This is a genomic window from Enterobacter sp. PL_is379 (assembly GCF_055817355.1).
Genome location: NZ_JBVPGT010000024.1, coordinates 1 through 57671, shown reverse-complemented (window position 1 = coordinate 57671; position 57671 = coordinate 1). Strand labels below are relative to the sequence as shown.

51 protein-coding genes, 1 tRNA gene and 3 rRNA genes (1 of these 55 running past the window's edge) are annotated in these 57671 nt (G+C 55.0%); 31 read left to right on the top strand and 24 right to left on the bottom strand.

Going from position 1 to position 57671, the window contains the following annotated elements; all coding sequences use genetic code 11:
- Together gltB and gltD are read left to right on the top strand one after the other, a co-directional pair.
- Nucleotides 1-2834 carry the 3' portion of a glutamate synthase large subunit gene (gene gltB, locus AC0TOY_RS05945; protein ID WP_032645059.1) on the top strand. Its footprint begins 1627 nt before the window's first position, so 2834 of the gene's 4461 nt are visible here — the last part of the coding sequence; its start codon lies beyond the left edge, outside the window; the stop codon is at nucleotides 2832-2834.
- A 9-nt stretch (nucleotides 2835-2843) separates the two neighbouring features.
- Nucleotides 2844-4262, top strand: coding sequence for a glutamate synthase subunit GltD (gene gltD, locus AC0TOY_RS05940; protein WP_023309377.1), 1419 nt, complete (start codon nucleotides 2844-2846; stop codon nucleotides 4260-4262).
- A 28-nt stretch (nucleotides 4263-4290) separates the two neighbouring features.
- On the opposite strand, the gene sspB is transcribed toward gltD, so the two are convergent.
- From sspB to zapE, 5 genes are all read right to left on the bottom strand, one after another.
- Entirely contained in the window at nucleotides 4291-4788 is a 498-nt protein-coding gene (gene sspB / locus AC0TOY_RS05935) for a ClpXP protease specificity-enhancing factor (protein ID WP_024906337.1), read from the bottom strand.
- A gap of 5 nt (nucleotides 4789-4793) precedes the next feature.
- Nucleotides 4794-5432, bottom strand: a complete 639-nt coding sequence (gene sspA / locus AC0TOY_RS05930) for a stringent starvation protein SspA (protein WP_023333624.1) — start codon at nucleotides 5430-5432, stop codon at nucleotides 4794-4796.
- A 308-nt stretch (nucleotides 5433-5740) separates the two neighbouring features.
- Nucleotides 5741-6133 (bottom strand): 30S ribosomal protein S9, encoded by a 393-nt coding sequence (rpsI, locus tag AC0TOY_RS05925; protein ID WP_003860436.1) that lies wholly within the window; start codon nucleotides 6131-6133, stop codon nucleotides 5741-5743.
- A gap of 15 nt (nucleotides 6134-6148) precedes the next feature.
- The gene (gene rplM, locus AC0TOY_RS05920) at nucleotides 6149-6577 is read right to left on the bottom strand and encodes a 50S ribosomal protein L13 (protein WP_006178824.1); all 429 of its coding nucleotides are present in this window, start codon (nucleotides 6575-6577) and stop codon (nucleotides 6149-6151) included.
- Nucleotides 6578-6869: 292 nt separating this feature from the next.
- The gene (gene zapE / locus AC0TOY_RS05915) at nucleotides 6870-7994 is read right to left on the bottom strand and encodes a cell division protein ZapE (protein WP_407859131.1); all 1125 of its coding nucleotides are present in this window, start codon (nucleotides 7992-7994) and stop codon (nucleotides 6870-6872) included.
- Between the two features lie 189 nt (nucleotides 7995-8183).
- Here zapE and zapG point away from each other — a divergent pair, with 189 nt between their 5' ends.
- From zapG to degS, 3 genes are all read left to right on the top strand, one after another.
- Nucleotides 8184-8582: a Z-ring associated protein ZapG gene (gene zapG, locus AC0TOY_RS05910; protein WP_008502832.1), complete on the top strand. Its 399-nt coding sequence runs from the start codon at nucleotides 8184-8186 to the stop codon at nucleotides 8580-8582.
- Between the two features lie 171 nt (nucleotides 8583-8753).
- A complete protein-coding gene (gene degQ, locus AC0TOY_RS05905; protein WP_024906335.1) occupies nucleotides 8754-10121 on the top strand; it encodes a serine endoprotease DegQ in 1368 nt (455 codons plus the stop codon).
- Between the two features lie 91 nt (nucleotides 10122-10212).
- Complete coding sequence (degS, locus tag AC0TOY_RS05900) at nucleotides 10213-11280, top strand: outer membrane-stress sensor serine endopeptidase DegS (protein WP_024906334.1); 1068 nt, start codon at nucleotides 10213-10215, stop codon at nucleotides 11278-11280.
- Between the two features lie 57 nt (nucleotides 11281-11337).
- Here degS and mdh read toward each other — a convergent pair whose 3' ends face one another.
- Nucleotides 11338-12276, bottom strand: coding sequence for a malate dehydrogenase (mdh, locus tag AC0TOY_RS05895; protein WP_023309387.1), 939 nt, complete (start codon nucleotides 12274-12276; stop codon nucleotides 11338-11340).
- Between the two features lie 397 nt (nucleotides 12277-12673).
- On the opposite strand from mdh, the gene argR reads away from it, so the two are divergent.
- The 3 genes from argR (at nucleotide 12674) to yhcN (AC0TOY_RS05880) (ending at nucleotide 14161) form a co-directional block, all read left to right on the top strand.
- On the top strand, nucleotides 12674-13144 hold the full coding sequence (argR, locus tag AC0TOY_RS05890) for a transcriptional regulator ArgR (protein WP_023309388.1): 471 nt from the start codon (nucleotides 12674-12676) through the stop codon (nucleotides 13142-13144).
- 375 nt (nucleotides 13145-13519) lie between these two features.
- Nucleotides 13520-13783: a peroxide/acid stress response protein YhcN gene (yhcN, locus tag AC0TOY_RS05885; protein WP_024906333.1), complete on the top strand. Its 264-nt coding sequence runs from the start codon at nucleotides 13520-13522 to the stop codon at nucleotides 13781-13783.
- A 111-nt stretch (nucleotides 13784-13894) separates the two neighbouring features.
- Nucleotides 13895-14161: a peroxide/acid stress response protein YhcN gene (gene yhcN / locus AC0TOY_RS05880; RefSeq protein WP_024906332.1), complete on the top strand. Its 267-nt coding sequence runs from the start codon at nucleotides 13895-13897 to the stop codon at nucleotides 14159-14161.
- Nucleotides 14162-14223: 62 nt separating this feature from the next.
- Here yhcN (AC0TOY_RS05880) and AC0TOY_RS05875 read toward each other — a convergent pair whose 3' ends face one another.
- The 5 genes from AC0TOY_RS05875 to aaeX form a co-directional block, all read right to left on the bottom strand.
- A complete protein-coding gene (locus AC0TOY_RS05875) occupies nucleotides 14224-14496 on the bottom strand; it encodes a barstar family protein (RefSeq protein WP_008502839.1) in 273 nt (90 codons plus the stop codon).
- A 45-nt stretch (nucleotides 14497-14541) separates the two neighbouring features.
- Nucleotides 14542-15996: an NAD-dependent succinate-semialdehyde dehydrogenase gene (locus AC0TOY_RS05870; RefSeq protein ID WP_473712480.1), complete on the bottom strand. Its 1455-nt coding sequence runs from the start codon at nucleotides 15994-15996 to the stop codon at nucleotides 14542-14544.
- 89 nt (nucleotides 15997-16085) lie between these two features.
- Nucleotides 16086-18053: a p-hydroxybenzoic acid efflux pump subunit AaeB gene (gene aaeB / locus AC0TOY_RS05865; protein ID WP_157189789.1), complete on the bottom strand. Its 1968-nt coding sequence runs from the start codon at nucleotides 18051-18053 to the stop codon at nucleotides 16086-16088.
- A gap of 5 nt (nucleotides 18054-18058) precedes the next feature.
- The gene (gene aaeA, locus AC0TOY_RS05860) at nucleotides 18059-18991 is read right to left on the bottom strand and encodes a p-hydroxybenzoic acid efflux pump subunit AaeA (protein ID WP_023309394.1); all 933 of its coding nucleotides are present in this window, start codon (nucleotides 18989-18991) and stop codon (nucleotides 18059-18061) included.
- 7 nt (nucleotides 18992-18998) lie between these two features.
- Nucleotides 18999-19202, bottom strand: coding sequence for a p-hydroxybenzoic acid efflux pump operon protein AaeX (gene aaeX, locus AC0TOY_RS05855; RefSeq protein ID WP_003860416.1), 204 nt, complete (start codon nucleotides 19200-19202; stop codon nucleotides 18999-19001).
- 179 nt (nucleotides 19203-19381) lie between these two features.
- Here aaeX and aaeR point away from each other — a divergent pair, with 179 nt between their 5' ends.
- On the top strand, nucleotides 19382-20308 hold the full coding sequence (gene aaeR / locus AC0TOY_RS05850; protein ID WP_023309395.1) for an HTH-type transcriptional activator AaeR: 927 nt from the start codon (nucleotides 19382-19384) through the stop codon (nucleotides 20306-20308).
- 219 nt (nucleotides 20309-20527) lie between these two features.
- Nucleotides 20528-21142 (top strand): YagU family protein, encoded by a 615-nt coding sequence (locus AC0TOY_RS05845; protein WP_473721604.1) that lies wholly within the window; start codon nucleotides 20528-20530, stop codon nucleotides 21140-21142.
- 46 nt (nucleotides 21143-21188) lie between these two features.
- Here the strand turns inward: AC0TOY_RS05845 and tldD are convergent, their stop codons facing one another.
- The 8 genes from tldD to csrD form a co-directional block, all read right to left on the bottom strand.
- A complete protein-coding gene (tldD, locus tag AC0TOY_RS05840; protein ID WP_024906327.1) occupies nucleotides 21189-22634 on the bottom strand; it encodes a metalloprotease TldD in 1446 nt (481 codons plus the stop codon).
- An 84-nt stretch (nucleotides 22635-22718) separates the two neighbouring features.
- Nucleotides 22719-26522, bottom strand: a complete 3804-nt coding sequence (yhdP, locus tag AC0TOY_RS05835; protein WP_473721603.1) for an AsmA2 domain-containing protein YhdP — start codon at nucleotides 26520-26522, stop codon at nucleotides 22719-22721.
- Nucleotides 26523-26563: 41 nt separating this feature from the next.
- On the bottom strand, nucleotides 26564-28033 hold the full coding sequence (gene rng, locus AC0TOY_RS05830) for a ribonuclease G (protein WP_010436156.1): 1470 nt from the start codon (nucleotides 28031-28033) through the stop codon (nucleotides 26564-26566).
- On the bottom strand, nucleotides 28023-28616 hold the full coding sequence (locus AC0TOY_RS05825) for a Maf family protein (protein ID WP_032650440.1): 594 nt from the start codon (nucleotides 28614-28616) through the stop codon (nucleotides 28023-28025). Before AC0TOY_RS05825 ends, rng begins: the two co-directional genes overlap by 11 nt.
- 9 nt (nucleotides 28617-28625) lie before the next feature.
- Complete coding sequence (gene mreD / locus AC0TOY_RS05820; protein WP_023309399.1) at nucleotides 28626-29114, bottom strand: rod shape-determining protein MreD; 489 nt, start codon at nucleotides 29112-29114, stop codon at nucleotides 28626-28628.
- A complete protein-coding gene (gene mreC, locus AC0TOY_RS05815) occupies nucleotides 29114-30130 on the bottom strand; it encodes a rod shape-determining protein MreC (RefSeq protein WP_023309400.1) in 1017 nt (338 codons plus the stop codon). Before mreC ends, mreD begins: the two co-directional genes overlap by 1 nt.
- Nucleotides 30131-30192: 62 nt before the next feature.
- On the bottom strand, nucleotides 30193-31236 hold the full coding sequence (gene mreB, locus AC0TOY_RS05810; RefSeq protein WP_000913396.1) for a rod shape-determining protein MreB: 1044 nt from the start codon (nucleotides 31234-31236) through the stop codon (nucleotides 30193-30195).
- Nucleotides 31237-31518: 282 nt separating this feature from the next.
- Complete coding sequence (gene csrD, locus AC0TOY_RS05805) at nucleotides 31519-33459, bottom strand: RNase E specificity factor CsrD (RefSeq protein WP_473721602.1); 1941 nt, start codon at nucleotides 33457-33459, stop codon at nucleotides 31519-31521.
- Between the two features lie 182 nt (nucleotides 33460-33641).
- Here csrD and acuI point away from each other — a divergent pair, with 182 nt between their 5' ends.
- The 14 genes from acuI to AC0TOY_RS05735 all read left to right on the top strand — a co-directional run bounded on the left by acuI (nucleotide 33642) and on the right by AC0TOY_RS05735 (nucleotide 46562).
- Nucleotides 33642-34616 (top strand): acrylyl-CoA reductase (NADPH), encoded by a 975-nt coding sequence (gene acuI / locus AC0TOY_RS05800; protein WP_473721601.1) that lies wholly within the window; start codon nucleotides 33642-33644, stop codon nucleotides 34614-34616.
- Nucleotides 34617-34693: 77 nt separating this feature from the next.
- Complete coding sequence (msrP, locus tag AC0TOY_RS05795; protein ID WP_023333641.1) at nucleotides 34694-35695, top strand: protein-methionine-sulfoxide reductase catalytic subunit MsrP; 1002 nt, start codon at nucleotides 34694-34696, stop codon at nucleotides 35693-35695.
- Nucleotides 35696-36295, top strand: a complete 600-nt coding sequence (msrQ, locus tag AC0TOY_RS05790; RefSeq protein WP_473721600.1) for a protein-methionine-sulfoxide reductase heme-binding subunit MsrQ — start codon at nucleotides 35696-35698, stop codon at nucleotides 36293-36295.
- Between the two features lie 234 nt (nucleotides 36296-36529).
- Nucleotides 36530-36982 carry a type II 3-dehydroquinate dehydratase gene (gene aroQ, locus AC0TOY_RS05785; protein WP_024906320.1) on the top strand — a complete coding sequence of 151 codons (453 nt, stop codon included), beginning with the start codon at nucleotides 36530-36532 and terminating at the stop codon, nucleotides 36980-36982.
- Nucleotides 36983-37003: 21 nt separating this feature from the next.
- Nucleotides 37004-37468, top strand: a complete 465-nt coding sequence (gene accB / locus AC0TOY_RS05780) for an acetyl-CoA carboxylase biotin carboxyl carrier protein (RefSeq protein ID WP_013098992.1) — start codon at nucleotides 37004-37006, stop codon at nucleotides 37466-37468.
- 10 nt (nucleotides 37469-37478) lie between these two features.
- Nucleotides 37479-38828: an acetyl-CoA carboxylase biotin carboxylase subunit gene (gene accC / locus AC0TOY_RS05775; RefSeq protein ID WP_024906319.1), complete on the top strand. Its 1350-nt coding sequence runs from the start codon at nucleotides 37479-37481 to the stop codon at nucleotides 38826-38828.
- A 108-nt stretch (nucleotides 38829-38936) separates the two neighbouring features.
- Entirely contained in the window at nucleotides 38937-39179 is a 243-nt protein-coding gene (locus tag AC0TOY_RS05770; protein WP_032650447.1) for a YhdT family protein, read from the top strand.
- Entirely contained in the window at nucleotides 39169-40620 is a 1452-nt protein-coding gene (gene panF / locus AC0TOY_RS05765) for a sodium/pantothenate symporter (RefSeq protein ID WP_032650448.1), read from the top strand. Before AC0TOY_RS05770 ends, panF begins: the two co-directional genes overlap by 11 nt.
- 11 nt (nucleotides 40621-40631) lie before the next feature.
- Entirely contained in the window at nucleotides 40632-41513 is an 882-nt protein-coding gene (gene prmA / locus AC0TOY_RS05760; RefSeq protein ID WP_024906316.1) for a 50S ribosomal protein L11 methyltransferase, read from the top strand.
- A 128-nt stretch (nucleotides 41514-41641) separates the two neighbouring features.
- Nucleotides 41642-42382 carry a carbonic anhydrase gene (locus AC0TOY_RS05755; protein WP_061716402.1) on the top strand — a complete coding sequence of 247 codons (741 nt, stop codon included), beginning with the start codon at nucleotides 41642-41644 and terminating at the stop codon, nucleotides 42380-42382.
- A gap of 330 nt (nucleotides 42383-42712) precedes the next feature.
- Nucleotides 42713-43678: a tRNA dihydrouridine synthase DusB gene (gene dusB, locus AC0TOY_RS05750; RefSeq protein WP_023309409.1), complete on the top strand. Its 966-nt coding sequence runs from the start codon at nucleotides 42713-42715 to the stop codon at nucleotides 43676-43678.
- 23 nt (nucleotides 43679-43701) lie between these two features.
- On the top strand, nucleotides 43702-43998 hold the full coding sequence (gene fis / locus AC0TOY_RS05745; RefSeq protein WP_000462905.1) for a DNA-binding transcriptional regulator Fis: 297 nt from the start codon (nucleotides 43702-43704) through the stop codon (nucleotides 43996-43998).
- Between the two features lie 178 nt (nucleotides 43999-44176).
- Nucleotides 44177-44341 (top strand): DUF2556 family protein, encoded by a 165-nt coding sequence (locus AC0TOY_RS05740; protein ID WP_024906314.1) that lies wholly within the window; start codon nucleotides 44177-44179, stop codon nucleotides 44339-44341.
- A gap of 139 nt (nucleotides 44342-44480) precedes the next feature.
- Nucleotides 44481-46562, top strand: coding sequence for a putative bifunctional diguanylate cyclase/phosphodiesterase (locus tag AC0TOY_RS05735; RefSeq protein WP_024906313.1), 2082 nt, complete (start codon nucleotides 44481-44483; stop codon nucleotides 46560-46562).
- On the opposite strand, the gene envR is transcribed toward AC0TOY_RS05735, so the two are convergent.
- Nucleotides 46478-47197 (bottom strand): acrEF/envCD operon transcriptional regulator, encoded by a 720-nt coding sequence (gene envR / locus AC0TOY_RS05730; RefSeq protein ID WP_024906312.1) that lies wholly within the window; start codon nucleotides 47195-47197, stop codon nucleotides 46478-46480. The two genes, AC0TOY_RS05735 and envR, sit on opposite strands and share 85 nt — an antisense overlap.
- A gap of 387 nt (nucleotides 47198-47584) precedes the next feature.
- On the opposite strand from envR, the gene AC0TOY_RS05725 reads away from it, so the two are divergent.
- From AC0TOY_RS05725 to AC0TOY_RS05695, 7 genes are all read left to right on the top strand, one after another.
- The gene (locus AC0TOY_RS05725) at nucleotides 47585-48724 is read left to right on the top strand and encodes an efflux RND transporter periplasmic adaptor subunit (RefSeq protein ID WP_248272492.1); all 1140 of its coding nucleotides are present in this window, start codon (nucleotides 47585-47587) and stop codon (nucleotides 48722-48724) included.
- 11 nt (nucleotides 48725-48735) lie between these two features.
- Nucleotides 48736-51849 (top strand): efflux RND transporter permease subunit, encoded by a 3114-nt coding sequence (locus AC0TOY_RS05720; RefSeq protein WP_061716400.1) that lies wholly within the window; start codon nucleotides 48736-48738, stop codon nucleotides 51847-51849.
- A gap of 304 nt (nucleotides 51850-52153) precedes the next feature.
- Nucleotides 52154-52375 carry a lipoprotein gene (locus tag AC0TOY_RS05715; protein WP_008502867.1) on the top strand — a complete coding sequence of 74 codons (222 nt, stop codon included), beginning with the start codon at nucleotides 52154-52156 and terminating at the stop codon, nucleotides 52373-52375.
- 473 nt (nucleotides 52376-52848) lie between these two features.
- Nucleotides 52849-53874, top strand: coding sequence for an amino acid ABC transporter substrate-binding protein (locus tag AC0TOY_RS05710; RefSeq protein WP_024906309.1), 1026 nt, complete (start codon nucleotides 52849-52851; stop codon nucleotides 53872-53874).
- 67 nt (nucleotides 53875-53941) lie between these two features.
- Nucleotides 53942-55123 carry an amino acid ABC transporter permease gene (locus AC0TOY_RS05705; RefSeq protein ID WP_473721599.1) on the top strand — a complete coding sequence of 394 codons (1182 nt, stop codon included), beginning with the start codon at nucleotides 53942-53944 and terminating at the stop codon, nucleotides 55121-55123.
- Between the two features lie 9 nt (nucleotides 55124-55132).
- A complete protein-coding gene (locus AC0TOY_RS05700) occupies nucleotides 55133-56236 on the top strand; it encodes an amino acid ABC transporter permease (protein WP_032650459.1) in 1104 nt (367 codons plus the stop codon).
- A gap of 7 nt (nucleotides 56237-56243) precedes the next feature.
- Nucleotides 56244-57002 carry an amino acid ABC transporter ATP-binding protein gene (locus AC0TOY_RS05695; protein WP_014171880.1) on the top strand — a complete coding sequence of 253 codons (759 nt, stop codon included), beginning with the start codon at nucleotides 56244-56246 and terminating at the stop codon, nucleotides 57000-57002.
- Between the two features lie 106 nt (nucleotides 57003-57108).
- Here the strand turns inward: AC0TOY_RS05695 and rrf (AC0TOY_RS05690) are convergent.
- The 4 genes from rrf (AC0TOY_RS05690) to AC0TOY_RS05675 all read right to left on the bottom strand — a co-directional run.
- Nucleotides 57109-57224: ribosomal RNA gene (gene rrf / locus AC0TOY_RS05690) — 5S ribosomal RNA — on the bottom strand.
- Nucleotides 57225-57267: 43 nt separating this feature from the next.
- Nucleotides 57268-57343: transfer RNA gene (locus AC0TOY_RS05685), tRNA-Thr, on the bottom strand.
- A gap of 14 nt (nucleotides 57344-57357) precedes the next feature.
- Nucleotides 57358-57473: ribosomal RNA gene (rrf, locus tag AC0TOY_RS05680) — 5S ribosomal RNA — on the bottom strand.
- Nucleotides 57474-57542: 69 nt separating this feature from the next.
- Nucleotides 57543-57671: ribosomal RNA gene (locus AC0TOY_RS05675) — 23S ribosomal RNA — on the bottom strand; the annotation flags it as partial.

Genomic DNA, 57671 nt, shown 5'->3' with positions numbered 1-57671 from the left:
CCGAAGGCCAGGCGCACCGTCTGACCTTTAAATCGCCGATCCTGCTGTACTCCGATTTCAAACAGCTCACCACCATGAAAGAGGAGCACTACCGCGCCGACACGCTCGACATTACCTTCGACGTGAACGAGGCGAGCCTCGAAGAGACGGTGAATGCGCTGTGTGACAAAGCCGAACAGATGGTGCGTAACGGTACCGTTCTGCTGGTGCTGTCCGACCGCAACATCGCGAAAAACCGTCTGCCGGTACCTGCCCCGATGGCGGTTGGCGCTATCCAGACGCGTCTGGTCGATAAGAGCCTGCGATGCGACGCCAACATCATTGTGGAAACCGCAAGCGCGCGCGATCCGCACCACTTTGCCGTGCTGCTGGGCTTCGGTGCGACGGCGATCTACCCGTACCTGGCCTACGAAACGCTGGCCCGTCTGGTGGATACCCGCGCGATCGACAAAGATTACCGCGCGGTGATGCTGAACTACCGTAACGGCATCAACAAAGGTCTGTACAAGATCATGTCCAAAATGGGCATCTCGACCATTGCCTCCTACCGCTGCTCGAAGCTGTTTGAAGCGGTCGGCCTGCATGACGAGGTCGCCAACCTCTGCTTCCAGGGCGTGGTCAGCCGCATCGGCGGCGCCGGTTTTGCTGACTTCCAGCAGGATCTGGTGAACCTGTCCAAACGCGCCTGGCTGGCACGTAAGCCGCTGGATCAGGGCGGTCTGCTGAAATACGTTCACGGCGGCGAATACCACGCCTACAACCCGGACGTGGTGCGCACGCTGCAGCAGGCGGTTCAGAGCGGCGAATACCGTGATTATCAGCAGTATGCTGAGCTGGTGAACAACCGTCCGGCGGCAACGCTGCGCGACCTCATTGCCCTGAACCCGGGTGATGAAGCGGTCAGCATTGACGAGGTTGAGCCGGCATCCGAGCTGTTCAAACGCTTCGACACCGCGGCGATGTCCATCGGCGCGCTGAGCCCGGAAGCCCACGAAGCGCTGGCGGAAGCCATGAACAGCATCGGCGGCAACTCTAACTCCGGCGAAGGCGGTGAAGATCCGGCCCGTTACGGTACCAACAAGGTGTCCCGCATCAAGCAGGTGGCATCCGGTCGCTTTGGCGTAACGCCAGCGTACCTGGTCAACGCCGACGTGATTCAGATTAAAGTCGCTCAGGGTGCGAAACCGGGCGAAGGCGGCCAGCTGCCGGGTGATAAAGTTACCCCGTACATCGCCAAACTGCGCTATTCCGTGCCGGGCGTGACGCTGATCTCCCCGCCGCCGCACCACGATATCTACTCTATCGAGGACTTAGCGCAGCTGATTTTCGACCTGAAGCAGGTCAACCCGAAGGCGATGATCTCCGTGAAGCTGGTTTCCGAACCGGGCGTCGGCACCATCGCCACCGGCGTGGCGAAAGCCTATGCGGACCTCATCACCATCGCCGGCTACGACGGCGGTACCGGTGCAAGCCCGCTCTCCTCCGTGAAATATGCGGGCTGTCCGTGGGAGCTTGGCCTGGTGGAAACCCAGCAGGCGCTGGTGGCTAACGGCCTGCGTCACAAGATCCGCCTGCAGGTGGACGGCGGTCTGAAAACCGGCCTCGACATCATCAAGGCGGCAATCCTCGGCGCGGAAAGCTTCGGCTTCGGTACCGGCCCAATGGTTGCGCTTGGCTGTAAATACCTGCGTATTTGCCACCTGAACAACTGCGCAACCGGCGTGGCAACCCAGGACGAGAAGCTGCGTAAGAATCACTATCACGGTCTGCCGTTTAAAGTAACCAACTACTTTGACTTCATCGCCCGCGAAACCCGCGAGCTGATGGCGCAGCTGGGCGTTAAACGCCTGGTGGACCTGATTGGTCGTACCGACCTGCTGAAAGAGCTGGAAGGCTTCACGGCGAAGCAGCAGAAGCTGGAGCTGTCTAAGCTGCTGGAAACCGCGCAGCCGCACCCGGGCAAAGCGGTCTACTGCACCGAGAACAACCCGCCGTTCGATAACGGCGTACTGAACGCGCAGCTGCTGCAGCAGGCGAAGCCGTACGTGGACGACAAGCAGAGCAAAACGTTCTGGTTTGATATCCGCAACACCGACCGCTCCGTGGGCGCCTCCCTTTCCGGTTATATCGCGCAAACGCACGGTGACCAGGGGCTGGCGGCGGATCCGATTACCGCGCACTTCAGCGGTACCGCGGGTCAGAGCTTCGGCGTGTGGAACGCAGGCGGCGTTGAGCTTTACCTGACCGGCGATGCCAACGACTACGTCGGCAAAGGCATGGCGGGCGGTCTGCTGGCGGTGCGTCCTCCGGTTGGCTCAGCCTTCCGCAGCCATGAAGCCAGCATCATCGGTAACACCTGCCTGTACGGCGCGACCGGCGGTCGCCTGTTCGCAGCAGGCCGTGCGGGCGAGCGTTTTGCGGTGCGTAACTCCGGTGCCATCACCGTGGTGGAAGGCATTGGCGATAACGGTTGTGAATACATGACGGGCGGGATTGTTTGCGTTCTGGGTAAAACCGGCGTGAACTTTGGCGCGGGCATGACGGGTGGTTTTGCCTACGTCCTGGATGAAGACGGTGAGTTCCGCAAACGCGTGAACCCGGAGCTGGTGGAAGTGCTGGACGTTGATACGCTGGCTATCCACGAAGAACACCTGCGCGGTTTGATCACCGAACACGTGCAGCATACCGGTTCTTCGCGCGGCGAAGAGATCCTGGCGAACTGGCCAGCGTTCTCTGCGAAATTCGCGCTGGTTAAGCCGAAGTCCAGCGATGTTAAAGCCCTGTTGGGTCACCGTAGTCGTAGCGCAGCAGAGCTGCGCGTGCAGGCGCAGTAAGGAATTCAGATGAGCCAGAACGTATACCAGTTTATCGACCTGCAGCGTGTTGATCCGCCAAAGAAACCGCTGAAGATCCGCAAAATTGAATTTGTTGAAATCTATGAGCCGTTTTCAGAAGGCCAGGCCAAAGCGCAGGCAGACCGCTGCCTGTCCTGCGGTAACCCTTACTGCGAATGGAAATGTCCGGTACATAACTACATCCCGAACTGGCTGAAGCTGGCCAACGAAGGACGTATTTTTGAAGCCGCCGAGCTGTCTCACCAGACCAACACCCTGCCGGAAGTGTGCGGCCGCGTGTGTCCTCAGGACCGTCTGTGCGAAGGTTCCTGTACGCTGAACGACGAGTTCGGCGCGGTGACCATCGGCAACATCGAGCGCTATATCAACGATAAAGCGTTCGAGATGGGCTGGCGTCCGGATATGACCGGCGTGAAGCAAACCGACAAGCGCGTGGCGATCATCGGCGCGGGCCCGGCGGGCCTGGCCTGTGCGGACGTGCTGACCCGCAACGGCGTGAAGGCGGTGGTCTTTGACCGTCATCCGGAGATCGGCGGCCTGCTGACCTTCGGTATCCCGGCCTTCAAGCTGGAAAAAGAGGTCATGACCCGTCGCCGTGAAATCTTCACCGGCATGGGCATTGAGTTCAAACTTAACGTGGAAGTGGGCCGCGACGTGCAGCTCGACGACCTGCTGAAGGATTACGACGCCGTGTTCCTGGGCGTGGGCACCTATCAGTCCATGCGCGGCGGTCTGGAGAACGAAGATGCGCCGGGCGTGTACGACGCGCTGCCGTTCCTGATTGCCAACACCAAGCAGATTATGGGCTATGGTGAAACGGCGGATGAGCCATTCGTCAGCATGGAAGGCAAACGCGTGGTGGTGCTGGGCGGCGGTGATACCGCGATGGACTGTGTGCGTACCTCCATTCGTCAGAATGCGGCACACGTGATCTGCGCCTACCGTCGTGACGAAGAGAACATGCCGGGCTCTAAACGCGAAGTGAAAAACGCGCGTGAAGAGGGCGTGGAGTTCCAGTTCAACATCCAGCCTCTGGGTATTGAAGTGAATGCCAACGGTAAAGTGAGCGGCGTGAAGATGGCGCGCACGGAGATGGGGGCACCGGATGCGAAAGGCCGTCGTCGTGCGGAAATCGTCGCCGGTTCTGAACACGTGATCCCGGCCGATGCCGTGGTGATGGCGTTCGGTTTCCGTCCTCACAGCATGGAGTGGCTGGCGAAGCACAGCGTCGAGCTGGATTCACAGGGCCGCGTGATTGCGCCAGAAGGCAGCGATAACGCGTTCCAGACCAGCAACCCGAAAATCTTCGCCGGTGGCGATATCGTTCGCGGTTCTGACCTGGTGGTGACGGCGATTGCCGAAGGCCGCAAGGCGGCTGACGGTATACTGAACTACCTGGAAGTGTAAAAAAACAGGCCCGATTGGGCCTGTTTTTTTATTTCACGACGCGAAGAGCCGGACGGCCACCGCGCGGAGGCGGATCGTCATCAGGGTCATTGTCGTCGTGATGATCGGGTTTATCGCCATCAATAAGTGACATCACCGTGTCGCTTTCGCGCTCATCGGATGCGTTGTCATCATTCAGGCTGGCAACATCTTCATCATACGCCGCTTCCGGCTCGAACATGGTACCCGCACCGTTTTCACGCGCGTAGATAGCCAGCACGGCTGCCAGAGGTACGGAAACCTGACGCGGCACGCCGCCGAAACGCGCGTTGAAGCGCACTTCATCGTTTGCCAGCTCCAGGTTACCCACCGCACGCGGCGCAATGTTCAGTACGATCTGTCCGTCACGCGCGTATTCCATTGGAACCAGCACGCCCGGCAACGTCACATCCACAACCAGGTGCGGCGTGAGCTGGTTATCCAGCAGCCATTCATAGAAGGCGCGCAGCAGATACGGACGGCGTGGGGTAAGTTGTGACATTTCCACAGTCATTAGCCTCGGCCGAGACGCATTTCACGTTCCGGTTCAGTTAAAGATGCCAGGAAAGAGTCGCGTTCAAATACGCGAGTCATATAGCCTTTCAGCTCTTTCGCGCCAGGACCGCTGAACTCTACGCCCAGGGTTGGCAGACGCCACAGCAGCGGTGCCAGGTAGCAATCCACCAGGCTGAACTCATCGCTCAGGAAGAACGGTTTCTGACCAAACACAGGCGCGATTGCCAGCAGCTCTTCACGCAGCTGCTTACGTGCAGCGTCAGCTTCAGAAGCGGAACCGCTGACGATAACGTTCATCAGCGAGTACCAGTCTTTTTCAATACGCTGCATGTACAGGCGGCTTTCACCACGCGCGACAGGGTAAACAGGCATCAGTGGCGGATGCGGGAAACGCTCATCCAGATATTCCATAATGATACGGGATTCCCACAGGGTCAGCTCGCGATCCACCAGCGTCGGTACGCTTTGGCTCGGGTTGAGATCGATCAGATCCTGAGGCGGGTTATCCTTTTCCACATGCTCGATCTCAAAACTGACACCCTTCTCGGCCAGCACGATACGAACCTGATGGCTATAAATGTCAGTAGGACCAGAAAACAGCGTCATTACCGAACGTTTGTTGGCAGCGACAGCCATGAAAACCTCCAGGTATATTCAGAATTTTTACTGCTACCAGCCCAACAGGGGCCAGCCAGATGTTGTATCGCCCATCCCAGAGAAAACACATTGTTCAAGAAACGAACAAAAATCGAGTATTCACCGATATTTGGGCAGAAAATTGGATGATAGTTTACCAGATTTTGATGGCTTTGTGGTGAGGGGATTCTGGAAATGTGGAAAAAGAGAAGATATATGCATGGAGATTGTGGATAACCTGCGCATTATCCATAAAAAAACCCGCCGAAGCGGGTTTTTCGCCAATCGTTCTGCGTAAGCAGAATGGATTAACGTTTGGAGAACTGTGGACGACGACGTGCTTTACGCAGACCCACTTTCTTACGTTCAACCTGACGCGCGTCACGAGTAACGAAGCCAGCTTTACGCAGTTCAGAACGCAGGGATTCGTCGTACTCCATCAGAGCGCGGGTGATACCGTGACGGATCGCACCTGCCTGACCGGAGATACCACCACCTTTAACGGTGATGTACAGATCCAGTTTTTCTACCATGTCAACCAGTTCCAGCGGCTGGCGAACTACCATGCGGGCAGTTTCGCGACCGAAGTATTGTTCCAGAGAACGCTGGTTGATTACGATTTTACCACTGCCCGGTTTGATGAAAACGCGAGCTGCGGAACTTTTGCGGCGACCAGTGCCGTAGTATTGATTTTCAGCCATTGCCTATAATCCCGATTAGATGTCAAGAACTTGCGGTTGCTGTGCCGCGTGGTTGTGCTCGTTGCCTGCGTAAACTTTCAGTTTACGGAACATAGCACGACCCAGCGGGCCTTTTGGCAGCATGCCTTTAACCGCGATTTCAATCACACGCTCAGGACGGCGGGCAATCATCTCTTCAAAGGTCGCTTCTTTGATACCACCGATGTGGCCGGTGTGGTGATAGTACACTTTGTCAGTACGCTTGTTGCCGGTTACAGCAACTTTATCAGCGTTCAGAACGATGATGTAATCACCGGTATCAACGTGCGGAGTGTATTCCGCTTTATGCTTACCGCGCAGGCGACGAGCCAGTTCAGTAGCCAGACGGCCCAGAGTTTTACCGGTCGCGTCAACAACATACCAGTCGCGCTGTACGGTTTCTGGTTTAGCTGTAAAAGTTTTCATTAAAAGCTTACCCAAATAATAAGTTACACGTTGGTGAACACCCAAACGTTTAGTCAGTTGAGGTTCACACGACAAAGTCCGGCAAACCTACCCCTTCGAATAGCTAATGCCGACACATAGAAAGTTTCGGGAAAAAAACCTTCTCGTAACGTGGGGTCGCAAGATTATAGAGAAGTTGAGGTCAAAGATCGACCCTTAAATGTGATTTGGAATGGGTTTTTCGGGGGTAAGTATTGTGCGGTCTGGTGCCCTCACCCCCGGCCCCTCTCCCACAGGGAGAGGGTGACGTTTGTTACGGCATATGCTCCAGCTTCAGGTATTCCTCGCTCTGCATCTCCTGCAGGCGCGACAGGCAGCGCTGGAATTCAAACTTCAGCCGTTCGCCCTGGTAAATCTCATATAAAGGTACCTCGGCGCTGACCACCAGCTTGACGTGGCGCTCATAAAACTCGTCCACCAGCGCAATGAAGCGCCGTGCTTCGCTCTCCATCAGCCGCGTCATCACCGGTACATCCAGCACCATCACGGTGTGGAACAGACGCGAAAGCGCAATGTAGTCGTGCTGGCTGCGGGCATCCACGCAGAGCGTCGTAAAGGAGACCGCCAGCGTTTGGTTTTCGACGCCAAGGGTGGGCAGCGGGCGATGGTTAATCTCGAGTTCCGGGGCGTGATCGCGTTTTGCCCCCGCCAGCGCCAGCCAAAGCTTATCCATCTCGCGGGTGGTCTCTGCATTTAACGGCGAAAGCCAGAGGTGCGCCTGTGTCAGGGTTCGCAGACGATAATCGACACCGGCATCGACGTTCATGATGTCGCAGTGCTGCTTGAGGGCGTCGATGGCGGGCAGGAAGCGTGCCCGCTGCAGGCCGTTACGATAGAGCTCATCCGGCGGGATATTCGACGTGGCCACCAGCGTGATTCCGCGGGCAAATAGCGCTTTCATCAGGCCACCTAACAGCATGGCATCGGTGATGTCAGACACAAAAAACTCATCGAAGCAGAGCACGTCCGTTTCCGCCTTGAACCGGTCGGCCACAATCTCCAGCGGATCGCTTTTACCCTGCAGCGCAGTCAGCTCTTCATGCACCCGCAGCATAAAGCGGTGGAAGTGCAGGCGCTGTTTGCGTGCGCCCGGCAGGCTCAGATAGAACAGGTCCATCAGCCAGGTTTTTCCGCGACCGACCCCGCCCCACATATATAAACCGCGCACCGGCGCGTGAGCCTGCGGCGTTTTTTTACCGAGCAACCGCCCAAACGCCGCCTTTAGGCCACCGTTCTGTTCGACTTCAGCGGGTTTTGCCGTGAGCTCCTGATAAATCGTCTCCAGACGGTTTACCGCCTCACGTTGAACGTCATCCGGTTGATGAGTGCCCTCGTTTAGGGCCAGTTGATATCGCGATGCAGGGGACAGGTTTTGCATAATCTTATTGTTATTCCTTCAATTAACGCTCACCAGCAGACGCGACTGATGAAAAAAAGGCCGTTCTACACTACGCGATGATACGTCAGGATTCCACTTCTACGGAAATAGCGGTTATAGTGGCATTATCAGGCACAGGCAGGAGCCGAGCCAACACCCTACGGAACAACAAGACAACGGGAGAAGTTCATGACCTGGGAATATGCGCTAATCGGTTTAGTCGTCGGCATCGTCATCGGTGCTGTGGCCATGCGTTTCGGTAATCGCAAATTGCGTCAGCAGCAGTCACTGCAGTACGAACTGGAAAAGAACAAAGCCGAGCTGGAAGAGTATCGTGAAGAGCTGGTCAGCCATTTTGCCCGTAGCGCCGAGCTGCTGGACAACATGGCGACCGACTATCGTCAGCTGTATCAACATATGGCCAAAAGCTCCAGCAGCCTGCTGCCGGAAATGACCGCGGAAACCAACCCGTTCCGCAACCGTCTGGCTGACTCTGAAGCCGGTAACGATCAGGCGCCCGTTCAGATGCCTCGCGACTATTCCGATGGCGCGTCCGGCCTGCTGCGCGGCGGTGTAAAACGCGATTAATCGCACAACCTGAATTTATTTTACGGGCGCAGCGATTGCGCCCGTCCTTTCTTCATGACCCCAGCTATCATTTAGTTAAACACCTCATTGTTCAGCGGTTTAAAATTCAATAACATCAACGTGTTTTTGGGGCCGTTTTTCCTTTATTCCAGGTTACGAGAGTCAACATCGATGAAGAAAAAAAACCAGCTGTTGAGCGCTATCGCGTTAAGTGTCGGGTTATCTCTCTCGGCGTCCGTCCCTGTATTCGCCGCCATCCCCACCCAGGTGCCTGGCCAGGCGGCCATTCCAAGCCTCGCACCCATGCTGGAAAAAGTGTTGCCTGCGGTCGTCAGCGTTCAGGTTGAGGGTACCGCAGTACAAAGCCAACGCGTCCCTGAAGAACTGAAAAAATATTTTGGCGATGAGTCTCCCGACCAGCAGGCGCAGCCTTTTGAAGGCCTGGGCTCTGGCGTCATTATTGATGCGGCAAAAGGCTATATTCTGACCAACAATCATGTCATCAGCCAGGCCGATAAAATCAGCGTCCAACTGAACGATGGCCGCGAATTCGATGCCAAACTGATCGGCGGAGATGACCAGAGCGACATCGCGCTGTTGCAGGTGCAAAACCCGAGCAACCTGACCCAGATTGCCATCGCGGACTCCGACAAACTGCGCGTCGGCGATTTTGCCGTCGCCGTGGGCAACCCCTTTGGTTTAGGGCAGACCGCGACTTCCGGGATCGTCTCCGCGCTGGGACGCAGCGGCCTCAATCTGGAAGGGCTGGAAAACTTTATCCAGACCGATGCCTCCATCAACCGTGGGAACTCCGGCGGGGCATTGCTCAACCTTAACGGCGAGCTGATAGGGATTAACACGGCGATTCTGGCCCCGGGCGGCGGCAGCATCGGGATCGGTTTTGCTATCCCAAGCAATATGGCCAAAACCCTCTCTCAACAGCTCATTCAGTTTGGCGAAGTCAAACGCGGGCTGCTGGGTATTAAAGGTATGGAGATGAGCGCGGATATTGCAAAAGCGTTCAACATCAACGTACAGCGCGGGGCGTTTGTCAGTGAAGTGCTGCCAAACTCCGGCTCGGCAAAAGCGGGCGTGAAATCGGGTGATGTGATCGTCAGCCTGAACGACAAGCCGCTGAGCAGCTTTGCCGAACTGCGCTCGCGGATTGCCACCACCGAACCCGGTGCCAAAGTGAAGCTGGGCCTGATACGTGACGGTAAGCCGCTGGACGTTGAAGTCACGCTGGATAAGAGCACCTCTTCCTCTGCCAGTGCGGAGCTTATCGCCCCGGCCCTGCAAGGGGCTACATTGAGCGATGGGCAGCTGAAAGACGGTACGAAAGGCATTCGCATCGACACCGTCGAGAAGAGCAGCCCTGCTGCACAGGCCGGATTGCATCAGGATGACGTGATCATTAGCGTAAACCGCAATCGCGTGCAGTCCATTGCCGAACTGCGCAAGTTGCTGGAAAGTAAACCGGCGGTTATTGCCCTGCAGGTCATGCGTGGCAATGAGTCCATCTATATACTGTTGCGCTAAGCATTTGTGACCCGGACATCACCGCTGCGTGTGATGTCCGGATAACTCATGTTATGCTGCAAATCGTTCCTTTTTTAACGACACGCGCATCATGCTTTTAAAGCTCTTACGTTCTATTGTCATCGGTTTGATTGTTGCTGGCCTGCTGCTGCTGGCGCTGCCGTCTATACGTCAGTTCAATAAACTGTCGGCTCCCCAGTTCGATAGCACGGATGAAACGCCAGCCACCTATAACCAGGCCGTCCGCCGTGCCGCACCTGCCGTGGTTAACGTCTATAACCGTGGTCTGAACACCTCAGCCCACAACCAGCTGGAGATCCGTACTCTCGGCTCCGGCGTAATCATGGACGAGCGCGGCTACATTATTACCAACAAGCACGTGATTAACGATGCCGACCAGATCATCGTCGCCCTGCAGGATGGCCGCGTATTTGAGGCGTTACTCGTTGGATCTGATAGCCTGACCGACCTGGCCGTGCTGAAAATTAACGCCACGGGCGGTTTGCCGGTCATCCCGATCAACCGTAAACGTACCCCGCATATTGGTGACGTCGTCCTGGCGATTGGTAACCCTTACAACCTGGGTCAGACCATCACCCAGGGGATTATTAGCGCGACCGGTCGTATTGGCCTCAACCCCTCCGGGCGGCAGAACTTCCTGCAAACCGATGCCTCCATCAACCACGGTAACTCCGGCGGGGCGCTGGTCAACTCGCTGGGTGAACTGATGGGAATCAACACCCTCTCGTTCGATAAGAGTAACGACGGCGAGACGCCGGAAGGGATCGGCTTTGCCATTCCGTTCCAGCTGGCGACCAAGATCATGGATAAGCTGATCCGCGACGGACGCGTGATCCGCGGCTATATCGGTATCGGCGGGCGCGAAATTGCACCGATGCATACCCAGGGCGGCGGTATCGATCAGATTCAGGGGATTGTGGTGAATGAAGTGTCGCCTGGTGGCCCGGCCGCTAATGCGGGTATTCAGGTAAATGACGTCATTGTGTCGGTCAACGGCACGCCAGCGGTCTCTGCGCTGGAGACGATGGACCAGGTGGCAGAGATTCGTCCGGGCTCTATCATCCCTGTTGAAGTCATGCGCAACGATAAGAAACTGACGCTGCATGTGACGATTCAGGAATATCCGGCCACTAACTGACAAGCATAAAAAAACGGAGCGATAAGCTCCGTTTTTTTTGCCAGAAGACGGTTCGTTTTACTTGTTAACGAACTCTTCACCCAGGGTGATATCTTTCTTCAGCGTATCCAGCATACCTTCCATCGCGTGTTGTTCAAACGCGCTCAGCGTACCAATGGATTTACGCTCTTCGATACCGTTTTTACCCAGCAGCAGCGGTTGAGAGAAGAAGCGAGCGTGTTCGCCATCGCCTTCAACGTAAGCGCATTCAACAACGCCTTTCTCGCCCTGCAGAGCGCGAACCAGTGACAGGCCAAAACGCGCAGCTGCCTGGCCCATAGACAGGGTTGCAGAACCGCCACCCGCCTTCGCTTCCACCACTTCGGTGCCCGCGTTCTGAATGCGTTTAGTCAGGTCAGCCACTTCCTGCTCGGTGAAGCTCACGCCTGGGATCTGCGACAGCAGAGGCAGGATGGTGACGCCAGAGTGACCGCCAATGACCGGCACTTCCACTTCTGTTGGCTGTTTGCCTTTCAGCTCAGCAACAAAGGTGTTGGAACGGATGATATCCAGCGTGGTCACGCCGAACAGTTTGTTTTTGTCGTAAACACCCGCTTTCTTCAGCACTTCTGCCGCGATAGCCACGGTGGTGTTCACCGGGTTAGTGATGATACCGATGCATGCTTTCGGGCAGATTTCTGCAATCTGCTGCACCAGGTTTTTCACGATGCCCGCGTTGACGTTGAACAGGTCTGAACGATCCATGCCTGGCTTACGCGCCACGCCTGCAGAAATCAGCACCACGTCAGCACCCTGCAGTGCAGGACGTGCATCTTCACCGGAGAAGCCTTTGATTTTTACAGCGGTCGGGATGTGGCTCAGGTCAACCGCCACACCTGGGGTTACCGGAGCAATATCGTACAGGGAGAGTTCTGAGCCTGAAGGCAGTTGGGTTTTCAGTAGTAGGGCAAGCGCCTGGCCGATACCACCAGCAGCGCCGAGGACTGCGACTTTCATCCTAAACTCCTTATTATGGTTAACTTAAGTATCTGTAAATCCGTTGCGGCGACCATAATTCAGCAAGTAAATAATTACAATTTTCGTAGCTAAAGAATTTGAGGTCACGCGACTTTATCTCTCATCAGAAGACTATCTGACGACAAATGGCAACGCATTAAGAGGTGGTTACAATACACCCTGCCCCGCCACCAAAACAACATCATTTTGATAACATTTAATTTACTTTTAAGCTTATTTGCGCGGCGTGACCCAGGCATGTTTTCTGATAACGAAATCTGATAAAATCACTCCCTTTCATAACATTATTTCAGCCTGGCGCTGGGTAGATAATTTGCATAAAAATTCATCCACATGCATAATAATGTTGTTTCTATCGTCATATTCCGGGTGACTTATGCGAAGCTCGTCTAAGCAAGAAGAATTAGTAAAGGCGTTTAAGGCGCTACTCAAAGAAGAGAAATTCAGTTCTCAGGGAGAAATTGTTCAGGCGCTGCAGGAACAAGGCTTCGATAACATCAATCAGTCGAAAGTCTCCCGCATGTTAACGAAATTTGGCGCGGTACGTACCCGTAACGCCAAGATGGAGATGGTCTATTGCCTGCCGGCAGAACTTGGCGTGCCGACCACCTCCAGCCCGCTCAAAAATCTGGTTCTGGATATCGATCATAACGACGCCGTAGTGGTGATCCACACAAGCCCTGGTGCCGCACAGCTGATTGCCCGCATGCTGGACTCGCTGGGTAAAACGGAGGGGATCCTCGGGACTATCGCCGGCGATGACACCATCTTTACCACACCAGCCAGCGGTTTCTCCGTGAAAGATCTCCACGAAGCGATTCTGGTTCTGTTCGAACAGGAACTCTAATCCCCTCTCCCCGTAGCGTCGCTACGGGGATCGTTCTGCTTACGCTGCGTTTCCCCCTCTTTTCTACTGCCCTTCACTTTGACAAATAGTGCTTTTTACCACCCATTAACATTCATCTGGTGAATGCTAAATCAAAAAATCGCACAAAAAATCAAAAGCTACTATCCATATGATTTAATTAGATATAACCACCACAATCGAACAAAAAACACCCAATATTATGCAATTTGGTTATAAAAAATAGTCTGGTTAACACGTAATAACAACAGAAACCATTAGCCTGGTATTAATTTTTATCGTTATTAGTGTATACTTGATTTTGTGATGAGGGTCACGAAACAAGACCCCACTAAAAAATTCGACGAGGTAAGAATCATGAAAATCAAATCAACTGTAGCGGCGCTGAGCGTCCTGTCTGTCCTGTCATTCGGTGCTTTCGCTGCCGACTCTATCAATGCTGACCAGGCGCAATCCCGCCAGGCCATCGGTACGGTTTCTGTCGGCGCGGTCGGCACATCGCCAATGGACATGCGTGAGATGCTGAACAAAAAAGCGGAAGAACAGGGTGCGTCATCCTATCGCATCATCGAAGCGCGTTCTGGTGACCACTGGCACGCCACCGCTGAGCTGTACAAATAAGTTTTAGTAATAACTGAAAACGTAAATCTCCCCTCAACGGCACCAGGCATAAAAATAGCGGTTCAACCCTTCTCGCCGTTGAGTAAAAAACCCTATTCAGGAGTAAAGACTATGAAAACCAAATTGATCATCGCAACCCTCGGTCTGGCATCCGTTCTCTCTTTCGGCGCAAGTGCAGCCGTACAGCAGGTGAATGCCGACCAGGCACAAAATCTGCAGCCAATGGGCAGCGTATCCGTGACGTCAGTCACCGGTTCCCCGATGGATATTCGTCACGAACTTGCCGCCAAAGCTGAAAAAGCAGGCGCCAGCAGCTATCGCGTCACCGAACTGAATCAGGGTGACCACTGGCATGCAACGGCAGAGCTGTATAAATAAACCCTCGTCGTATCTCATCATACGACTTGCCCCTGGCCTCATGGTCAGGGGCTTTTTTTGATTCAATGCCGCGCGTTAAAGCGCAGCTGCCCTTCAAGCTCTTCTTCCGCTTCATCGAAAAGCAATATCAGCGCGCCAAAACGTCTGCGAAGCTTATCGGGCAAATGGATGAACTCAATTTCCAGCGGTAGCGGCAGCAGGCTGCCGGTCACCACGTCCCACAGCGTATCCAGATTCGTCACGCTTTCCCGTTCAAGATCAAACACCCGGATAAATTCACGGTAGAAGTCTTCCTGACTGTCGATCTCGTCAAAATCAAACGTATAGGTTTTCATTGCCAGCCACCCAGTCCAGGCGAGCGGCAGATGCCGCCCTGTCTATTATAATCCCCCAATATGCAGGGTTTTAACTTCCAGATACTCTTCCAGCCCAAGCACGGAGCCCTCTCGTCCAAGACCTGACTCTTTTACGCCGCCAAAGGGGCCGAGCTCCGTGGAGACGGCACACTCGTTAATGCCAATCATCCCGCTCTCGATTGCCTGTGAAACGCGGAAGACCCGTGAGAGATTCTGGGTATAGAAGTAAGCCGCCAGCCCATAGGGCGTGTTGTTGGCGCGCTGGATAACTTCATCTTCCGAGGTGAAACGGAAGCACGCCGCCACCGGGCCAAACGTCTCTTCTTCTGCCAGCTTCATGCCTTCATGGCAGTCGCCCAGTACGGTTGGCATCCAGAAATTCCCACCAAGCGGATGGGGTTTACCCCCAGCCAGTACGGTTGCGCCCCGGGCAACGGCATCGTCGACATGCTCACGCACCTTGTTGACCGCAGAAGGTTCAATCAGCGGCCCGACGATCACCCCTTCGTCAAGACCATTCCCCACCTTCAGCCCATTCACCGCATCGGCAAGTTTATTCACAAATTTGTCGTAGACGGTTTCCTGAATATAAAAACGGTTCACGCTGACGCAGACCTGCCCGGCATTGCGGAACTTGTTGGCGATCGCCCCCTTAACCGCTGCGTCGATATCCGCATCCTCAAAAACGATATACGGGGCATTCCCCCCCAGCTCCATAGAGACTTTCTTCATGGTTTCTGCGGCGTTACGCACCAGCGTTTTGCCGACGGAGGTTGAACCCGTAAAGGAGATTTTACGCACGTCCCGGCTTGCCATAATCGCATCGCTGATTTCATGCGTATTCCCGGCCACGGCGTTGAGCACGCCGTCGGGTACGCCGGCCTGTTTTGCCAGGGTAAGCAGCGCAAAGGCACTAAGCGGTGTGTTATTGGCCGGTTTGATCACCCCGGTACATCCTGCTGCCAGCGCCGGGCCTAACTTGCGGGTGAGCATGGCCATCGGGAAGTTCCACGGCGTAATCGCCGCGACCACACCAATGGGTTCACGGGTCGCCAGAATGCGTGAGCCGGGTTTGATCGGCGGAATAATTTCACCGTTCGCGCGTTTGGCTTCTTCGGCAAACCACTGGATAAAGCTGGCGGCGTACTCGACTTCTCCCTCCGCCTCTTTCAGGGGTTTGCCCTGTTCGGTGGTCATTAACCGCCCGAGCCAGCTTTTATTCTCAATAATCAGTTCGTACCAGCGGTAGAGAATCGCCGAACGCTCTTTTGCAGTTTTGGCACGCCAGGCCGGGAAGGCTTTGGTGGCCGCTGCGATAGCGTCTTCGGTTTGTGCTTTACCCGCCTTCGCGACTTTAGCGATGACTTCCCCGGTCGCGGGGTTAAGTACATCGAACGTCGTGTCCAGCGTTTTCCAGATCCCGTTGACAAGATAACCGGTCTGAAAAAGGATGTGATCCTGAAGCGCCTGGGTCGTCATGTGTCCTCCCTTCCTGAAATGTAAGAACGTGCTGGAATAAGTATAGCCACAAAAAAACCGACGCTTTTGGCGTCGGTTTTTTACTTCAGTCAGTTATCCGTGAGGGCATTCTGGTAGCGATGCAGCATAAACACCAGCCGTCCTACCGGCTCGGTCACCTGAGGCGGTGCTTCCCAGTGCTTTAGCTTCTCCTGGTAGATATCGAGCTCTTCAAGCAGCTGCGTAAAGTAACGACGTCGTTTGTCATCGCTGCTGGCGGAAAGCACGTGATCGGCGGTACGACGCAGCTGGCGGTGCCAGGCCGACAGATCGTCGTTGATCGGCACGGGCGCGTTACGCAGACGCTGGTGCGCGATGATCATGGTTAACGCCAGGCGGAACTTCGCGATATCGCCCGGGAACTTGTTCAGCAGTAAAAACAGCTGCTGGTAGAGCGCGGGCAGGTGGTTCTCTTTACGGCGCGCGGTATTGGTTGTCATCGACGATACGGCAGCCGACACGAACTGGTTCAGCAGCACGCGGCCCGTTCTTGCCTGCGAGTTATCCCGTACCAGCAGTATCACCATCATGGCCAGGAAACAGCCCACCAGCTGACCTAACGCGCTGTCGAGGAACTGGCTGAAATGGAAGGTCATCGGGTTATCGAGCACGATGATGTTAATCGTACTTGCCAGCGCCCCCAGCGATCCCAGGCGCCGCTTTTGTACTTCAATGCCGATAAAGAACGCCATTACCGCCAGACTAATACAGAGCAGCAGCATGCTCTGCTGGGTAGACGGGATGATGACCAGAAAATAGAGCGCGCCTATCGGCAGGGCGGCAATGGTGCCGTAGAGGAAATCAATGGCGACCATTCGCGGGTTAGGCAGACGCATCGCCAGTGCGGTCACGACGGCAATCATCACCATCGCGCCGCTGCCGGACGTCCAGCCCGTCCACAGCCAGAACAGCGTGCCGAGCATACAGGCCAGCGTGGTACGCCAGAAGTTGACCATGGCGTGATGGCGCTCGGCGGATTCCGCCTTGATCACCACTTCGCCCTGCAGCACCTCTTCTTCCGCCGCGCTGATTTTGGTATTCCCGATCACGCCGCGCTTCAGCAGCAGATAGCGCGTCGCGGCGCCGACCCAGGTGTAGATCGTCACCGGCGTGTCGCGCTCCCCTGTCCAGGCAATCACCCGACGCATGCGCTTAAGCTGCTTGTGCACGTCCTGCACGGTTTCCACCGGCTCGGCAAACAGTTCGCGGAACGTATCGGTGACCGCTTCCGGCCGGGTGTTCTGAATCAAATAGGTTTCACATGCCTGGGTAATCAGCGTCAGAGAGACGGTGTTGAGGGCTTTCAGGCGACGATTCGCGCGAGCCCAGCGCGAGGACTCCATATTAAGGTTGCTGCGCATCCCTTCAAGCGCCTGCGTACGACGTACCAGCCCGCTCCAGGCTTTATCCACCTCTTCGCTGTCGCCGTGCTTAATGCAGAGCTGCATCAGCTGGTACTGGGCAACCATCAGCGCGTCAAGCTCAAGGTCGACTTCCTGCTTGATGGAGCGCGGGGAGAACAGCAGGTCAGCGACGATTGCACTGACAATACCAATCACAATCTCGCTGCAGCGCTCCACCGCAAACTGTGGGGCGAGCAGCGGTTCAGACTGAATGGTAATGACAATAATCAGCGCGGTATAGCCCGCCAGCCCCCAGGCGTAGGAGTTCTCCACTTTCACCAGAGACGAGATCCAGGTGCAGAAACCTGCCCAGATACAGCAGACCATCAGCATCAGCAGCGGGGTGCGGATCATCAGAATAATAATAGTCAGCGCCGCGAAGCAGCCGATAAACGTCCCGATGATACGCAGCATCCCGCGATAGCGGATCGCGCCAGAATAGGGCTCCCCGCCCGCGGCGAAGGCCGGACCCGCCGCGACAATCGCAGCCGTCAGCACCGCCCAGCGAGGGGTTTCAAGCTGGAAGTGGAAGCCGACAAACAGCGCCAGCACGATGGCGCACGCCAGCTTCACGGCGAAGCGAATGTGCTGGCTGGCGATGGAAAAGATGCCCATAGCGATTAACCAAACTCGCGCAGACGGTGGGCGATTTTACGGAAGAACGAGTCCTGGCTGGCATCCCGATCTTTTTCACCGGTAATCACCACCGTCGCCGTGGTACCCGCAGGCCACAGATTTCCCTGCTGCTCGTCCAGGTGGATGCGCACCGGCACGCGCTGGGCCAGACGCACCCACTCGAGGTTGGAATCTACCGTCGCCATCCCTTTAGCATCGTTAGAGCTGCTGGAGTTAGTCACCCCTGCGGCGACGCTGTCGACGGTGCCTTTAAAGACGCGATTGCTGCCCAGCGGCGTGATCTCCGCGCGATACCCTGGACGTACACCCTCCAGCTTGGTCTCTTCCATATAGGCGAGCACGTAGAAGGAGTTCTGTTTAACCAGCGCCACGGCGGTTGAGCCGCGGGTAATGAATTCCCCGGCGTAGACGTTCAGGTTGGTCACCCAGCCATCCGACGGCGCACGGATCACGGTGCGCTCCAGATCAAGCTTCGCCAGATCGCGCGTTGCCTGCGCTTTCGCCAGCTGGTGGAGCACGGTCTGCAGCACGTTGTTGGACTGGTCAATCTCTTCACGGGACATTGCCTGAACGCCCAGCTGATTGCGGCGGCCAGCCTCGCGGCGTTTCTCCGCAGCCAGCGCCTGGTAATAGGCCACGTCCGCTTCCGCCTCTTCCAGCGCTTTCTGGTAACGAGGCTGGTCGATGGTGAACAGAACCTGATCTTTTTTCACCAGCTGGTTGTCGTGGACGTTGACCGCCGTGATAAGACCGGCCACGTCAGGGGCGATCGCCACCACATCGGCGCTGAAGCGTGCATCACGCGTCCACGGTGATTCGGTGTAATAGACCCAGGCGCGGAAAATAGCGATGAAGGCGAGGATAACCAGCGCCATGGTGATGGCAGTGCGGGAGATTTTTCTTGTTAGCGTTTTCACATCAACCTCAGACAAACATGCGCGATATCAGGTAGAACAGGCAGCAATACAGCGCGGTATTGAACAATGCAGGGTGCCAGACGAAATCGTAGATCCCGGTAGGGACCAGCACCTTGCGCACCAGCCAGAAGATCGCCAGTGATAAAAGAAGCTCGAAAAATATCGGTGGGAACGACAGACCGAACACCACGATAACGGGAAACAGACTCATGTTGACCTTGATTAGAGAGAGTGCAGGCTTCAGAATTTTTTAGCGCACGCCATCGCAGGAGAGCAAGAAACGCCGGGCGAGAATGGCGCAGCCGTTATGTAATAAATAATATATTAACGTAACTGTTATGCTGTTATCTATAATATGTGATCTAAATCACTTTTAAGCCAGAGTGAACAATGGAACGTTTAAAACGCATGTCGGTCTTCGCCAAAGTGGTTGAACTGGGCTCGTTTACCGCCGCTGCCCGCCAGCTTCAGATGAGCGTCTCATCCATCAGCCAGACGGTGTCCAAACTGGAAGATGAGCTTCAGGTCAAGCTGCTCAACCGCAGCACCCGCAGCATTGGGCTGACGGAAGCGGGTAAAATTTACTATCAGGGCTGTCGCCGCATGCTGCTTGAAGTGCAGGATGTTCACGAACAGCTTTATGCCTTCAATAACACCCCCATCGGCACGCTGCGCATCGGGTGTTCTTCAACTATGGCACAAAATGTTCTCGCTGCCATGACGGCGGATATGCTGAAAGAGTACCCCGGGCTTACCGTCAATCTGGTGACGGGTATCCCGGCGCCGGATCTGATTGCCGACGGGCTGGACGTGGTGATCCGCGTCGGCGCGCTGCAGGATTCCAGCCTGTTCTCGCGTCGGCTGGGCAGCATGCCGATGGTGGTCTGTGCATCGAAAAGCTATCTGGCGCAGTACGGTGTGCCGGAGAAACCCGCCGACCTCACCAACCACTCGTGGCTGGAGTACAGCGTACGGCCCGACAATGAATTTGAGCTGATTGCCCCGGAGGGGATCTCCACCCGACTGCTGCCGGAGGGACGGTTTGTCACCAACGATCCGATGACCATTTCGCGCTGGCTGGTGGCCGGCGCCGGGATCGCCTACGTGCCGCTGATGTGGGTGATCAACGAGATCAACAGCGGCGTGCTGGAGATCCTCTTCCCACGCTACCAGTCCGATCCGCGCCCGGTGTACGCCCTGTATACCGAAAAAGACAAACTCCCGCTCAAGGTACAGGTGTGTATTAACTATCTGACCGAGTATTTTGTGGACGTGGCGGAGCTGTTTCAGGGGATGCGGGGAAGAAGGAAGGAATAATCGATTTATCCCTGAAAGTATATGAGCGATGAATATTTCCAGGATAAAACCCCTTTGCATTCTGGAATATTCCTTCGCCACTATCAGGAATAGCTAATTGACACTGCCGCCGCCCGCCCTTTACTTTATAAACAGTCTGCTGTTCAGACTGTTATTAATTTGTTGCTGATATGAATAATAAAATGTATTCCGCAGGATGACATTAAACAAGGAAAAGAAATGAATCTATTTCAACAAACACCGCCTTCACGCAGGCGCTATGGGCTCGCCGCATTCGTCGGTTTAATTGCAGGGATTGTCTCCGCGTTTGTCAAATGGGGAGCCGAAGTACCGCTTCCGCCACGCAGCCCCACCGATCTATTTACCGGCGCATGCGGGCCTGAGCAATTAATAAGAGCCGCAAGCCAGATTGACTGTTCACGTAATTTTTTAAACCCTCCCTATGTATTTTTACGCGACTGGCTGGGCGTTGTTGATCCTAACGCAGCGGTTTATACATTTGCCGGACATATATTTAACTGGGTCGGCGTGACGCATATTATTTTCTCAATCGTCTTCGCTGTCGGGTATTGTGTCGTTGCTGAAGTCTTCCCGAAAATTAAACTCTGGCAGGGTTTGCTGGCGGGTGCGTTAGCTCAGCTCTTTGTGCATATGATCTCCTTCCCGCTGATGGGGCTGACGCCACCGCTATTTGAGCTGCCGTGGTATGAACACGTGTCAGAGATCGTGGGCCATCTGGTCTGGTTCTGGTCGATAGAAATCATTCGTCGTGATTTACGTAACCGCATCACGCACGAGCCGGATCCGGAGATACCGCTGGGTCACTTACGCTAAAAGAAAGGCGCTACTGATGTAGCGCCTTTTTTATGAAGGAGTCAGGTCAGGCTGTGCCGCCCACCGTCAGGTTGTCCACTTTCAGCGTTGGCTGGCCCACGCCAACCGGCAGGCTCTGGCCCTCTTTACCGCAGACGCCCACGCCGTTATCCAGCTTCAGATCGTTACCAACCATCGAGATCTGCTGCATGGCTTCAATACCGGAGCCAATCAGCGTTGCACCTTTCACCGCTTTGGTCACTTTGCCCTTCTCGATCAGGTACGCTTCTGAAGTAGAGAAGACAAACTTACCGGAGGTAATGTCCACCTGGCCGCCGCCAAAGTTTGGCGCAAAGATACCGTAATCAACGGATTCGATAATCTCCTGCGGCGTGGATTTGCCCGGCAGCATGTAAGTGTTGGTCATGCGCGGCATCGGCAGATGCGCGTAAGATTCACGGCGTCCGTTGCCCGTCGGCGCAACACCCATCAGGCGCGCGTTGAGTTTGTCCTGCATGTAGCCTTTCAGCACGCCGTTTTCGATCAGCACATTGTACTGGCCTGGCGTACCTTCATCGTCGATAGCCACCGAGCCACGGCGATCGCGCATGGTGCCGTCATCCACCACGGTGCACAGCTCAGAGGAGACAAGCTGCCCGATCTGACCGCTGAACACGGACGTCCCGCGACGGTTAAAGTCGCCTTCCAGGCCATGGCCTACCGCCTCATGCAACAATACGCCCGGCCAGCCGGCACCCAGCACCACCGGGAATGAGCCCGCCGGCGCCGCGACGGCATTCAGATTCACCAGCGCCATACGGACGGCTTCTTTTGCCCACGCGTCAGCGCGCGCTTCACCGTCAACGTCGCCCAGGAACCAGTCATAGCCGAAACGACCGCCGCCGCCGCTTGAGCCGCGCTCGCGTTTGCCGTCCTCATCAACCTGCACGCTGATGGAGAGACGCACCAGCGGGCGAACATCTGCCGCCAGGGTGCCGTCCGTTGCCGCCACCAGAATCAGTTCATACACACCGCTCAGGCTGGCTGAAACTTCCTGCACGCGTTTGTCCGCCGCGCGGGCGACTTTGTCCACGCGACGCAGGATATCCAGCTTCTCTTCACGGCTCATGCTCTGCAGCGGATCGATGCTGGTATAGAGCGCAGAGTGCTGCACTTCTCCGAGGGTTTTCACGCGACCATCGCCGGTATCACGCACAATGGTACGCGCGGCCTGCGCGCTCTGCTCAAGTGCGGTGAGGCTAATCTGATCGGCATAGGCAAAACCGGTTTTCTCGCCGCTGACGGCGCGGACGCCAACGCCCTGGTCGATGTTGTAGGAGCCATCTTTGATGATGCTGTCTTCTAAAACCCAGGATTCGTGATAGCTCGACTGGAAATAAAGGTCGCCGTAGTCGAGACGGCGTTCGGTCAGTTGACCAAGAATGGAGAACAGGTCCTGATGGCTCAGGCCGTTCGCTGCGAGCAAATGTTCACTTACCAGGTTCAGACTCATCGTATTGCTACTCGTTCGTTGCCGCCCGTGGCGGTATTAAGATCGTATTTATTGAGAGTGAGGCAATTACCTGCCCACGTCAAATCATTGCTGTGCATCTTTGCGCGGCTGGCGCAGCACCTCGTTAATCTGCGGTTTATCTACCGGACCGGTAATGCGGTAGCGCAGAATGGAGACCTTGCTCCAGAGTGGCCCCAGCACTTTACTGGCGGCAAACACCGCCGCACCAACAATCGGGTTCACCACGAAAGCTGCCGCCACACCCACGCTCGCGGAAATTTCCGGTGCCACGACGGCTTCCATATCCAGTTCGCGACGCACGAGGTTAACGGAGCCTTTCATGGCGATATCCGCTTCAAGGCCATCCACCAGCGTGTCGTCCGTGTGCAGAACGCCGTCCTTGATCCACGCCGTACTGCGGATGGAATCGTAGTAGAAACCTTCGTTGAAGGTATCACTGAAATCGAAGCGCAGCTTGCGCAGCAGCGCGTCAAAACTCAGCAGGCGCAGGATCTGTCCGGCACGCCCCGTGCTTACGTCGGCGATCTCACCTTTGCCGAAGTGGGTTTTCAGAATGCCGTTAAGCGAGGCCTCATCCGGCTTCCACGGGGCGTCGCGCCAGTGAAGATCGTAATCAACGTCAAATGACGAGCCGCGCAGCGGCGTGCTGATACCAAAGAAACTGGCTGCCGCATCCAGTTTGTTGCCTTTAATGTCGCCCTTCAGGGACGTCCGCTGCTCGCCCGGGTTATTCACCCATTCCCCTGCGGCCGTCATGCGGCCAAATCCGGTATCAACCAGGCCGCCGGAGAGCGTAAGCGTGTTTCCCTGGATGGCAAAATCACCGTCGATGCGGCCATATTTCTGCCCCCACAGCCAGCACTCCGCACAGCGCAGCTGGAGATCGGGCCAGCCGCTAAAATCGACGCGGGAGGTATGACTCAGCGGCGACGTCTCTGCCGGTTTGTCTTTCCCGCTCGCGGCGCTTGCCGGGTTGTAGTAGAGGTAGCGGATCGCCGCCTGCCACGGCGCGTGATTGCGCATGGTCAGCGTACCGTTGATCTCTCTGCCCTGGGCCTCCACCTTCGTGCCGTTAGCGCCAGGCTGCGAGACAATGCTCAGGTTGTTCCACTGCTGCCCGCCCAGCATCAGCGACGGCGTACGTACGGTAATGGTTTGCGGGAACTGGGCGGTTTCATCAACGTTTTGCCCAACGCCTTTCTGGAACAGCGCCAGCCACTCAGCACCGTCCATCGGCGGGAGGTTCAGCTCAATGCCCGTCTGCTCCGGCAGCGGCGGCGTGGAGCGGCTATCCGTTGTCCAAATGGCTTTATCGAGGGTGAGCTTGCGGTTAAGCAGCCAGCGGCTGTTGAAATGGTTTGTCCCACCCGCGCTGCCGGTCAGCGCGAAGCTGTTCAGGTTGCCATCGACGTTCAGCTTTACCGGCAACGGCTGTCCGGCCTGTTTATCCAGCGGCGCAGGCAGCTGGCTCTGAAGGTTTTTCAGATCGCCCGTGATGTCGACCTTATACTTGGCACCCGCGTGATAAGGCAGGTCGATTGCCACTTTACCCTGCCAGGCAACCGCCCCCTCTACTGACGCCTCAATGGGCTTCGGCAGGACGTCCATACGTGATGGTTGCCAGTTACCGTCCAGATTGACGGCTACCTGATAGGCCTTTTCACCCTCGGTCGTCGTGAAGTCAATATTAACGGGCTGATTAAACCAGCTGGCCGTAAGCGGCTCGCTCTTCAGGTTACCGTTCTCAAAGCTGAACTGCCCGCTGAGATTTTTCAGCGTGCTCTCAAGGGGTTTGATGAACAGGCTGTTGTTCTTCAGACGGACGTCGCCTTTGGCGGTGGTCATCTTGCCGTCCAGCGGGATATCAAGATGTAAGCGAGCATTCACATCGCCATCAAGCTGCAGCTGTTGGAGCGTCGCGGCCAGCGACTCTTTCAGCGGCGTCTCCTCAAAGTACGGTCCGACCGCCTTGCCGGGACCGTTGATGTCGGCATCAATCAGCAGCTTCTCTTTTGAGTAGTCCGGAATGTTGGCCGTCAGGTTACTGGCCGTCACGCCGCCCAGCGCCACGCTGTCGGACTTCATCCACAGGCCGTCATTGAGGAAATTAAGTTCGATATCCAGGTTTTTCAGCGCGGGCCAGCCCGGCTGGAACGCGAAGGTGGCGTTATGCAGTGGCACCAGCACCTGGAACTGGCCTTCATTATGTTTATACGGGAAAAGATGCGGATTTCCGCCGTAGACCAGCGTGGCATTGTCCGCCTGACCGCCCTGAATCGCCCCGCTGAGATAGTCTACCAGCGCTTTTCCCATCAGGTTTTCCGGGAAGTAGCGCCAGGCCTGAGAGCCGTCATCGGTGCTGATCCCGGCGAGAATACCCAGCCACGGCTCATCCCCTTCAGGCTGCAGATAGCGGAAATCGCCGCGCGCGTGCACCGCTTTGGCTTTCACATCGATATTGCGGCCATCAAGCTGGAAACCCTTGTCGTTACGGAGCCAGTTAAGCACCGCGCTGCCCTGTTTGATTTCCAGCGGCGCGCGGAAGACCGTCTCGTAAGGCATTTTGGCGTCGTGCATATCAACCGTCAGCCTGCCGTTTTCCACGCTGCCTTCCAGCTTGCCGCTAAAGTGCTCTGCCCCCGGCAGCAGCTTCCACTGCTTCCAGGCAAGATCTTTCCACGTTGCCTGGAAGCGGGTTTTTTCCGTCGCCTGGAGCGGGATATCCAGCGCCAGAGCGTCTATCTTCCCGCTCGGCTGCGTTGCCAGCCAGATCTCGCCCAGGTCCGGAGAGAGCTTTGCCGCCATCGAGCGCAGCCCTTCAATGGCAGCCAAATCCAGGTTGCTGGCACGGATGCGCAGCTCGTCGCTGCGTTTACTGGCCGCGCCACCAACGTCCTGCTCCGGCATCCAGGCCAGCGTCAGCGCACCGCGCGGCCACGGCTTTCCGTCCATCGTGATGCGCGTATCGGGAATGGCAAACTGCCAGCCCTCTTTCTCCTGCGTTACGTGTGCGGTGAGGTTATCGACGGAAAGCTGATGCTGTTGTTTTTCGCCTTTCCAGCTCGCGCCCCCCTGCTTGAGCCAGATATCGCCGCTGGCAAATTCGCCTTTCGTCAGGGTCAGCCAGCCTTCAAGACTGAAGCGGGCCGTTTCCAGCTGCATATTTTGCTGGAGCCAGTCGCCCAGCCACGGCTTGACGTCCACATCGTCGGCCTGCAGCCAGACTTTGCCGTTATTTAACAGGCCGTCATCGTCGCGCAGATCCATGCGCACCTGCATCACGCCGTGCTGGCCGTTCAGGCTTGAGAGATTGACCTGTCCCTCGGCGCGATGCCGATCCTTACCGTTGAGCCAGGTCAGCTGCGGGATCGCCAGCTCGGCGCGCTGGCCGGAAAGAGTAATAAAGCTCACTTCGCTGTCGCGCAGATCGAAATGATCGAACTGGCGGAGGAAAAGATCGCTGAAGCGGTTGGCTTCAAGCCCCTGACCGCTATCGCTACCGGACAGCGGCGTATTGGTCAGGAACTGGAGTTGATAAAAGGTGAGATCGCGAAACTGCCAGCGCAGATGCAGCAGGCTTTGCCAGACGTCCAGCGCCAGGGTCACGCGTTTGATTTTCAGATAACCGCCATCTTTCAGGCGGGCGTTGATATCCCGGACATCGAGCGTCGGGCCAAAATTTTGCCAGTTAGCGCTGACCTGACTGACGTTCACCGGCACGCCGGTGGTGGATTCGATTTTCGCCAGCAGCTGCGGACGCCAGCTGTCCAGATGCGGCAATACGAGGCGTAGCCCGCTCACGAGCAACGCGACAATCACGACCAGCGTTGCCCCTGTAAGCAATAAAATCCCCGGCAATCGCCTCACGCATCTCTCCTTGTCAGCATTCGTCACGCAGCGTACTGCGCTTACATCATCACGACGTCAAACTGCTCCTGGTTATAGAGCGGTTCAATTTGTACTTTTACCTGTTTGCCGACAAAGATTTCCACTTCCGCCAGCGCGTGTGACTCTTCGCCTTTCAGCGCTTCAGCCACCGCAGGGGAAGCATAGACCAGAAAACGGTCGGAGTCGTAGGCATGATGCACACGCACAATTTCACGCATAATTTCGTAGCAGACGGTCTCAACCGTCTTTACCGTTCCGCGTCCATGGCAGGTCGGGCATTCATTACACAGCACATGCTCCACGCTCTCGCGGGTACGCTTACGCGTCATTTCCACCAGCCCCAGCTGTGAGAAGCCGTTGATGCTGGTTTTCACGCGATCTTTACTCAACGCCTGCTCAAGCGAGTGCAGCACGCGGCGACGATGGTCTTCATTACTCATATCGATGAAGTCGATGATGATAATGCCGCCCAGATTGCGTAGACGAAGCTGGCGCGCAATCGCCTGCGTGGCTTCGATGTTGGTGTTGAAGATGGTGTCATCGAGATTGCGATGGCCGACAAACGCGCCGGTGTTAATATCGACGGTGGTCATCGCTTCGGTCTGATCGATGATCAGATAGCCGCCTGACTTCAGTTCAACCTTACGCTCCAGCGCACGCTGGATCTCGTTTTCAACATCATAGAGATCGAAGATCGGCTGACGCCCTGAATAATGCTCCAGCAGGCCAGGCATCTCGGGGATATATTCGGCGGTAAATTCCAGCAGTGCTTCATAGGTCAGGCGCGAGTCCACGCGAATGCGGTCGAGCTGCGCATCAGCAAAGTCACGCAGAACGCGTTGTGCAAGCGCCAGTTCACCGTAGAGCTGGTAGCGGGTCTGGTTGCGTTTTTTACGCTCCATCACTTTGGTCCAGACGCGCTTCAGGTAAGCCGCATCCGACGCCAGGTCTTCCTCGCTGATCCCCTCTGCGGCGGTACGGATGATAAACCCGCCCTGCTCATCGCAGTAGGCACTCACCACTTTCTTCAGACGCTCGCGCTCGGTTTCGCTCTCAATACGCTGCGAAACGCCCACGTGCGACGCGCCGGGCATAAAGACCAGATAGCGGGAAGGTAAGGTGATGTCGGTGGTCAGACGGGCGCCTTTGGTACCGAGGGGATCTTTCACCACCTGCACCATCAGATCCTGTCCCTGACGCACCAGTTCGGAAATGTCGCGCACGGCAAACTGCTTTTGCTCTTCGCCCGCGACGCACTCGGTGTGCGGCATGATATCGGAGGCATGTAAAAATGCCGCCTTATCCAGTCCAATATCTACAAAAGCCGCCTGCATACCCGGTAGTACACGACTGACACGACCTTTGTAGATATTGCCTACTATTCCGCGCCGCGCTTCACGCTCAATATGAATTTCCTGAAGAATGCCACCATCAATATAGGCCACACGGGTTTCCGATGGCGTTACGTTTACCAACAATTCAGCCGTCATAATTATCCCTTCCCTCACGCAGTGAGTTAAAATTGCTCAGCAACTCATACGTTTCCACCAGCGGTAAGCCGACTACGGCGTGATAGCTGCCATGAATCTTCCTGACAAAACAGCCACCCAGCCCCTGAATACCGTATGCACCTGCCTTATCCATTGGTTCACCGCTGGCAATATAAGCGGCGATGTCGTCGTCGGTAAGCACTCTGAACGTCACTTCTGTCACCACCAGGCAATCCAGCACGTGCTGGCTGTCAGCCAGCGCGACGGCCGTCATCACCTGATGCGTATGTCCGGACAGTTTGCGCAGCATGCGCGCCGCATGATCGGCGTCGCGCGGTTTCTCAAGCACTTCACCATTCAGAATAACGATGGTATCTGCTCCCAGCACGGGGAGATCGCATGGCACACTGGCCACGCCCGCCTGCGCTTTCTCACGCGCCAGGCGAGACACGTACTGTTGCGCGCTTTCGCCCTCAGCACGTTTTTCTTCAATGCCGGTCACGATGCGTTCAAAAGAGACCCCTAGCTGCGTCAGGAGTTCCTGACGGCGCGGGGAGCCGGAAGCGAGATACAAAGACGTCATAGAAACCTTTTATTGCACAGCAAACTGCTGGCGAACCTTACGCATCAGCAGGAATAACCATGGCCAGAGCACACCGTTTACTACACTACTCCAGAACACTTCCGGTCGGAAAGAGACGTTGATCACTAAAAACTCTGCCCAGAAAACAACGATATCCGCAGCGAGCGACAATAGCATCACCACCAGGGCCTGTTGCCAGAGCGCAAGGTTACGGAAGAGCTGGAATTTGAGTGCGACGAGGTACGCAATAATGCTCATGGACAAGGCGCGCACGCCAAGCGTTGAGCCGCTAATGAGATCCAGTATGGCACCCATCACGAAACCTGTGCCGACATTTACGCGATGCGGCAGGGCAAGGATCCAGTAGAGCAAAATGAGCAATACCCAGTTTGGCCGGAAAACGAGAATGTCATCCGGCCAGGGCATCACTTGCAGCAACAGTGCAATGAGAAACGAGAGCCAGATGACCCAGCGTCCCTGGCTACGATAGCTTGCCACTACTGCCCTCCCGAAGAGAGTTTAGGCGGTGGCGGCGCATCCGGCAGCGGCTGCGTTAACCCGGTTGCCGGCGCCGGGACTGGCGCAGGTGGCCCCATGGAATCCGCAGGCGGGAGAACCTGCGGCATCATCTGCATCAGGCGCTCATTTGCCACGCGATGCACCTCTTCAGGCGTCATCGGGTTAGCACCGTTACGATCGGCGCCCCACAGCAGCAGCAGATAGCGCAGACGCTGCAAACCGGCGGTTGGACGCGCCTGAATCACGGTATAGGCACGCTGCGTATCCAGCTTCACCGAAGAGACCACCGCAACCGGATAGCCCTCAGGGAAGCGTCCGCCCAGACCGGAGGTCACCAGAACGTCACCCACGCGGATATCCGTGTTAGCCGGCAGGTGTTCCAGCTGCAGGTCATCCGTACAGCCATTACCGGCCGCAATCACGCGGATGTCGTTGCGCAGGACCTGGATCGGCAGCGCATGCGTGGCATCGCAAATCAGCAGCACGCGGCTGGTCAGCTTGGCCACGGCAACCACCTGGCCCACGACGCCTTTATCACTGATAACAGGCTGACCTTCATACACCCCGTTCACGCTCCCTTTGTCGATCACAACCTGATCGCTGTAAGGGTCGTTCACGGTGGAGATCACCTGAGTGACCATTTTCTGCTCATCCTGACGCAGCGGCGAGCCGAGCAGCTCACGCAGACGCGCGTTTTCCTGCTTGTATTGCCCCAGCATCAGCAGTTCGCTGTTTTTCAGCAACAGTTCCTGACGTAATGCCCGGTTTTCGAGTTCGAGTTGATCACGTGAAGACAGCGTTTGAGAAACGGAGTCGAGCAGTTCACGGGGACCATTTGAAACAAAGTAGAAAGGACTGACGGCGGTATCCATGTACGTTCTGATCTGGCTGAACGTACCGAGGCGGCTATCGGCAATAATGACCCCAAGCGCAACCAGAACCGCCAGAATAAGGCGAAACTGTAGCGATGGGCCACGGCTAAAAATTGGCTTCATAGGCTATGCGTATTCTCGCGTCAGAGAGAAAGGGTAGCAAATTGCTACCCTCTCAAACTCGACTACTCTTCGCTGAACAAATCGCCGCCGTGCATGTCGATCATTTCCAGCGCCTTGCCACCACCACGGGCGACGCAAGTCAGTGGATCTTCTGCAACTACGACAGGAATACCTGTCTCTTCCATTAACAGGCGGTCGAGGTTACGCAGCAGCGCACCACCACCGGTCAGAACCATACCGCGCTCGGAGATATCGGACGCCAGCTCTGGTGGGCACTGTTCCAGCGCAACCATTACCGCGCTCACGATACCCGTCAGTGGTTCCTGCAGTGCTTCCAGAATTTCGTTGGAGTTCAGGGTGAAACCGCGTGGCACACCTTCAGCCAGGTTACGGCCACGTACTTCGATCTCACGCACTTCATCGCCCGGATACGCAGAGCCGATTTCGTGTTTGATACGCTCTGCGGTGGCCTCACCGATCAGAGAGCCGTAGTTACGGCGTACATAATTAATGATGGCTTCGTCGAAGCGGTCACCACCGATACGTACGGAAGAGGAGTACACCACGCCGTTCAGAGAGATAACGGCCACTTCAGTGGTACCACCACCGATATCCACCACCATGGAACCGGTCGCTTCAGACACAGGCAGGCCAGCACCGATGGCCGCCGCCATTGGCTCTTCAATCAGGAACACTTCACGCGCACCTGCGCCCTGGGCAGATTCACGAATTGCGCGACGCTCTACCTGGGTTGCACCAACCGGCACACACACCAGAACACGCGGGCTTGGGCGCATGAAGCTGTTGCTGTGAACCTGCTTGATGAAGTGCTGAAGCATTTTTTCAGTCACGAAGAAGTCGGCGATAACGCCGTCTTTCATTGGGCGAATGGCGGCGATGTTGCCAGGGGTACGACCCAGCATCTGCTTCGCGTCATGACCCACTGCGGCCACGCTTTTCGGCGAGCCTGCACGATCCTGACGAATGGCCACAACAGAAGGCTCATTCAATACGATGCCTTGTCCTTTTACATAAATAAGGGTATTCGCGGTACCCAGGTCAATGGACAGGTCATTGGAAAACATGCCACGAAATTTTTTCAACATACTAAGGGATAATCCTGAAAGCTGGGGCGGAAAACAAAATCCGCTTACTTTACCAACCACACGCAGCAGCGACAAGGCGCAAAAATCATCTGCAACGGTGAAAATTTGTGCAGTACGTTTCCTGATGTTACAAAATCATCCCCTGACTCCCTCAGGGCTGAATAAACAGTAGCGTTCCCCACTGACGTTTGTAACCCGTTAAAGGTCGTTCACTGGCTTTTTGCTCGACATACTCAAAGCTACAGGCGCGATATTCTACGTGAAAACAGCGTAAACGGCAGGTCAAACAGAGTATCTTTGCAAATATTTTTTCACGTTGGTGTCAAGCGGTTGAGAGGCAGCAAAAAAATCCCCCTGACCACCCATCACACCGCGCTCTGTTAACATCTGCCATTCACTTCTGGAGCGCACGCCCGTGGCAAATACTTGTGTTCGCGTTCCCTTGCATGCTTCTACCAGACTCTGTACCAGCAGCTGGTTTTCCGTACGCTTCTCAATATTCCTTACCAGCCCCGGATGTAGCTTTAATAACTCCACATCCAGCTCCTTGATCCAGTTGGTACTGACCAGCGTTAAACCTGCCTGAGTCACCGCCACACGCGCACCGAGCGCATTGATCAAACGTACTACCGGACGTAACCGGCTGATGTGTTGACCTACATCGGCCTCAGCAAGTTCAAAAATAATGTGTTTGCGTTGCGATTTTTCGCATTGCATTAATGTATCACGTAGCCAGCGCTGAAAACGTGGGCGTATTAACGACTCCACAGTGACCTGCAGCGCCAGGCTCTCTTCCGGCCAGAAAGATAAAAACGGAATTAACCGGGTAATTTGCTGGCGGTCATACTCTTCGGACAGACCAAATTGCAGGACCATCGGCAGATATTCCGCCGAGATAACCTCTTCCGTACCGTCAAAAATACGGCACATCAGTTCACGGTGGTGAACGTTGCCGTTTTTCATGACCGCGGGTTTTTGATAAATACGTGGTCCACCGCGGCTAAGCATTTGCTCAATCAAAGTACGCCAGCGCACGTTGCCACGCCCTTTTTCCGGCAGCGAGTCATCGTAAACAGCCCATCCGTTCGCCCCCTGCAACACGGCGTTGCGGGTGGCCGCTTCCGCATGTTCCATCACCTGTTCTGTGGATTGTCCGCCACGCCAGGCGCAGATCCCCATGTGGACCATATCGTCCCTGTCGAGCATTTTGCTCTGCGGCAGCGCATCCACCGCCTTCAACAGCTGGCTGGCGATGCTTTCCGACTCTTTCAGCGTACGATGAGGCAACAATACGGCAAAGTCGCTGCGGTGATAGCGGGCCAGCAGCGCGCCCGGGTAGCGCATAATAAAGGTGGAGAGCAGGTTGATCAGCGTAAAGAGATTTTCTTCCGCAGCCCGCTGTCCCCAGGTATCGCGCAGGAGATCGAAATCGGGCAGGCGAATCATCATCACCACCCCGTGTGTCCCCACTTTTTCTGAATCGTCGAGCAGCGTCGCGAGTTGATTATCAAAGAAAAGACGGTTGTTAAGGCCAGTTTTATTATCCTGGGCGGCATAAGAGCGAATCAGCGTATCCATTCGGCTGCGCTGGTCGCTGGCAAACTGGATTTCCGAGAGCAGCGTATCCAGCGCGCTGCTGGCGCGTGACGGCCACTCATGGACCGAGCCACGCACCTGCGGACCGCGTTCACCGTTAAGGATCCGCACGGAGCGCATCTCCAGCAGCTCCTGGCCGGAGAGCTGTCGGCGCAGCCAGCGGACCGCGAGAAAGATCAGCAGGACGATAAACGCAACGGCGACGGTGAGCGGTGCGGTGGTCATCATTGAACGAAAATAGCTCGCCATCGGATCGAGGTAGACCATGTGTATGGTCATCCCCGGATTTTTCAGGGAATGCACCGTCACTTCCCGATACTGGCTCACCACGCCCGCAGGACGATAGCTTCCCGGCCGTTCGTGGCTTAAAACACGATGCTTTCCCTGCAGAATGTCGATCTGAACGATATCAACAGGTACCATCAACTCATCGAGCTCACGGGAGAGCGCCGGTAGCGGCGTCGTCAGCAGACGCGCATCAATCACCGATGCAACAGACTGTACCCGGTTAACCAGCTTGTCCTGAATGGCGGTGTAAAAGCTCAGGGAGCAGCCCATAAGCGTGACAAAAATGGTAAGCCCCGTCAGCAAGGTGATAAAAGCCGAGAACTTCGTCGTTAATCGCATCCTTGAGATTACTCCGTGGGTTGATGGGGTAGCGAGTAAGCGCTAACTTGCATTCCAAATGCGGCATACTACCAAATCGAGTGTATCTGGCAATTTATTGCGTTAAATCGGCATTGCGTTTCCCTGAGCGAGTATAGTCTTCAGAAATTATTTTCCAATCATCTGAGTCGAGAGGACCCCGTATGCAGGCTTTGATCTTAGAACAGCAGGACGGCAAAACGCTTGCCTCAGTGCAGGCGGTTGAAGAGAGTCGCCTGCCGGAAGGCGAAGTAACCGTCGACATCGACTGGTCCAGTTTAAATTATAAAGATGCGCTGGCGATTACCGGTAAGGGTAAAATCATCCGAAATTTCCCTATGGTGCCGGGGATTGATTTCGCGGGCCGAGTTCATACCAGCGAGGATCCGCGCTTCCACCCGGGCCAGCAGGTGCTGCTCACCGGCTGGGGCGTAGGTGAAAATCACTGGGGCGGGCTGGCAACGCAGGCGCGCGTGAAGGGCGACTGGCTGGTGCCAATGCCGAAAGGCATGGATGGCCGCAAGGCGATGATCGTCGGCACGGCAGGCTTTACCGCCATGCTGTGCGTGATGGCGCTGGAAGAGGCGGGCATCCGCCCTGAGTCGGGTGAAATTGTCGTCACCGGTGCCAGCGGCGGCGTGGGCAGCACTGCAGTCACGCTGCTGCACAAGCTGGGCTATCAGGTCGCGGCGGTGTCGGGCCGCGAAAGCACCCACGATTACCTGCGCCAGCTCGGGGCCAGCCGCATTCTCAGCCGTGACGAATTCGCCGAAACCCGTCCGCTGGAAAAACAGGTCTGGGCAGGCGCGGTGGATACCGTCGGTGATAAAGTGCTGGCAAAAGTCCTGGCGCAGATGAACTACGGCGGCTGCGTGGCAGCCTGTGGACTGGCGGGCGGATTTGCCCTGCCCACCACCGTGATGCCATTTATTCTACGTAACGTCCGTCTGCAGGGTGTGGATTCCGTGATGACCCCGCCGGCCCGTCGCCATGAAGCCTGGGAACGGCTGGTGCGCGATCTGCCGGAATCTTTCTATACCCAGAGCGCAACGGAGATTACGCTCAGCCAGGCACCGGACTATGCCAGTAAGATCATGGACAACCAGTTCCAAGGTCGTGCGCTGGTGAAAATCGCCTAATCTTCAAATTTTCGTGACATATTCGCGCGAATCCCTCTCCTCCGTCATGCTTAGGAAAACGCATGACGGAGGATGCCATGAAAAACCGAAAACTGACGGAAGCCGACGTAACGTCCGAGTCTGTCTTTATGTTACAGCGCCGCCAGATCCTGAAAATGCTTGGCATCAGCGCCACAGCCCTGACGCTCTCTCCGGCGGCACACGCCGACCTGCTCGACTGGTTTAAAGGCAACGATCGGCCGAAGGCTCCTTCCGGCGCCCCGCTCACCTTTACGAAACCCGCCCAATGGCAAAATAAACTGACGCTGACGCCAGAAGATAAAGTCACCGGCTACAACAACTTCTACGAATTTGGTCTCGACAAGGCCGATCCTGCCGCCAACGCCGGTAGCCTCAAAACCGATCCGTGGACGCTGAAGATTGATGGCGAAGTGGCAAAACCCCTGACGCTGGATCATCACGATCTGACCACCCGTTTCCCGCTCGAAGAGCGTATCTACCGCATGCGCTGCGTGGAGGCCTGGTCGATGGTGGTGCCGTGGGTCGGCTTCCCGCTGCATAAACTGCTGGCCATGGTTGAGCCCACCAGCAACGCAAAATATGTCGCTTTCCAGACGCGATATGCGCCGGACGAGATGCCAGGACAAAAAGACCGGTTTATCGGCGGCGGGCTCGAGTATCCGTATGTGGAAGGATTACGCCTCGATGAGGCGATGCACCCGCTTACCCTACTGACCGTCGGCGTGTATGGCAAGGCGCTTCCGCCGCAGAACGGCGCCCCCATTCGTTTAACCGTACCGTGGAAATACGGTTTCAAAGGAATTAAGTCCATCGTCAGCATTAAGCTTACCCGCGAGCGTCCTCCCACCACCTGGAATCTGGCGGCTCCGAACGAATACGGCTTCTTCGCCAACGTGAACCCGCATGTGGATCACCCGCGCTGGTCGCAGGCAACCGAGCGGTTTATCGGTTCCGGCGGTGCGCTGGACGTGAAGCGTCAGCCCACGCTGCTGTTTAACGGCTATGCGGATGAAGTGGCCTCGCTGTACCGTGGCCTCAATTTACGGGAGAACTTCTGAGTGCGTTTAACGGCAAAACAGATTACCTGGCTGAAAGTGCTGCTGCACCTGGCCGGGTTACTTCCTTTTGTATGGCTGTTCTGGGCCGCCAGCCAGGGGCTCTTTAGCGCAGACCCGGCCAAGGATATCCAGCATTTTACCGGTCGGATGGCTCTGAAATTTTTGCTGGCCACCTTGCTCGTTTCGCCGCTGGCGCGCTACGCTAAACAGCCACTATTGATACGCACCCGTCGGCTGTTAGGGCTATGGTGTTTTGCCTGGGCGACGCTGCATCTCACCAGCTATGCCCTGCTGGAGCTGGGAATTAACAATCTGGCACTGCTTGGCCGCGAACTGGTGACACGCCCTTATCTGACGCTGGGTATTGTGAGCTGGGTGATTTTACTGGCGTTAGCGCTGACCTCCACGCAATATGCGCAGCGAAAACTGGGCAGGCGCTGGCAGCTGCTGCACAACTTCGTCTATCTTGTCGCGATCCTCGCCCCCATTCATTACCTGTGGTCGGTGAAGATCCTCTCCCCGCAGCCGGTCCTGTACGCACTGGCCGCCGTGGCGCTTTTAGCATGGCGTTACAAGAAGTTCCGCCAGTGGTTGCGATAGTTCGCGAAACTGTGCGTTTTCCCGCATATTCCCCGTCAACCGCAAATCTTTTTCGGATAGCGGTTGATAATCTTCCCTGATAAGACCAGTATTTAGCTGCTAAATGCTACGAAATCGTTATAATGTGCGACCTTGGTTCGCCTGACAGCGGTTTTAAGCCTCTGAAAAGGTGACATTTGCGTTTCGAAGGTATATTTTGTTTTTTACCCGAAAATCGCAGGAGATAGCGGCATAATGACTGATAAGTTCCACATCTTAGTTTTGAACGGACCGAACCTGAACATGCTCGGAACCCGTGAGCCAGAGAAGTACGGCACGCTGACATTGAGTGAAATTGTTAACCGTCTGGGAACGGAAGCAGCGTCACTGAATGTGGATTTGGATCATTTTCAGTCGAATGCGGAGTACGCAATCATCGACCGTATTCATCAGGCTAAAGACAATGTGGACTATATCCTGATCAATCCGGCCGCGTTTACGCACACCAGTGTTGCTATCCGCGACGCACTGCTCGCGGTGAGTATCCCGTTTATCGAGATCCACCTGAGTAACGTGCACGCCCGAGAGCCGTTCCGCCACCATTCGTATCTGTCAGATATCGCTGCTGGCGTTATCTGTGGACTGGGCGCAGACGGCTATTCATACGCTTTACAGACAGCGGTAAAACGCTTGTCACAATCACACTAAACAAGAGTACGGAACCCACTCATGGATATTCGTAAGATTAAAAAACTGATCGAGCTGGTTGAAGAATCAGGCATCTCCGAACTGGAAATTTCTGAAGGCGAAGAGTCTGTACGCATCAGCCGTGCAGCCCCAGCCGCTAGCTTCCCGGTAATGCAGCAGGCTTATGCTGCGCCAGTGCAGCAGCCTGCGCTCTCCGCAGCCGTTGCGCCAGCAGCAACTGAAGCCGCACCTGCCGCTGCAGCAGAAATCAGTGGTCACATCGTACGTTCCCCAATGGTTGGTACTTTCTACCGCACCCCGAGCCCGGACGCGAAGGCGTTCATCGAAGTGGGTCAGAAAGTCAACGTAGGCGATACCCTGTGCATCGTTGAAGCGATGAAAATGATGAACCAGATCGAAGCAGACAAATCAGGTACTGTGAAAGCGATTCTGGTCGAAAGTGGTCAGCCGGTTGAATTTGACGAGCCGCTGGTCGTCATCGAGTAACGAGGCGTACATGCTGGATAAAATTGTTATCGCCAACCGCGGCGAGATCGCACTGCGTATTCTTCGTGCCTGTAAAGAACTGGGCATCAAGACCGTCGCTGTGCACTCAAGCGCGGATCGCGATTTAAAACACGTATTGCTGGCGGATGAGACGGTCTGTATTGGCCCGGCTCCGTCCGTAAAAAGCTATCTGAACATCCCGGCTATCATCAGCGCCGCTGAAATCACCGGCGCGGTGGCAATTCATCCGGGTTACGGCTTCCTCTCTGAGAACGCCAACTTTGCTGAGCAGGTTGAACGCTCTGGCTTCATCTTCATCGGCCCGAAAGCCGACACCATCCGCCTGATGGGCGACAAAGTGTCTGCAATCACCGCGATGAAAAAAGCCGGTGTGCCAACCGTACCAGGCTCTGACGGCCCTCTGACCGACGACATGGATGCTAACCGTGCTCATGCTAAACGCATTGGCTACCCGGTTATCATCAAGGCGTCCGGCGGCGGCGGCGGTCGCGGTATGCGCGTTGTGCGCAGCGATGCTGACCTGGCGCAGTCCATCTCCATGACCAAAGCTGAAGCGAAAGCCGCTTTCAGCAATGACATGGTATACATGGAAAAATACCTGGAAAACCCACGCCACATCGAAATTCAGGTGCTGGCTGACGGTCAGGGTAACGCGATCTATCTGGCAGAACGTGACTGCTCCATGCAGCGTCGTCACCAGAAAGTGGTCGAAGAAGCGCCAGCACCGGGTATTACCCCGGAACTGCGTCGCTACATCGGCGAGCGTTGCGCCAAAGCGTGTGTCGATATCGGCTATCGCGGGGCGGGTACCTTTGAGTTCCTGTTCGAAAACGGCGAGTTCTATTTCATCGAAATGAACACCCGTATTCAGGTTGAACACCCGGTTACCGAAATGATCACCGGCGTTGACCTGATCAAAGAACAGCTGCGTATCGCTGCAGGCCAGCCGCTCTCCATCAAGCAGGAAGAAGTTGTGGTGAAAGGCCATGCGATCGAGTGTCGTATCAACGCCGAAGACCCGAACACCTTCCTGCCAAGCCCGGGTAAAATCACGCGTTTCCACGCGCCGGGCGGCTTTGGCGTGCGTTGGGAATCTCATATCTACGCCGGTTACACCGTACCGCCGTACTATGACTCAATGATCGGTAAACTCATCTGCTACGGCGAAAACCGTGACGTGGCGATTGCCCGCATGAAGAACGCCCTGCAGGAGCTGATCATCGACGGTATCAAAACCAACGTTGATCTGCAGATGCGCATTATGAGCGACGAGCACTTCCAGAATGGTGGAACCAACATCCACTATCTCGAGAAGAAACTCGGTCTTAACGAGAAGTAAGACTGCGCGCACACGAAAAGGCCGGATTATCCGGCCTTTTTTATTTCTGGGGCCTGGAAAGCCTCATCATGTACAATCCCCGCTTTCTTCATCCACAAGGGACAAAAAATGGACAAACGTTTTGTTCAGGCCCATAAAGAAGCGCGCTGGGCGCTGTGGCTGACCCTTCTCTATCTCGCCGCATGGTTAGTAACTGCTTACTTACCGAATTCAGCGTCCGGCATAACCGGCCTGCCGCACTGGTTTGAAATGGCGTGTCTGCTGGTGCCGTTGATTTTTATTTTGCTCAGCTGGCTGATGGTGCGCTTTATCTTCCGCGATTTCCCGCTGGAGGACAGTGATGCAAACTGAAATCATCACCGTACTGGTTGTCTATTTGATCGTGGTATTTGGCCTCTCTTTCTATGCCATGCGCAAACGCAGTACCGGATCGTTCCTGAGCGAATATTTCCTCGGCAGCCGTTCCATGGGCGGGTTTGTGCTGGCGATGACGCTGACCGCCACCTACGTGAGCGCCAGTTCGTTTATCGGCGGGCCGGGAGCCGCATACAAATACGGCCTGGGCTGGGTATTGCTGGCCATGATTCAGGTGCCCACGATTTGGCTGTCACTGGGTATTCTGGGCAAAAAATTTGCCATACTCGCTCGCCGCTATAACGCCATTACGCTGAACGACATGCTGCAGGCGCGTTATCAGAGCCGCGCGGTGGTCTGGATTGCCAGTATCAGCCTGATTGTCGCCTTCGTCGGCGCCATTGCCGTTCAGTTTATTGGCGGCGCGCGCCTGCTGGAAACGGCAGCGGGTATTAAGTACGAGACCGGGCTGCTCATCTTCGGGATCACGATTGCGCTGTACACCGCGTTTGGCGGTTTCCGCGCCAGCGTGCTGAACGACACCATGCAGGGCATGGTGATGCTGATAGGTACTCTTGTGCTGCTGGTCGGCGTCATCTACGCGGCCGGCGGGTTACACAATGCGGTGCAAACGCTGGAACAGATCGATCCTAAGCTGGTCAGCCCTCATGGTGCTGACGATATCCTGACGCCCGCGTTTATGACCTCCTTCTGGGTGCTGGTTTGCTTTGGGGTTATCGGTCTGCCGCACACCGCCGTGCGCTGTATCTCCTATAAAGACAGCAAAGCCGTTCACCGCGGGATTGTGATTGGTACCGTCGTTGTCGCCCTTCTGATGCTGGGCATGCATCTGGCGGGCGCGCTGGGTCGAGCTGTATTACCTCACCTGACCGTGCCGGATCAGGTGATCCCAACGCTGATGGTGCAGGTTCTGCCGCCGTGGGCCGCAGGTTTATTCCTTGCTGCACCGATGGCGGCCATCATGTCCAACGTTAACGCGCACCTGCTTCAGGCTTCCGCCACCATTATCAAAGATCTATGGCTTAGCGCGCGTCCGGCTAAAATGCATAATGAGCAGAAGCTGAAACGCATCTCAACCTGGACCACGCTGGTGCTCGGTATTCTGATGATGCTCGCCGCATGGCGTCCGCCGGAGATGATCATCTGGCTGAACCTGCTGGCATTTGGTGGGCTGGAAGCGGTATTCCTGTGGCCGCTGGTGTTAGGGCTCTACTGGGAACGCGCAAACGCGGCGGGCGCGCTGAGCGGCATGATCGTCGGCGGTGTGCTGTATGCCGTCCTCGCAACGTTTAAGATTCAGTACCTGGGCTTCCATCCGATTGTGCCTTCGTTACTGCTAAGTTTACTGGCGTTTGTGGTGGGGAACCGTTTCGGTCAGCCTGTCCCACAACCCGCTATGATTTCTACTGATAAATAAAGAGTTTTGCCATGCCGTGGATCCAACTAAAACTGAACACAACCGGCGCTAACGCCGAGGAACTGAGCGATGCGCTGATGGAGGCCGGCTCGGTCTCTATCACCTTCCAGGACACGCATGACACGCCGGTCTTTGAGCCGCTGCCGGGCGAAACCCGCCTGTGGGGCGATACCGACGTTATTGGCCTGTTTGATGCCGAAACCGATATGAAAGAGGTCGTCGCGATTCTGGAAAACCATCCTCTGCTGGGCGCGGGATTTGTGCACAAAATCGAACAGCTGGAAGATAAAGACTGGGAACGCGAGTGGATGGATAACTTCCACCCGATGCAGTTCGGCAAACGTCTGTGGATCTGCCCAAGCTGGCGCGACGTCCCGGACGAGAATGCGGTCAACGTGATGCTCGACCCGGGCCTTGCATTTGGTACCGGCACTCACCCAACCACATCCCTGTGCCTGCAGTGGCTGGATGGTCTCGATCTGGACGGGAAGACGGTGATCGACTTTGGCTGTGGATCCGGGATCCTCGCGATTGCCGCCCTGAAACTGGGCGCAGCTAAAGCCATCGGGATCGATATCGATCCGCAGGCGATTCAGGCCAGCCGCGACAACGCCGAGCGTAACGGCGTGTCCGATCGTCTGGAGCTGTATCTGCCGGATGCACAGCCAGACGCCATGAAAGCCGATGTGGTGGTCGCAAACATTCTGGCAGGCCCACTGCGTGAGCTGGCCCCGTTAATCAGCGTGCTGCCCGTTGAGGGCGGTCTGCTGGGGCTTTCCGGTATTCTGGCGAGCCAGGCCGACAGCGTGTGTGAAGCCTACGCCGATCTTTTCACCCTCGACCCGGTGGTTGAGAAAGAAGAGTGGTGCCGCATCACCGGCCGTAAAAAATAAGCATTTGGCGTGGTCATCTGACCACGCCTTTCACCCTCTGATTATTCTCTCTCCCTTTGCCATTCTTCGGTAAAATAACCACACAAATCATGTTGATTTGTATTATAAAAATTCACCGGAAGAATATGATGAAACACATTACAGGCAAGGCAGCGCTGCTGGCGCTGAGCATGGTTTCGGCTTCAGCATTTGCGTCACACTGGAGTTACGAAGGGGAAGGTTCACCGGAACACTGGGGCGAGCTGGACGAGGCATACAAGACCTGTCAAAGCGGGATGAACCAGTCTCCGATTAATATTGATTCGACCGCTAACGCCCATCTCCCTCCGCTTAAAACGCACTACATTGATGGCCCAGTGGGGCTGACAAACAATGGCCATACCATTCAGGCCAGCGAAAAAGCAGATACCCGCAACACGATAACCCTGGACAAGCAAACCTGGACGCTACAGCAGTTCCACTTCCATGCACCGAGCGAAAACACCGTGCATGGCAAGAAGTACGCGATGGAGATGCATCTGGTACATAAAAACAGCGCGGGTGAGCTGGCCGTGGTGGCCGTCATGTTTGATAACGGTGCTGCGAATCCCGAGCTGGAAAAGCTGTGGAGTGTGATGCCTCAGCAGGCTGAACAGAATGTATCTATTGAGAAGGATCTCAACCTGAACAAACTGCTGCCAAAGGTGAAAACTTACTGGCGCTTTAGCGGCTCTTTGACCACGCCACCGTGTTCTGAAGGGGTCACCTGGATCGTGCTCAAACAGCCGTTAACCCTCTCAGCAGAACAGCTTGAGAAATTTACTCATACCATGCATCACGATAATAACCGTCCGGTACAGTCGCTGCACGGGCGCGTTGTGGTCGAATAAGACGCATTTTTCGCATGACGATCATGTTCTAAAATGCGACGCAGATCGCAAAGAAGTGGGGAAATCTGCTGCTAAAAACAGCAGATTATCCCGCTTCATCGAAGCATTTATTCAGAAATGATGAGAAGTTACGGGAAATTGTAAGCGCCTATAAAATAACCATTCTCGTATAACATAATGATTTAAATAATGAATAATTTTGAACAGAAAGATTGAGCGGCGATTCCTTGATCTACAACAGTGGATTGTTCAAAGTTTGGCCTTTCATCTCGTGCAAAAAATGCGTAATATACGCCGCCTTGCAGTCACAGTATGGTCATTTCTTAACTCATGCGCATCGGACACCACCAGCTTAGAAATCGCCTGATCGCAGCCCCTATGGCAGGTATTACAGACCGGCCGTTCAGGACGCTGTGCTATGAGATGGGAGCCGGTTTAACCGTATCCGAGATGATGTCGTCTAACCCGCAGGTTTGGGAAAGCGATAAATCCCGCCTTCGGATGGTGCACGTTGATGAACCAGGTATTCGCACCGTGCAAATTGCCGGAAGCGTGCCTGAAGAGATGGCAGATGCCGCGCGGATTAACGTGGAAAGTGGTGCCCAGATTATTGATATCAATATGGGGTGCCCGGCCAAAAAGGTGAATCGCAAGCTTGCAGGTTCAGCCCTTCTGCAATACCCCGACCAGGTGAAAGCTATCCTGACGGCGGTTGTCAGCGCAGTGGACGTTCCTGTTACGTTGAAGATTCGCACGGGTTGGTCGCCGGAACACCGTAACTGTGTAGAGATTGCCCAACTGGCCGAAGACTGTGGCATTCAGGCCCTGACCATTCATGGACGCACTCGCGCCTGTTTGTTCAACGGTGAAGCTGAATACGACAGCATTCGGGCAGTTAAGCAGAAAGTTTCCATTCCGATTATCGCGAATGGCGACATAACTGACCCGCTTAAAGCCAGAGCTGTACTCGACTATACGGGAGCTGATGCTCTGATGATAGGACGTGCCGCTCAGGGAAGACCCTGGATCTTCCGGGAAATCCAGCATTATCTGGACACTGGGGAGCTGCTTGCCCCGCTGCCTCTGGCAGAGGTTAAGCGCTTGCTTTGTTCGCATGTTCGGGAACTGCATGACCACTACGGTCAGGCAAAAGGGTACCGAATTGCGCGTAAACACGTCTCCTGGTATCTCCAGGAGCACGCTCCAGATGACCAGTTTCGGCGCACATTCAACGCCATAGAGGATGCCAGCGTACAGCTGGAGGCGTTGGAGGCATACTTCGAAAATCTTGCGTAATGAAATAAAGAGCTGACAGAACTATGTTCGAACAACGCGTAAATTCTGACGTACTGACCGTTTCTACCGTTAACTCTCAGGACCAGGTAACTCAAAAGCCCCTGCGTGACTCGGTTAAACAGGCACTGAAGAACTATTTTGCTCAACTGAACGGTCAGGATGTTAATGACCTGTATGAGCTGGTACTGGCTGAAGTTGAACAGCCACTGTTGGACATGGTGATGCAATACACCCGCGGTAACCAAACCCGCGCTGCGCTGATGATGGGTATCAACCGTGGTACTCTGCGTAAGAAACTGAAAAAATACGGCATGAACTGATACTAATCAGTTAAATGCTTGTTTAAAAAGGCGCTCTTCGGCATGGGGAAGCGCCTTTTTTATTACCTGTACCTCTCCGTCAACGCAGTGTAAACCTCCGCTTCTCCCGCTTTTAAACCACGGTTTTTCGTGTATATTTTTCCCCATCCTACAGGCGCTCTTCTCGCGGAATGACACAATGATTCGTAAATACTGGTGGCTGATTGTCTTTGCAATCTCCGTTCTCATTTTCGATGCACTCCTGATGCAGTGGATTGAACTGATGAGTACCGAAACCGATAAGTGTCGCAATATGAACTCCGTCAATCCGCTGAAACTCGTGAACTGCTCCGAGCTCGACTAACCGCCCGATTGCGCAAATCGCCCCGTTATTACCCACTAAAAACGGGGATTTAAATCCCTTTGAGCCATTACCTGACGGTGATAATGTCTCGCCCTTCTCAACCGCTCTAGCGTAACCCCACACTCGAGTAGAACCGTCCATGCTGGTCAGCCAATACAACCATATCCTTGTCGTCCTCTCCTTTGTTGTTGCCATCCTTGCGGCGTATACCGCGCTGAACATGGCTGCACGCGTCGCCGGGAGTGAGGGCGTCGCTGCCCGCGTCTGGCTGGCTGGCGGCGGTATTGCAATGGGTATTGGCGTGTGGGCCATGCACTTTATCGGCATGCTGGCGATGGACCTCTCCATGAGCATGAGCTACAACGCCACCCTGACGGTGTTATCCATGGTCATCGCCGTGGGTTCGTCGCTGTTTGCGCTATGGCTCGTGAGCTGCGAGCAATTACGCCTGCGCCGACTGCTGCCCGGCGCGCTGGTGATGGGTAGCGGTATTGTTGCTATGCATTACACCGGCATGGCGGCGCTGGAAGTGATGCCGGGGATTATCTGGGACAAAGTCTGGGTGGCCATTTCGGTCGCGATTGCGCTTGCCGCTTCTCTCGCGGCACTATGGCTGACCTTCCGCCTGCGTCGCGAAGCCGCACAGGTCGTGCTGATGCGTATGGGGGCCGCCATCACGATGGGGATTGCCATTGCCGGTATGCACTATGCCGGGATGAAAGCGGCGCAGTTTCCCATGTCCACAATGGTTCATCATGAGGGGATTAACGGGAGCTGGCTGGCGGTGCTGGTCAGCGTTGTCGCCCTCTCTATTCTTGGGATTACCCTGCTGGTGTCGATGCTGGATGCCCGCCTTCAGGCACGTACCGCCCTTCTGGCCTCGTCGCTGGCAGAAGCTAACCGGGAACTCGCTCAACTGGCGCTGCACGATACCCTGACGCGTCTGCCCAATCGTATCCTGCTGGAAGACAGACTCGATCAGGCCATCAGCAAAGCCGATCGTGAAGGGAATCACTTTGCCCTGATGTTCATGGATCTCGACGGCTTTAAAGCCATCAATGACGCCTACGGCCATGATGTTGGTGACAGGCTGCTGGTCGCCGTTACGCAGCGTCTGCTGCTTCTCCTGAAAGGCCAGTTCACCCTTGCACGTATCGGCGGTGATGAGTTTGTTCTGCTGGCAGAGGGAGAAGGTCCGGACGACGCGGCATCGCTGGCAAATTCGCTGGTCCGCGCGATCGATAGCCCGTTCAATCTCGGCCCCTATGAACTGGTGGTGACTCTCAGCATTGGTATCGCACTGTACCCTCACGACGGCAAAACTGAGCGTGAACTGATGTTTAACGCCGACGCGGCGATGTATCACACGAAGCATATGGGCCGTAACGGCTACCACTTTTTCCAGCCCTCCATGAACACCCTGGCGCAGACCCATCTCCAGTTAATGAACGATCTGTGGATGGCGATCGATCGCAATGAGCTGCGCCTGCTGTATCAGCCAAAATTTCACGCCCCCGCGGGTCCTGTCCTCGGATTCGAGGCGTTATTGCGCTGGCAGCATCCTAAGCAGGGGTTACTGACGCCGGAGCTTTTTCTGCCGCTGGCGGAAAAAACGGGGCTGATCATCCCCATTGGCAACTGGGTGATTAATGAAGCCTGTCGCCAGCTGCGGGAATGGCATCTTCAGGGGCATCAAAGCTGGTCAATGGCGGTAAACCTGTCGACACTGCAGTTTGAACAACCTTCGCTGGTGAAAACGGTTCTCGACTGCCTGGCTCTTCACCATGTGCCACCGGAAATGTTGATCCTCGAAGTGACGGAAACCACGGCGATGAGCAACCCGGATGAGAGCGTACGGGTGCTGACAGAGCTAACGGATGCGGGCGTGAAGGCCTCCATTGATGATTTTGGCACCGGATATTCGAGCCTGCTATATCTCAAGCGGTTACCGGCCTGTGAATTGAAAATCGACAGGGCGTTTGTGAAAGAGCTCAGCGGCGAAAGCGAGGATGCCACTATTGTCTCAGCGATTGTCGCCCTTGCCAAAACGCTTAACCTGAAAGTCGTGGCAGAAGGTGTAGAAACCGAAGCACAGCAAGCCTTTTTAACCGAGCTGGGCTGTAACACCCTTCAGGGTTATCTGTTAGGTAAACCCACCAGCGCGCAGACCATAGAAGCACTTTGTGCCCGAGGGGAAATGTTACCTGGCGCTGAGCTGTAAGCATCCTCATCAGGCGACACGCGAATGACAGGGAGTGTCGCCAGTATGCTATCAACCAGAGCGGGAGCCTGCTGATAAAGATTAAAACTGTCGTTATTCATTAACCAGTTTTTAATTATTCCGCTAAAAAAACCGTGGAATACAATCAAGGTGAGATCAACATTCACCTTTGGCGAAATGATATTCTGCGAAATACAGGTCTCCAGCGTGGCGCGTAGCGTGTCATCATTGAATCCAATGCGGTTTCTGATTTCACGCTCTGAAATCATATCACTGCTAAATTCACACTTATGATACAGAATTTGTAAAAGCGCACATTGCCGGGGTTCACGGGCAATATACTGCAGCGCAGTAATAAATTGCTCACGAAGTTTTAACAATGGGTCGTCGCTATCGGAAAGGGAAAGCCTGTCACGAATAATGTCGCGAAGCGGTAATTGCTGTTCCCAGATGGCATTAAATATTTCTGATTTACTGGTGAAGTGCCAGTAGATCGCGCCGCGCGTCACCTTTGCAGCATCAGCGATATCCGTCAGCGTCGTACTGGCTACGCCACGCGTCGCAAACTGTCCTATAGCCGCCTCAATCAGCTGCTGCCGGGTTTGTTGAGCCTCTTCTTTCTTTTTACGCGCCATAGGCAACTACTCGTTACTCACAAGGTTTAAAGGTAATATTGCGTTCATGCAAATGTAAGTATTCACTAAAATCCGTTTTAATTTTGCACAAAAAAAGTCACCTCTCTTAATTTATAATCAATACAAATACATCGAGTCAATTAAATTGACGGGATGAATAACCAAACAACATAAACCCCATTTACCTGATTAACATGCCTGAAGTATATCCCGGAATGGACCAGGTCTGATTCTGATTTTCTCCAGAAGCATGGTCATTCGCACTTATAAATTAAAAAACATTAAATACCCTCATTATTATACGCAGCTACATTTTATTTTTTATCCCTCTGCCCCAGCTACCGGTTCGCGGCATATATCGGTTAATGGGTATTTAAAGGAACAGTAATGACGAATCATTTCAGACGCTTGCCCTTATCCGGTTTCATTGTCTGCGCGGTACTGCTCACAGGATGCGATGGTCAGGAAAATCAACAACAACACCTGCAGGCGCCTCAGGTCAGCGTGCACATTGTGAAAAGCGCACCTCTGGCTGTCACCACTGAACTCCCGGGCAGAACAGATGCATTTCGCGTTGCGGAGGTTCGTCCTCAGGTTAGCGGCATTATCCTTCGCCGCAACTTCGCGGAAGGTAGCGATGTAAAAGCGGGTGAGTCACTTTACCAGATTGATCCTGCGACCTATCAGGCAGCCTATGACAGCGCGAAAGGCGAACTGGCGAAGGCTCAGGCGGCGGCCAATATTGCGCACCTGACGGTAAAACGCTATCTCCCGCTGGTAGGCACCCAATATGTCAGTAAGCAGGAGTATGACCAGGCCGTGGCGACGGCTCAGCAGGCAGATGCCAGCGTGGTTGCCGCGAAAGCCGGCGTTGAAAGCGCACGTATCAACCTTGCCTACACCAAAGTAACCTCGCCTGTTGATGGTCGTATCGGGAAATCCAGCGTGACCGAAGGGGCGTTGGTGACGAACGGACAGGCCTCAGCGCTGGCAACGGTCCAGCAGCTCGATCCGATTTATGTCGATGTCACCCAGTCCAGTAATGATTTTATGCGCCTGAAACAGACTAGCCTGCAAAAAGGCGATACCGCCAGCAGCGTTGAGCTACTGATGGAGAACGGGCAGCCCTATCCGCTGAAAGGCACCTTGCAGTTCTCTGACGTCACGGTCGATGAAAGTACCGGCTCAATTACCCTGCGCGCCATTTTCCCGAACCCTCAGCATATGCTGTTACCCGGCATGTTTGTTCGCGCCCGCATCGATGAAGGTACCCAGCCGGATGCGATTCTGGTTCCCCAGCAAGGCGTGACCCGCACACCGCGAGGTGATGCAACCGTCCTGGTGGTGAACGATAAAAACCAGGTTGAGCCGCGTACCGTCGTCGCCCCGCAGGCAATTGGCGATCGCTGGCTGGTGACGGAAGGGCTGAAAAACGGTGACCGCGTGATTGTCAGCGGGCTACAGAAAGTCAGACCAGGGGTAACCGTCGTCGCCACGCCGGATACCACCACGACTCCAGCCGGTTAAGGGACGACGACATGGCTAACTTCTTTATTCAGAGACCGGTTTTCGCCTGGGTACTTGCCATCATCCTGATGATTGCAGGCGGGCTGGCCATTCTCAAACTTCCGGTCGCACAGTATCCGACCATCGCCCCTCCCGCCGTGGCGATATCCGCGACCTACCCGGGAGCGGACGCTCAAACGGTGCAGGATACCGTGACCCAGGTTATCGAACAGAACATGAACGGTATCGATAACCTGATGTATATGTCCTCCACCAGTGATTCAGCGGGTAACGTCACCATCACCCTGACCTTCGAGTCAGGCACCAACCCGGACATCGCTCAGGTGCAGGTACAGAACAAGCTGCAGCTCGCCATGCCGCTGCTGCCGCAAGAGGTTCAGCAGCAAGGGATTGGCGTGGAGAAATCCAGCAGCAGCTTCCTGCTGGTCGCCGGTTTTGTTTCTGACAACAAAAATCTCACGCAGGATGACATCTCTGACTATGTCGCCTCAAACGTCAAAGATGCCATCAGCCGAACGTCTGGCGTCGGTGACGTTCAGCTGTTTGGCGCTCAGTATGCGATGCGCATCTGGCTCGACAGCAACGCGATGAACAAATACCAGCTGACGCCGCTGGATATTATCAACCAGCTGAAAACCCAGAACGATCAGATAGCGGCAGGCCAGCTGGGCGGAACGCCGTCCATTCCCGGGCAACAGCTGAATGCCTCGATCATCGCGCAAACTCGCCTGAAATCGCCGGAGGAGTTTGGCCGCGTGACGCTCAAGGTGAACCAGGACGGCTCGATGGTTCATCTGAAGGACGTGGCTCGTATTGAGCTGGGCGGCGAAAACTACAACATGGTCACTAAAATCAACGGGCAGGCGGCAACCGGTCTGGGGATTAAGCTGGCAACCGGGGCCAATGCGCTGGATACGGCGGCAGCCATCAAAAGCAAGCTGGCGCAGCTGCAGCAGTTCTTCCCACAGGGGCTGAAAGTTGTCTATCCCTATGACACCACGCCTTTTGTGAAAATCTCCATTCACGAAGTGGTGAAGACCCTGTTTGAAGCGATCGTTCTCGTCTTCCTGGTCATGTACCTGTTCCTGCAAAACCTGCGGGCGACGCTCATCCCGACTATCGCGGTGCCGGTCGTTCTGCTGGGCACCTTTGCGGTTCTGGCGGCGTTTGGTTTCTCCATCAATACCCTGACGATGTTCGGCATGGTGCTGGCGATAGGTCTGCTGGTCGATGACGCTATCGTGGTCGTTGAGAACGTCGAACGTGTCATGGTCGAGGACAAGCTGCCGCCGAAAGAGGCCACGCAGAAGTCGATGGAGCAGATCCAGGGCGCACTGGTCGGGATCGCCATGGTGCTCTCGGCGGTCTTTATTCCGATGGCCTTTTTTGGCGGCTCGACGGGGGCGATCTATCGCCAGTTCTCGCTGACTATCGTTTCCGCTATGGCGTTGTCCGTACTGGTTGCGCTCATCCTGACGCCCGCACTCTGCGCAACGTTGCTTAAGCCCGTATCCGGCGACCATCATGAGAAAAAAGGGGGCTTCTTCGGCTGGTTTAACGCGCTCTTTGATAAAAGCGTTGAGCACTACAGCAACAGCGTGAGCGGTATTTTGCGTAAGACAGGGCGCTATCTGGTGGTGTACGTCATTATTGTCGGTGGGATGGCGGTACTCTTCCTGCGCCTACCCACCTCCTTCCTGCCCGAAGAGGATCAGGGGGTGTTTATGACGATGGTTCAACTCCCGGCAGGTGCAACCCAGACGCGTACTCAGCAGGTCCTCGACCAGGTTCAGGACTACTACCTGAACAAAGAGAAGGCGAACGTTGAATCCGTCTTTACCGTAAACGGCTTTAGCTTTAGCGGCCAGGGTCAGAACTCCGGTATTGCATTCGTCAGCCTGAAGCCCTGGGAGGAGCGCCCGGGGTCGGAAAATGGTGTCGAAGCCATTGTGGGTCGCGCGACGAAAGCCTTCAGTCAGATTAAAGATGGCCTTGTTTTCCCGTTTAACCTGCCTGCAATTATTGAGCTGGGTACCGCCACGGGCTTCGACTTTGAATTGATCGATCAGGCTAACCTGGGGCATACCCAACTGACTCAGGCGCGTAACAAACTGCTCAGCATGGTGAAAGAGCACCCTGATCTGCTGGTTCGCGTGCGCCCTAACGGTCTTGAAGATACGCCTCAGTTCAAACTGGATGTCGATCAGGAGAAAGCCCAGGCGCTGGGCGTCAGCCTTTCTGACGTCAACCAGACGATTTCGACGGCATTAGGTGGCACCTATGTGAACGACTTTATCGATCATGGGCGCGTGAAAAAGGTCTACGTACAGGCCGACGCCAAATTCCGTATGTTGCCAGGCGATATTAACAACCTCTACGTGCGCAGCGCGAATGGGGAAATGGTCCCGTTCTCTGCCTTTAGCAATGCTCATTGGGTCTATGGTTCACCTCGCCTGGAGCGCTATAACGGGATGCCCTCTATGGAGATCCTCGGTGAATCAGCCCCGGGTAAAAGTACCGGTGAGGCCATGGTTATGATGGAAAGTCTCGCGGCAAAACTGCCTTCCGGCATCGGCTATGACTGGACCGGAATGTCCTATCAGGAGCGGCTCTCGGGTAACCAGGCGCCTGCACTGTACGCCATTTCGCTGATCGTGGTGTTCCTGTGTCTGGCAGCGCTGTATGAAAGCTGGTCCATTCCGTTCTCCGTTATGCTGGTTGTACCGCTGGGGGTCATTGGGGCGCTTCTCGCAGCGTCGCTGCGCGGGTTAAACAATGACGTCTATTTCCAGGTCGGCCTGCTGACGACGATTGGTTTATCGGCGAAAAACGCCATCCTGATCGTCGAATTTGCTAAAGACCTGATGGAGAAAGAAGGCAAAGGCATTATTGAAGCCACGCTGGAAGCATCCAGGATGCGCCTTCGACCGATCCTGATGACGTCTCTGGCCTTTATCCTTGGCGTCATGCCGCTGGTGATCAGCTCCGGGGCCGGGAGCGGCGCGCAAAACGCCGTCGGTACGGGCGTTATGGGGGGAATGCTTTCCGCAACGCTTCTGGCGATTTTCTTCGTGCCCGTCTTCTTTGTGGTTGTTCGACGACGGTTTACCCACCATAAAGAGTAATATTCCCCCTAAAAGGCACCTTTGGTGCCTTTTTTATTTTTAACATAAACAATGAATTACGCTTTACATAAAGGCAGTGTTAAAAATATGATGATTTGCATTAAGTAAAAACAGTCTCTTGCAGCTCCATAATGTCTCCATTAATTCCTCCTGAAACCGATTTTTCTCCACGATTTTTACAAACTACATAATTTGAGATTATTCCTCGTGTAACGAGGACTTATCCCGGTGGTAAAATAACCTCCAGTTCGTTAATAGCCCTCCTGGCTTTATAGCGGATGAGAAATAATACTGAGGTAACATCATGAAAAGATTCATTTCCGTTGCACTTCTCGCTGCGCTGCTGGCTGGTTGCGCGCACGACTCTCCATGTGTACCGGTTTACGATGACCAGGGCCGACTGGTTCATACCAATACCTGTATGAAAGGCACCACCCAGGATAACTGGGAAACTGCGGGTGCTATCGCTGGCGGTGCTGCCGCAGTAGCGGGTTTGACGCTGGGTATTGTTGCCCTGACGAAGTAACATCTGTTGAGAAAGCGCGGCTCTGGCCGCGCTTTTGCTTTTAATGAGTGCAGTATTTTCAAATAAGTAAAAAAATAGCCCCGTATTTATTCACGTAATTAATCTAAGCCTGAAGTCAGTCACAGCTTTTTCGCATACTCATTCAAATTACTTATTCTATCGTGATGATTTTCACACATTAATATTATTGAATACCATGCCAATATTCACTCTGGAAACTATCTCCCCTTTTTCCTGACCCGACGCATAACTTTTGCTCCGATTTGTGGCACAGGTTGTAATTTCGCACCATTTCAGGGCGCTCGTTTTATTTAAGCCTGTCTACACTCAGCATTAAGCGTTCACTCGTCTCTTATTTTGTCGAACGCAAAACTGGCATTACGTTTGCTTTATAAACGTTGGCCAAAGCCACAGACAGGTTAAGCGTTTAAAAACGCCTCTATAACGATAAATTTCGCCACACAGGATGCATTATGAAAAAGACGATGATAGCCAGCCTGGCCGCTGCAGGCATGTTGTTTGCCGTAGCCGGTCAAGCCCATGCGGGAACGACACTGGATGCCGTTAAAAAGAAAGGTTTTGTTCAATGCGGTATCAGTGACGGTTTGCCTGGCTTCTCTTATGCCGATGCGAACGGCAAATTTACCGGTATCGATGTGGACGTCTGCCGTGGCGTTGCGGCCGCCGTTTTCGGTGATGACAGCAAAGTAAAATATACCCCGCTGACGGCGAAAGAACGCTTTACGGCGCTGCAGTCCGGAGAGGTCGACATGCTCTCCCGTAATACCACCTGGACGTCCTCACGTGATGCAGGCATGGGGATGTCATTTACGGGCGTGACCTATTATGACGGCATCGGCTTCCTGACCCACAATAAAGCAGGCCTGAAAAGCGCCAAAGAGCTGGATGGCGCCACCGTTTGTATTCAGGCGGGCACCGATACCGAGCTGAACGTCGCCGATTATTTCAAAGCAAACAACATGAAATACACGCCAGTGACATTCGACCGCTCGGATGAGTCGGCCAAAGCGCTGGAGTCCGGCCGTTGCGACACGCTGGCCTCTGACCAGTCACAGCTGTATGCCTTACGTATTAAGCTGAGCAACCCGGCAGAATGGATTGTTCTGCCTGAAGTGATCTCCAAAGAACCTCTCGGACCGGTCGTACGTCGTGGCGATGAAGACTGGTTCTCCATTGTTCGCTGGACGCTGTTCGCCATGCTGAACGCAGAAGAGATGGGCATCAACTCGAAAAACGTTGATGAGAAAGCCGCTAAGCCATCCAACCCGGATATGGCACACCTGCTCGGTACAGAAGGTGATTTCGGCAAGGATCTGAAGCTGGATAACAAGTGGGCCTACAACATCATCAAACAGGTGGGCAACTACTCTGAGATCTTTGAGCGCAACGTGGGATCGGAAAGCCCGCTGAAGATCAAACGCGGCCAGAACAATCTCTGGAACAACGGCGGTATTCAGTACGCGCCACCGGTACGTTAAGTCATAGCTGTAACGGGCACTGCTCAGGCAGTGCCCTCTCCAGAGTCATGGTTACTGAGGTTTCTTTATGTCCCATCGCCGCTCAGCCGTAAAAGGATCGCTATCCTTTTCTCATCCCGCGGTCCGCGCCTGGCTATTCCAGATTATTGCTATTGTTGCGGTTGTTCTCATCGCCGTGTATCTCATCCATAACACCATTACCAACCTGAATAATCGTGGCATTACCTCCGGTTTCGCGTTTTTAGATCGCAGCGCGGGGTTTGGCATTGTCCAGCATCTTATTGATTACCAGGAAGGTGACACATATGGACGCGTGTTCGTGGTCGGTTTGCTGAATACGCTGTTGGTATCGGCGCTTTGTATCGTCTTCGCGTCGATACTGGGCTTCTTTATTGGCCTGGCACGTCTTTCTGAAAACTGGCTGCTGCGGAAACTGTCGACTGTTTATATCGAGACGTTTCGCAATATTCCCCCGCTCCTGCAGATCTTCTTCTGGTATTTTGCCGTATTGCGTAACCTACCCGGCCCCCGTCAGGCCGTCGACGCGTTTGAGCTTTTCTTCCTGAGCAACCGTGGGCTATCCATTCCTTCTCCTCTGCCAGGTGAAGGTCTGTACGCTTTTATCGGCGCGATTGCGATCGCGCTTGCTCTCACTGTTGGGGTATTCCGTTTTAACCACACGCATCAGATCAAAACCGGCCAGCTTCGCAGAACCTGGCCGACGGCTGTCGTCCTGTTCGTTAGCCTGCCGCTGGTGGCTCACTGGCTGTTTGGGGCCGCACTGCACTGGGACATTCCCCATCTGCGGGGCTTCAACTTTCAGGGCGGGATGGTATTAATTCCTGAGCTGGCAGCTCTGACGTTGGCGCTGTCGATTTATACGTCCGCGTTTATCGCAGAGATTATCCGTGCCGGGATCCAGGCCGTACCTTACGGACAGCACGAGGCGGCACGCTCGCTGGGATTACCCCATACCGTGACGCTTCGCCAGGTCATCATTCCGCAGGCTTTACGGGTCATCATCCCGCCCCTGACCAGCCAGTATCTCAATATTGTCAAAAACTCGTCGCTGGCCGCTGCCATTGGTTACCCGGATATGGTGTCACTCTTCGCCGGAACCGTGCTTAACCAGACCGGACAAGCCATTGAAACCATCGCCATCACGATGTCTGTCTATCTGATCATCAGCCTGGTGATTTCACTGCTGATGAACCTTTATAACCGTCGTATAGCACTGGTCGAGCGCTAAGGATCTATGATGACAAAAGCGATACTGTCGCACTCCTCGCGCCCTGCCAACTCGACAGGTGGACGTTTCATTCTCTGGGCGCGTAAGAATCTGTTCTCCAGCTGGAGTAACAGCCTGCTGACGATTGTCTGCCTGTGGCTCATGTGGGAATTGATTCCTCCGCTGCTGAACTGGGCGTTTTTACAGGCCAACTGGGTCGGTTCAACCCGAGCAGACTGCACAAAAGCCGGTGCCTGCTGGGTGTTTATCCACGAGCGATTCGGTCAGTTCATGTATGGGTTGTATCCGCATGAACAGCGCTGGCGGATTAATCTGGCGCTGGTTATCGGCCTGCTCTCTGTCGCAGCCATGTTCTGGAAAAAGCTGCCTCATCGCGGACGCTATATTGCCGTCTGGGCAGTGGTTTATCCGATTATTGTCTGGGTACTGTTGTATGGCGGTTTTCTGGGGCTGGAACGCGTAGAAACACGCCAGTGGGGCGGTCTGACGCTGACGTTGATTATCGCTTCAGTGGGGATAGCCGGTGCTCTGCCGTGGGGGATTTTACTGGCCCTGGGGCGGCGTTCAAAAATGCCGATCGTACGCGTGCTCTCCGTTATCTTCATTGAGTTCTGGCGCGGCGTACCGCTTATCACCGTTCTGTTTATGTCGTCGGTCATGCTGCCGCTGTTTATGGCAGAAGGGACCACCATCGACAAGCTGATCCGTGCCCTGGTGGGGGTGATTCTCTTCCAGTCCGCCTATGTCGCTGAAGTTGTGCGCGGAGGTCTGCAGGCGCTGCCTAAAGGCCAGTACGAAGCGGCGGAATCACTGGCTCTCGGTTACTGGAAAACGCAGGGACTGGTCATTCTTCCACAAGCACTCAAGCTGGTCATTCCAGGGCTGGTCAACACGATCATTGCCCTCTTCAAGGATACCAGCCTGGTGATCATCATTGGATTGTTCGATCTCTTTAGCAGCGTGCAGCAGGCAACCGTTGACCCTGTCTGGCTGGGTATGTCCACCGAGGGATATGTCTTTGCAGCTCTGATCTACTGGATCTTTTGTTTTAGCATGTCGCGCTACAGCCAGCATCTGGAAAAGCGCTTTAACACCGGGCGTACACCGCACTGAGGAAATTATGAGCCAAATAACTATGACACCCGCCGACGCGATGATTACGCTGGAAAACGTGAATAAATGGTACGGACAGTTTCATGTCCTGAAGGACATTAATCTTAAGGTCAAGCAGGGAGAGCGCATTGTCCTGTGCGGCCCTTCCGGATCCGGGAAATCCACAACTATTCGCTGCATTAACCATCTTGAAGAGCATCAGCAAGGACGCATCGTGGTTGACGGTATCGAGCTGAATGAAGATATCCGCAATATTGAACGCGTTCGTCAGGAAGTGGGAATGGTCTTTCAGCACTTTAATCTGTTTCCGCACCTGACCGTTCTGCAGAACTGTACGCTTGCACCGATTTGGGTACGAAAGATGCCGAAAAAGGAAGCGGAGGCATTAGCCATGCACTACCTGGAGCGCGTACGTATCGCAGAACATGCGAATAAGTTCCCTGGCCAGATATCGGGTGGCCAACAGCAGCGTGTGGCTATCGCCCGTTCTCTGTGTATGAAACCGAAAATTATGCTGTTTGATGAACCGACATCTGCCCTCGATCCTGAAATGGTTAAAGAGGTTCTGGACACCATGATTGGGTTGGCACAATCCGGCATGACCATGCTGTGCGTGACGCATGAGATGGGGTTTGCGCGAACCGTGGCCGACCGGGTGATCTTTATGGACCGTGGGGAGATTGTTGAGCAGGCGCCGCCGGATGAGTTCTTTGCCCATCCGAAGTCAGAACGTACGCGAGCATTCCTGTCGCAGGTGATTCATTAGTCGTTTGCTCTGCCGGGTGGCGGCTTCGCCTTACCCGGCCTGCCGTTTTTTCGGCGCACAAACGCAAAAAGGCCATCCTTTCGGATGGCCTTCTCACTTATTTGATGTCTGGCAGTTCCCTACTCTCACATGGGGAGACCCCACACTACCATCGGCGCTACGGCGTTTCACTTCTGAGTTCGGCATGGGGTCAGGTGGGACCACCGCGCTAAAGCCGCCAGACAAATTCTTTTACTTCTTGCCGAACTTTAACCTAAGTATAAAGTGGTGCTGATACCCAGAGTCGAACTGGGGACCTCACCCTTACCAAGGGTGCGCTCTACCAACTGAGCCATATCAGCACGCTAAATTTGATGCCTGGCAGTTCCCTACTCTCACATGGGGAGACCCCACACTACCATCGGCGCTACGGCGTTTCACTTCTGAGTTCGGCATGGGGTCAGGTGGGACCACCGCGCTAAAGCCGCCAGGCAAATTCTGTTAATCTGTATCAGGCTGAAAATCGTCTCTGTCTCTTCGCCAAAACATCTTCGGCGTTGTAAGGTTAAGCCTCACGGTTCATTAGTATCGGTTAGCTCAACGCATCGCTGCGCTTACACACCCGACCTATCAACGTCGTCGTCTTCAACGTTCCTTCAGGAGACTTAAAGTCTCAGGGAGAACTCATCT

Bases quoted from the DNA above. Each gene is read 5' to 3' on its own strand.
- gltD (WP_023309377.1), top strand. From the start codon at position 2,844: ATGAGCCAGAACGTATACCAGTTTATCGACCTGCAGCGTGTTGATCCG.
- sspA (WP_023333624.1), bottom strand. From the start codon at position 5,432: ATGGCTGTCGCTGCCAACAAACGTTCGGTAATGACGCTGTTTTCTGGT.
- rpsI (WP_003860436.1), bottom strand. From the start codon at position 6,133: ATGGCTGAAAATCAATACTACGGCACTGGTCGCCGCAAAAGTTCCGCA.
- rplM (WP_006178824.1), bottom strand. From the start codon at position 6,577: ATGAAAACTTTTACAGCTAAACCAGAAACCGTACAGCGCGACTGGTAT.
- zapE (WP_407859131.1), bottom strand. From the start codon at position 7,994: ATGCAAAACCTGTCCCCTGCATCGCGATATCAACTGGCCCTAAACGAG.
- zapG (WP_008502832.1), top strand. From the start codon at position 8,184: ATGACCTGGGAATATGCGCTAATCGGTTTAGTCGTCGGCATCGTCATC.
- degQ (WP_024906335.1), top strand. From the start codon at position 8,754: ATGAAGAAAAAAAACCAGCTGTTGAGCGCTATCGCGTTAAGTGTCGGG.
- degS (WP_024906334.1), top strand. From the start codon at position 10,213: ATGCTTTTAAAGCTCTTACGTTCTATTGTCATCGGTTTGATTGTTGCT.
- mdh (WP_023309387.1), bottom strand. From the start codon at position 12,276: ATGAAAGTCGCAGTCCTCGGCGCTGCTGGTGGTATCGGCCAGGCGCTT.
- argR (WP_023309388.1), top strand. From the start codon at position 12,674: ATGCGAAGCTCGTCTAAGCAAGAAGAATTAGTAAAGGCGTTTAAGGCG.
- yhcN (WP_024906333.1), top strand. From the start codon at position 13,520: ATGAAAATCAAATCAACTGTAGCGGCGCTGAGCGTCCTGTCTGTCCTG.
- yhcN (WP_024906332.1), top strand. From the start codon at position 13,895: ATGAAAACCAAATTGATCATCGCAACCCTCGGTCTGGCATCCGTTCTC.
- AC0TOY_RS05875 (WP_008502839.1), bottom strand. From the start codon at position 14,496: ATGAAAACCTATACGTTTGATTTTGACGAGATCGACAGTCAGGAAGAC.
- AC0TOY_RS05870 (WP_473712480.1), bottom strand. From the start codon at position 15,996: ATGACGACCCAGGCGCTTCAGGATCACATCCTTTTTCAGACCGGTTAT.
- aaeB (WP_157189789.1), bottom strand. From the start codon at position 18,053: ATGGGCATCTTTTCCATCGCCAGCCAGCACATTCGCTTCGCCGTGAAG.
- aaeX (WP_003860416.1), bottom strand. From the start codon at position 19,202: ATGAGTCTGTTTCCCGTTATCGTGGTGTTCGGTCTGTCGTTCCCACCG.
- aaeR (WP_023309395.1), top strand. From the start codon at position 19,382: ATGGAACGTTTAAAACGCATGTCGGTCTTCGCCAAAGTGGTTGAACTG.
- AC0TOY_RS05845 (WP_473721604.1), top strand. From the start codon at position 20,528: ATGAATCTATTTCAACAAACACCGCCTTCACGCAGGCGCTATGGGCTC.
- tldD (WP_024906327.1), bottom strand. From the start codon at position 22,634: ATGAGTCTGAACCTGGTAAGTGAACATTTGCTCGCAGCGAACGGCCTG.
- rng (WP_010436156.1), bottom strand. From the start codon at position 28,033: ATGACGGCTGAATTGTTGGTAAACGTAACGCCATCGGAAACCCGTGTG.
- AC0TOY_RS05825 (WP_032650440.1), bottom strand. From the start codon at position 28,616: ATGACGTCTTTGTATCTCGCTTCCGGCTCCCCGCGCCGTCAGGAACTC.
- mreC (WP_023309400.1), bottom strand. From the start codon at position 30,130: ATGAAGCCAATTTTTAGCCGTGGCCCATCGCTACAGTTTCGCCTTATT.
- mreB (WP_000913396.1), bottom strand. From the start codon at position 31,236: ATGTTGAAAAAATTTCGTGGCATGTTTTCCAATGACCTGTCCATTGAC.
- csrD (WP_473721602.1), bottom strand. From the start codon at position 33,459: ATGCGATTAACGACGAAGTTCTCGGCTTTTATCACCTTGCTGACGGGG.
- acuI (WP_473721601.1), top strand. From the start codon at position 33,642: ATGCAGGCTTTGATCTTAGAACAGCAGGACGGCAAAACGCTTGCCTCA.
- msrP (WP_023333641.1), top strand. From the start codon at position 34,694: ATGAAAAACCGAAAACTGACGGAAGCCGACGTAACGTCCGAGTCTGTC.
- aroQ (WP_024906320.1), top strand. From the start codon at position 36,530: ATGACTGATAAGTTCCACATCTTAGTTTTGAACGGACCGAACCTGAAC.
- accB (WP_013098992.1), top strand. From the start codon at position 37,004: ATGGATATTCGTAAGATTAAAAAACTGATCGAGCTGGTTGAAGAATCA.
- accC (WP_024906319.1), top strand. From the start codon at position 37,479: ATGCTGGATAAAATTGTTATCGCCAACCGCGGCGAGATCGCACTGCGT.
- AC0TOY_RS05770 (WP_032650447.1), top strand. From the start codon at position 38,937: ATGGACAAACGTTTTGTTCAGGCCCATAAAGAAGCGCGCTGGGCGCTG.
- panF (WP_032650448.1), top strand. From the start codon at position 39,169: ATGCAAACTGAAATCATCACCGTACTGGTTGTCTATTTGATCGTGGTA.
- prmA (WP_024906316.1), top strand. From the start codon at position 40,632: ATGCCGTGGATCCAACTAAAACTGAACACAACCGGCGCTAACGCCGAG.
- AC0TOY_RS05755 (WP_061716402.1), top strand. From the start codon at position 41,642: ATGAAACACATTACAGGCAAGGCAGCGCTGCTGGCGCTGAGCATGGTT.
- dusB (WP_023309409.1), top strand. From the start codon at position 42,713: ATGCGCATCGGACACCACCAGCTTAGAAATCGCCTGATCGCAGCCCCT.
- fis (WP_000462905.1), top strand. From the start codon at position 43,702: ATGTTCGAACAACGCGTAAATTCTGACGTACTGACCGTTTCTACCGTT.
- AC0TOY_RS05740 (WP_024906314.1), top strand. From the start codon at position 44,177: ATGATTCGTAAATACTGGTGGCTGATTGTCTTTGCAATCTCCGTTCTC.
- AC0TOY_RS05735 (WP_024906313.1), top strand. From the start codon at position 44,481: ATGCTGGTCAGCCAATACAACCATATCCTTGTCGTCCTCTCCTTTGTT.
- envR (WP_024906312.1), bottom strand. From the start codon at position 47,197: ATGGCGCGTAAAAAGAAAGAAGAGGCTCAACAAACCCGGCAGCAGCTG.
- AC0TOY_RS05725 (WP_248272492.1), top strand. From the start codon at position 47,585: ATGACGAATCATTTCAGACGCTTGCCCTTATCCGGTTTCATTGTCTGC.
- AC0TOY_RS05720 (WP_061716400.1), top strand. From the start codon at position 48,736: ATGGCTAACTTCTTTATTCAGAGACCGGTTTTCGCCTGGGTACTTGCC.
- AC0TOY_RS05715 (WP_008502867.1), top strand. From the start codon at position 52,154: ATGAAAAGATTCATTTCCGTTGCACTTCTCGCTGCGCTGCTGGCTGGT.
- AC0TOY_RS05710 (WP_024906309.1), top strand. From the start codon at position 52,849: ATGAAAAAGACGATGATAGCCAGCCTGGCCGCTGCAGGCATGTTGTTT.
- AC0TOY_RS05705 (WP_473721599.1), top strand. From the start codon at position 53,942: ATGTCCCATCGCCGCTCAGCCGTAAAAGGATCGCTATCCTTTTCTCAT.
- AC0TOY_RS05700 (WP_032650459.1), top strand. From the start codon at position 55,133: ATGACAAAAGCGATACTGTCGCACTCCTCGCGCCCTGCCAACTCGACA.
- AC0TOY_RS05695 (WP_014171880.1), top strand. From the start codon at position 56,244: ATGAGCCAAATAACTATGACACCCGCCGACGCGATGATTACGCTGGAA.